This is a genomic window from Streptomyces sp. PsTaAH-124 (assembly GCF_000373685.1).
Classification (GTDB): domain Bacteria; phylum Actinomycetota; class Actinomycetes; order Streptomycetales; family Streptomycetaceae; genus Streptomyces; species Streptomyces andamanensis.
In genome coordinates, this window is record NZ_KB892158.1 from 396544 (window position 1) to 453112 (window position 56569).

General features: G+C 72.4%; 53 protein-coding genes and 1 pseudogene (2 of these 54 running past the window's edge). 32 read left to right on the top strand and 22 right to left on the bottom strand.

Features of this window, described 5'->3' with window-relative positions:
• Positions 1–151 carry the beginning of a PAQR family membrane homeostasis protein TrhA gene (gene trhA, locus B086_RS0104035; protein WP_026252082.1) on the bottom strand. Its footprint begins 563 nt before the window's first position, so the window shows 151 of its 714 coding nt (coding positions 1–151); its start codon is at positions 149–151; its stop codon lies off the left edge, out of view.
• A 298-nt stretch (positions 152–449) separates the two neighbouring features.
• On the opposite strand from trhA, the gene B086_RS0104040 reads away from it, so the two are divergent.
• Positions 450–2282: a phosphoenolpyruvate carboxykinase (GTP) gene (locus B086_RS0104040; protein WP_018565119.1), complete on the top strand. Its 1833-nt coding sequence runs from the start codon at positions 450–452 to the stop codon at positions 2280–2282.
• 256 nt (positions 2283–2538) lie between these two features.
• Positions 2539–2715, top strand: a complete 177-nt coding sequence (locus tag B086_RS43555; RefSeq protein WP_018565120.1) for a hypothetical protein — start codon at positions 2539–2541, stop codon at positions 2713–2715.
• A gap of 92 nt (positions 2716–2807) precedes the next feature.
• On the opposite strand, the gene B086_RS0104050 is transcribed toward B086_RS43555, so the two are convergent.
• From B086_RS0104050 to B086_RS0104060, 3 genes are all read right to left on the bottom strand, one after another.
• On the bottom strand, positions 2808–3314 hold the full coding sequence (locus tag B086_RS0104050; protein WP_018565121.1) for a GNAT family N-acetyltransferase: 507 nt from the start codon (positions 3312–3314) through the stop codon (positions 2808–2810).
• A gap of 160 nt (positions 3315–3474) precedes the next feature.
• Positions 3475–3897, bottom strand: a complete 423-nt coding sequence (locus B086_RS0104055; RefSeq protein WP_018565122.1) for a hypothetical protein — start codon at positions 3895–3897, stop codon at positions 3475–3477.
• A 102-nt stretch (positions 3898–3999) separates the two neighbouring features.
• Positions 4000–5211 (bottom strand): pyridoxal phosphate-dependent aminotransferase, encoded by a 1212-nt coding sequence (locus B086_RS0104060; protein WP_018565123.1) that lies wholly within the window; start codon positions 5209–5211, stop codon positions 4000–4002.
• Positions 5212–5488: 277 nt separating this feature from the next.
• On the opposite strand from B086_RS0104060, the gene B086_RS0104065 reads away from it, so the two are divergent.
• A complete protein-coding gene (locus tag B086_RS0104065; RefSeq protein WP_018565124.1) occupies positions 5489–6328 on the top strand; it encodes a S1 family peptidase in 840 nt (279 codons plus the stop codon).
• 21 nt (positions 6329–6349) lie between these two features.
• On the opposite strand, the gene B086_RS0104070 is transcribed toward B086_RS0104065, so the two are convergent.
• Complete coding sequence (locus tag B086_RS0104070) at positions 6350–7999, bottom strand: N-acyl-D-amino-acid deacylase family protein (protein ID WP_018565125.1); 1650 nt, start codon at positions 7997–7999, stop codon at positions 6350–6352.
• A gap of 99 nt (positions 8000–8098) precedes the next feature.
• Positions 8099–9370, bottom strand: coding sequence for an alanine racemase (locus B086_RS0104075; RefSeq protein WP_018565126.1), 1272 nt, complete (start codon positions 9368–9370; stop codon positions 8099–8101).
• Positions 9371–9511: 141 nt separating this feature from the next.
• Between B086_RS0104075 and B086_RS0104080 the strand changes: the two genes are divergently transcribed.
• The 5 genes from B086_RS0104080 to B086_RS0104100 all read left to right on the top strand — a co-directional run bounded on the left by B086_RS0104080 (position 9512) and on the right by B086_RS0104100 (position 14134).
• Complete coding sequence (locus B086_RS0104080) at positions 9512–10573, top strand: sugar kinase (protein WP_018565127.1); 1062 nt, start codon at positions 9512–9514, stop codon at positions 10571–10573.
• Positions 10570–11355: an IclR family transcriptional regulator gene (locus tag B086_RS0104085; protein ID WP_018565128.1), complete on the top strand. Its 786-nt coding sequence runs from the start codon at positions 10570–10572 to the stop codon at positions 11353–11355. The genes B086_RS0104080 and B086_RS0104085 overlap by 4 nt, the downstream gene beginning before the upstream one ends.
• A complete protein-coding gene (locus B086_RS0104090; RefSeq protein ID WP_018565129.1) occupies positions 11352–11762 on the top strand; it encodes a RidA family protein in 411 nt (136 codons plus the stop codon). The genes B086_RS0104085 and B086_RS0104090 overlap by 4 nt, the downstream gene beginning before the upstream one ends.
• 129 nt (positions 11763–11891) lie before the next feature.
• Positions 11892–13367, top strand: a complete 1476-nt coding sequence (locus B086_RS0104095) for a GntP family permease (RefSeq protein WP_018565130.1) — start codon at positions 11892–11894, stop codon at positions 13365–13367.
• 119 nt (positions 13368–13486) lie between these two features.
• On the top strand, positions 13487–14134 hold the full coding sequence (locus tag B086_RS0104100; protein WP_026252083.1) for a hypothetical protein: 648 nt from the start codon (positions 13487–13489) through the stop codon (positions 14132–14134).
• A 54-nt stretch (positions 14135–14188) separates the two neighbouring features.
• On the opposite strand, the gene B086_RS0104105 is transcribed toward B086_RS0104100, so the two are convergent.
• The 3 genes from B086_RS0104105 to B086_RS0104115 all read right to left on the bottom strand — a co-directional run bounded on the left by B086_RS0104105 (position 14189) and on the right by B086_RS0104115 (position 18042).
• Entirely contained in the window at positions 14189–15457 is a 1269-nt protein-coding gene (locus tag B086_RS0104105; protein WP_018565132.1) for a hypothetical protein, read from the bottom strand.
• A 101-nt stretch (positions 15458–15558) separates the two neighbouring features.
• Entirely contained in the window at positions 15559–16086 is a 528-nt protein-coding gene (locus B086_RS0104110) for a SigE family RNA polymerase sigma factor (protein WP_018565133.1), read from the bottom strand.
• A 234-nt stretch (positions 16087–16320) separates the two neighbouring features.
• Entirely contained in the window at positions 16321–18042 is a 1722-nt protein-coding gene (locus B086_RS0104115; RefSeq protein WP_026252084.1) for a chitinase, read from the bottom strand.
• A gap of 504 nt (positions 18043–18546) precedes the next feature.
• Here B086_RS0104115 and B086_RS39075 point away from each other — a divergent pair.
• From B086_RS39075 to B086_RS0104145, 6 genes and pseudogenes are all read left to right on the top strand, one after another.
• A pseudogene (locus B086_RS39075) lies at positions 18547–19326 on the top strand (hypothetical protein); the annotation flags it as partial.
• Positions 19327–19625: 299 nt separating this feature from the next.
• Positions 19626–20333, top strand: a complete 708-nt coding sequence (cpaB, locus tag B086_RS0104125; RefSeq protein WP_018565136.1) for a Flp pilus assembly protein CpaB — start codon at positions 19626–19628, stop codon at positions 20331–20333.
• Between the two features lie 13 nt (positions 20334–20346).
• Entirely contained in the window at positions 20347–21603 is a 1257-nt protein-coding gene (locus tag B086_RS0104130; RefSeq protein WP_018565137.1) for an AAA family ATPase, read from the top strand.
• A gap of 146 nt (positions 21604–21749) precedes the next feature.
• Entirely contained in the window at positions 21750–22133 is a 384-nt protein-coding gene (locus B086_RS0104135) for a TadE/TadG family type IV pilus assembly protein (RefSeq protein WP_026252085.1), read from the top strand.
• Position 22134: 1 nt separating this feature from the next.
• A complete protein-coding gene (locus B086_RS0104140; RefSeq protein WP_018565139.1) occupies positions 22135–22551 on the top strand; it encodes a TadE/TadG family type IV pilus assembly protein in 417 nt (138 codons plus the stop codon).
• Positions 22548–23885: a CpaF family protein gene (locus tag B086_RS0104145; RefSeq protein ID WP_018565140.1), complete on the top strand. Its 1338-nt coding sequence runs from the start codon at positions 22548–22550 to the stop codon at positions 23883–23885. The genes B086_RS0104140 and B086_RS0104145 overlap by 4 nt, the downstream gene beginning before the upstream one ends.
• A 9-nt stretch (positions 23886–23894) precedes the next feature.
• Here B086_RS0104145 and B086_RS44500 read toward each other — a convergent pair whose 3' ends face one another.
• Positions 23895–24041 carry a hypothetical protein gene (locus tag B086_RS44500; RefSeq protein ID WP_018565141.1) on the bottom strand — a complete coding sequence of 49 codons (147 nt, stop codon included), beginning with the start codon at positions 24039–24041 and terminating at the stop codon, positions 23895–23897.
• On the opposite strand from B086_RS44500, the gene B086_RS0104155 reads away from it, so the two are divergent.
• From B086_RS0104155 to B086_RS0104190, 8 genes are all read left to right on the top strand, one after another.
• On the top strand, positions 24040–24981 hold the full coding sequence (locus B086_RS0104155; protein WP_018565142.1) for a type II secretion system F family protein: 942 nt from the start codon (positions 24040–24042) through the stop codon (positions 24979–24981). The genes B086_RS44500 and B086_RS0104155 overlap by 2 nt on opposite strands.
• A 66-nt stretch (positions 24982–25047) precedes the next feature.
• Entirely contained in the window at positions 25048–25935 is an 888-nt protein-coding gene (locus B086_RS0104160) for a DUF5936 domain-containing protein (RefSeq protein WP_018565143.1), read from the top strand.
• Positions 25936–26197: 262 nt separating this feature from the next.
• Complete coding sequence (locus B086_RS39080) at positions 26198–27454, top strand: sensor histidine kinase (protein ID WP_018565144.1); 1257 nt, start codon at positions 26198–26200, stop codon at positions 27452–27454.
• Between the two features lie 52 nt (positions 27455–27506).
• Positions 27507–28361 carry a response regulator transcription factor gene (locus B086_RS0104170; RefSeq protein ID WP_026252086.1) on the top strand — a complete coding sequence of 285 codons (855 nt, stop codon included), beginning with the start codon at positions 27507–27509 and terminating at the stop codon, positions 28359–28361.
• 127 nt (positions 28362–28488) lie between these two features.
• Positions 28489–28722, top strand: coding sequence for a hypothetical protein (locus B086_RS0104175; protein WP_018565146.1), 234 nt, complete (start codon positions 28489–28491; stop codon positions 28720–28722).
• Positions 28719–29339, top strand: coding sequence for a pilus assembly protein TadG-related protein (locus B086_RS0104180; RefSeq protein WP_018565147.1), 621 nt, complete (start codon positions 28719–28721; stop codon positions 29337–29339). Before B086_RS0104175 ends, B086_RS0104180 begins: the two co-directional genes overlap by 4 nt.
• A gap of 16 nt (positions 29340–29355) precedes the next feature.
• Positions 29356–29937, top strand: coding sequence for a hypothetical protein (locus B086_RS0104185; protein WP_026252087.1), 582 nt, complete (start codon positions 29356–29358; stop codon positions 29935–29937).
• 10 nt (positions 29938–29947) lie between these two features.
• A complete protein-coding gene (locus tag B086_RS0104190; protein WP_018565149.1) occupies positions 29948–30613 on the top strand; it encodes an OmpA family protein in 666 nt (221 codons plus the stop codon).
• A 22-nt stretch (positions 30614–30635) separates the two neighbouring features.
• On the opposite strand, the gene B086_RS0104195 is transcribed toward B086_RS0104190, so the two are convergent.
• Complete coding sequence (locus B086_RS0104195; protein WP_018565150.1) at positions 30636–31046, bottom strand: DUF192 domain-containing protein; 411 nt, start codon at positions 31044–31046, stop codon at positions 30636–30638.
• Between the two features lie 113 nt (positions 31047–31159).
• Between B086_RS0104195 and B086_RS0104200 the strand changes: the two genes are divergently transcribed.
• From B086_RS0104200 to B086_RS0104240, 8 genes are all read left to right on the top strand, one after another.
• Entirely contained in the window at positions 31160–31903 is a 744-nt protein-coding gene (locus tag B086_RS0104200; protein ID WP_018565151.1) for a prepilin peptidase, read from the top strand.
• A gap of 59 nt (positions 31904–31962) precedes the next feature.
• The gene (locus tag B086_RS0104205) at positions 31963–32841 is read left to right on the top strand and encodes an LLM class flavin-dependent oxidoreductase (protein WP_018565152.1); all 879 of its coding nucleotides are present in this window, start codon (positions 31963–31965) and stop codon (positions 32839–32841) included.
• A gap of 148 nt (positions 32842–32989) precedes the next feature.
• Entirely contained in the window at positions 32990–33832 is an 843-nt protein-coding gene (locus B086_RS0104210; RefSeq protein WP_078530968.1) for a methyltransferase domain-containing protein, read from the top strand.
• Positions 33833–34627: 795 nt separating this feature from the next.
• A complete protein-coding gene (locus B086_RS0104215; protein WP_018565154.1) occupies positions 34628–35401 on the top strand; it encodes an isoprenyl transferase in 774 nt (257 codons plus the stop codon).
• Between the two features lie 337 nt (positions 35402–35738).
• Complete coding sequence (locus B086_RS0104220) at positions 35739–37064, top strand: PhoH family protein (protein ID WP_018565155.1); 1326 nt, start codon at positions 35739–35741, stop codon at positions 37062–37064.
• Positions 37065–37495: 431 nt separating this feature from the next.
• Positions 37496–38188: a transglycosylase SLT domain-containing protein gene (locus B086_RS0104230; protein ID WP_018565157.1), complete on the top strand. Its 693-nt coding sequence runs from the start codon at positions 37496–37498 to the stop codon at positions 38186–38188.
• Between the two features lie 126 nt (positions 38189–38314).
• Positions 38315–39724 (top strand): AI-2E family transporter, encoded by a 1410-nt coding sequence (locus B086_RS39085; RefSeq protein WP_051115747.1) that lies wholly within the window; start codon positions 38315–38317, stop codon positions 39722–39724.
• Positions 39725–39867: 143 nt separating this feature from the next.
• Complete coding sequence (locus B086_RS0104240; RefSeq protein WP_018565159.1) at positions 39868–40149, top strand: hypothetical protein; 282 nt, start codon at positions 39868–39870, stop codon at positions 40147–40149.
• Between the two features lie 74 nt (positions 40150–40223).
• Here B086_RS0104240 and B086_RS0104245 read toward each other — a convergent pair whose 3' ends face one another.
• Together B086_RS0104245 and B086_RS0104250 are read right to left on the bottom strand one after the other, a co-directional pair.
• Positions 40224–40757 (bottom strand): alkyl hydroperoxide reductase, encoded by a 534-nt coding sequence (locus B086_RS0104245; protein ID WP_018565160.1) that lies wholly within the window; start codon positions 40755–40757, stop codon positions 40224–40226.
• 3 nt (positions 40758–40760) lie between these two features.
• Complete coding sequence (locus tag B086_RS0104250; RefSeq protein ID WP_018565161.1) at positions 40761–41315, bottom strand: peroxiredoxin; 555 nt, start codon at positions 41313–41315, stop codon at positions 40761–40763.
• A gap of 133 nt (positions 41316–41448) precedes the next feature.
• Here B086_RS0104250 and B086_RS0104255 point away from each other — a divergent pair, with 133 nt between their 5' ends.
• Positions 41449–42408, top strand: a complete 960-nt coding sequence (locus B086_RS0104255; protein ID WP_018565162.1) for a LysR substrate-binding domain-containing protein — start codon at positions 41449–41451, stop codon at positions 42406–42408.
• A 101-nt stretch (positions 42409–42509) separates the two neighbouring features.
• Here B086_RS0104255 and B086_RS0104260 read toward each other — a convergent pair whose 3' ends face one another.
• The 5 genes from B086_RS0104260 to B086_RS0104280 form a co-directional block, all read right to left on the bottom strand.
• A complete protein-coding gene (locus B086_RS0104260) occupies positions 42510–44852 on the bottom strand; it encodes an ABC transporter permease (protein ID WP_026252089.1) in 2343 nt (780 codons plus the stop codon).
• Positions 44849–45538 carry an ABC transporter ATP-binding protein gene (locus tag B086_RS0104265; protein ID WP_026252090.1) on the bottom strand — a complete coding sequence of 230 codons (690 nt, stop codon included), beginning with the start codon at positions 45536–45538 and terminating at the stop codon, positions 44849–44851. The genes B086_RS0104260 and B086_RS0104265 overlap by 4 nt, the downstream gene beginning before the upstream one ends.
• On the bottom strand, positions 45535–46059 hold the full coding sequence (locus B086_RS0104270) for a PadR family transcriptional regulator (RefSeq protein WP_026252091.1): 525 nt from the start codon (positions 46057–46059) through the stop codon (positions 45535–45537). Before B086_RS0104270 ends, B086_RS0104265 begins: the two co-directional genes overlap by 4 nt.
• Positions 46060–46230: 171 nt before the next feature.
• A complete protein-coding gene (locus B086_RS0104275) occupies positions 46231–46491 on the bottom strand; it encodes a hypothetical protein (RefSeq protein ID WP_018565166.1) in 261 nt (86 codons plus the stop codon).
• Positions 46488–47429 carry an SPFH domain-containing protein gene (locus B086_RS0104280; protein WP_018565167.1) on the bottom strand — a complete coding sequence of 314 codons (942 nt, stop codon included), beginning with the start codon at positions 47427–47429 and terminating at the stop codon, positions 46488–46490. Before B086_RS0104280 ends, B086_RS0104275 begins: the two co-directional genes overlap by 4 nt.
• A 291-nt stretch (positions 47430–47720) precedes the next feature.
• On the opposite strand from B086_RS0104280, the gene B086_RS39090 reads away from it, so the two are divergent.
• A complete protein-coding gene (locus B086_RS39090) occupies positions 47721–50171 on the top strand; it encodes a transglycosylase domain-containing protein (RefSeq protein ID WP_018565168.1) in 2451 nt (816 codons plus the stop codon).
• Between the two features lie 79 nt (positions 50172–50250).
• On the opposite strand, the gene B086_RS0104290 is transcribed toward B086_RS39090, so the two are convergent.
• The 4 genes from B086_RS0104290 to B086_RS0104305 form a co-directional block, all read right to left on the bottom strand.
• Positions 50251–52437, bottom strand: coding sequence for a SpoIIE family protein phosphatase (locus B086_RS0104290; RefSeq protein WP_018565169.1), 2187 nt, complete (start codon positions 52435–52437; stop codon positions 50251–50253).
• Between the two features lie 308 nt (positions 52438–52745).
• Entirely contained in the window at positions 52746–53441 is a 696-nt protein-coding gene (locus B086_RS0104295) for a DUF402 domain-containing protein (RefSeq protein WP_018565170.1), read from the bottom strand.
• A 73-nt stretch (positions 53442–53514) separates the two neighbouring features.
• Positions 53515–54900, bottom strand: coding sequence for a class II fumarate hydratase (locus B086_RS0104300; RefSeq protein WP_018565171.1), 1386 nt, complete (start codon positions 54898–54900; stop codon positions 53515–53517).
• A gap of 86 nt (positions 54901–54986) precedes the next feature.
• Positions 54987–56569, bottom strand: partial view of a fumarate hydratase gene (locus tag B086_RS0104305; RefSeq protein WP_018565172.1) — the 3' portion only. Its footprint extends 88 nt past the window's final position; the window shows 1583 of its 1671 coding nt (coding positions 89–1671); its start codon lies off the right edge, out of view — the gene reads right to left on this strand; its stop codon occupies positions 54987–54989.

Sequence of the window (56569 nt, forward strand, 5' to 3'; positions counted from 1 at the left end):
GCACCAGGCCCGCTATGAGCACGGCCGGGAACATCCCGAGGTGCAGCCAGCCGCGCAGCTTCGGCTTGATCGGGTGCGGCAGAGAGAGCGCCGAAGGACCGCGGCCACCGGCCGGCGTGTCCAGGGGCGCGTCGGACGCGGACGCAGTCATGGGCGGCATGGTACCCAGGTCACCGTAAGTCGGCTGTCAGTGCACAGGGTGAGTGGCGTGATCACCGGAAATCCGGGTGAACGCAAAAATTCTTTCAGCCGATCTCCATGCAGACGCAAAAAACCGCTGTGACCGTGGGATTCCTCACCCTGCTCACTTGTGCGGCCCTCTGGACAGATGGGCACCCGCGGCGGATGATCAAATGAGTGCGGTCGGCACCGGATGAGCGGCTACGAAGCATCCGGGCCGCAGCCCCCACGGGGCGACACGTCAGAAAATCCCTCATCTAGGAGCGATCGTGGCGCGCGACATCGCGGCTCCCCCCGTCATCCCGACCAACCACAAGGACCTGATCTCGTGGGTCGACGAGATCGCGGAACTCACACAGCCGGACCGGGTCGTCTGGTGTGACGGATCCGAGTCCGAGTACGAGCGCCTGTGCGGGGAGCTCGTCGAGAAGGGCACGTTCCGCAGGCTCGACCCGATCAAGCGCCCCAACTCCTACTACGCGGCCTCCGACCCGTCCGACGTGGCCCGCGTCGAGGACCGGACGTTCATCTGCTCCGAGAAGGAGGAGGACGCCGGTCCCACCAACCACTGGAAGGCCCCCGCCGAGATGCGGGAGATCTTCCGGGGCGAGGGCGGCGAGGGCGGCATCTTCCGCGGCTCGATGAAGGGCCGGACGATGTACGTCGTCCCGTTCTGCATGGGCCCGCTGGGCTCGCCGCTGTCCGCGATCGGCGTCGAGATCACCGACTCCGCCTACGTCGCCGTGTCCATGCGCACCATGACCCGCATGGGACAGCCGGTCCTCGACGAACTCGGCGACAACGGCTTCTTCGTCAAGGCCGTGCACACCCTCGGCGCCCCGCTGGAGCCCGGCCGGGCGGACGTCCCCTGGCCGTGCAACTCCACCAAGTACATCTCGCACTTCCCCGAGGACCGCGAGATCTGGTCCTACGGCTCCGGCTACGGCGGCAACGCGCTGCTCGGCAAGAAGTGCTACGCCCTGCGCATCGCCTCCGTGATGGCCCGCGACGAGGGCTGGCTCGCCGAGCACATGCTGATCCTCAAGCTCACCCCGCCCACCGGCGAGGCCAAGTACGTCGCCGCCGCCTTCCCCAGCGCCTGCGGCAAGACCAACCTCGCCATGCTGGAGCCCACCGTCTCCGGCTGGAGCGTGGAGACCATCGGCGACGACATCGCGTGGATGCGGTTCGGCGAGGACGGCCGCCTGTACGCGATCAACCCGGAGGCCGGCTTCTTCGGTGTCGCGCCCGGCACCGGCGAGCACACCAACGCCAACGCGATGAAGACGCTGTGGGGCAACTCGGTCTTCACCAACGTCGCCCTCACCGACGACAACGACGTGTGGTGGGAGGGCATGACCGAGGAGACCCCGGCCCACCTGGTCGACTGGAAGGGCAACGACTGGACGCCCGCCTCCGGCACCCCGGCCGCGCATCCCAACGCCCGCTTCACCACGCCCGCCGCCCAGTGCCCGATCATCGCGCCGGAGTGGGAGGACCCGCGCGGTGTGCCGATCTCGGCGATCCTCTTCGGCGGGCGCCGCGCCAGCGCCGTACCGCTGGTGACCGAGTCCTTCGACTGGAACCACGGGGTCTTCCTCGGTGCCAACGTCGCCTCCGAGAAGACCGCGGCGGCCGAGGGCAAGGTCGGTGAGCTGCGCCGCGACCCGTTCGCCATGCTGCCGTTCTGCGGCTACAACATGGGCGACTACATGGGCCACTGGGTGGACGTCGCCAAGGACAAGGACCAGTCCCTGCTGCCGAAGATCTACTACGTCAACTGGTTCCGCAAGGACGACGAGGGCCGGTTCGTCTGGCCGGGCTTCGGCGAGAACAGCCGGGTGCTGAAGTGGATCGTGGAGCGCCTGGAGGGCACGGCGGAGGGCGTGGAGACGCCGATCGGGATCCTGCCGACCGAGGCCGCCCTGGACACCGACGGGCTCGACCTGTCTGCCTCCGACCTGAAGTTCCTGCTCACCGTCGACAAGGACGTGTGGCGCGAGGAGGCCGCGCTGGTCCCGGAGCATCTGAACACCTTCGGCGACCACACGCCCGAGGAGCTGTGGGAGCAGTACCGCGCGCTGGTCGAGCGCCTGGGCTGACCGGGCGGGCCCCGCGTCGGCCGGCGGCCGGCGAGGGACCGTCCCCGTGAGTTCCGCGGCCGGCCGCGACCTGCCCTGACCTGCACCGTCGCTCCGGCCGGCCGCGGCCGGACCGGCGGGAGGCCGGACCCGTACAACGGCGTACGGGTCCGGCCTCCCGTGCGTGCGCGCTCACCCGTTCGGCTCAGCCCGCCGTATGGCCGGGCGGGCTGCGGGGTACCCGGGGGTCCCCCCCGTCGAAGGAGCGTGATCAGGCATGGCTGGAGACGGCGACTTCTACAAGCACGACCGTCCGGACAACCCCGACCTGGACGAGGACCGCCCGCGCGGCGGCGGCCCGGAGGAGCCGCAGGGCCGCGGGAACTGGCCGGTCTGGACGGTGATCCTGGCGATCCTGGTGCTGTTCGTGCTCTTCGTGGTGATCTTCGGCTGAGGGCGGGAGCGGGGCCGGGAGGGGAGCACGAGCGGGCGGGGCAGGGCGGCGAGGTCACGTGCCGGTCCTCGTCCGCCCGGCCGGTCGGGGGCTCACAGCTCCCGCTGGAACAGCAGTGTGTCCAGCCAGCGGCCGTGCTTGTACCCGACGGCGGTGAGCCTGCCCGCCTCGGTGAAGCCGAAGCGGCGGTGCAGCGCGGCCGACGCCTGGCCGCCGGGGTCGGTGATCACCGCGACCACGCGCCGCGCACCGGCGTGCCCGCAGGCGTCGAGCAGCGCGCCCAGCAGCGCGGTGCCCAGGCCGCGGCCGGTGGCGTCCGGGGCGAGGTAGACGGAGTCCTCCACGGTGTACCGGTACGCGGGCTTGGGCCGGTACGGACCCGCGTGGGCGAAGCCCGTGACACGGCCCGCCTCCTCAGTGACGAGGAACGGCAGACCGCGCGCGACGAGGTCGTCGTACTTGCGTTCCCACTCCGCCAGGGGGCGGGGCGCCTCGTCGAAGGTGGCGACGCCGTGCAGGGCGTGGTGCCCGTAGACGGCGGCGACCTCGGGGAGGTCGGTGCGGCGGGCGGGCCGGACGGTGGCGCGGGGGACGGTCACGGCTCTCCTCCGCCGAGGCGCGGCCGTCCCGCCGGACGTGCGGCGCGCGGGGTGTGTGGCGCCCGGTCCGCGCGTCGCTGCGGGTGCGCGCGGACCGGGGCCGTGTGCGGGGCCCTCGGGCGGGGAGGGCCGGGTGTGCCGTCAGGGGTGACGGCGGGCTTTACTGGGCGGCACCGCTCAGTTCCTGGGGATCCCCCTGCGCGGCGGCGTGCGCGTCCATGCGCTCGGCCGCCAGGATGGCCGCCGCCGTGTCCGCCCGGGAGGCGGCGACGACGAGTGCCCGTCCGGCGAGCGCGTGCGCCCGCCGGTGCAGGACCGGCAGCTCGGTGACCGCGGCCACCGAGGTGCGGACCGGGGCGCGGCCTCCCCGCAGCCGGGCCACCTGCTCGGCGAGCCGGTCGGCCGCCGTGTCCAGGTCGGCCGCCGGGGCCAGGGTGCGCAGCTCGTCGGTGATGGCGAGCAGCGCGGCGAGATGCCCGGCGAGCTGGATGTCCAGCTCCTCCTCGCGGGAGCGGTGGGGGAAGTCCGAGGCGGTGCCGGCCATCGTGCTGTGGACCGACTTGCTGCGGATCGGTTCGTACATGGGACGGCCTCCTGTGCTCTGACAGAAGACATCCTACATTAGAATCTGTCTAAGGTTGAGTCGGGTCGCGGAAGCGGTCCGCGGGACCACGCAGGGTGAGCGTCAGGGCTGGCCGTAGCCGTCCAGGAAGGTGCCGATCCGGCTCACCGCGTCGCGCAGATCGCCGGCCGAGGGCAGGGTGACGACGCGGAAGTGGTCGGGCTCGGGCCAGTTGAAGCCGGTGCCGTGGACGACCATGATCTTCTCGCGGCGCAGCAGGTCGAGCACCATCCGCCGGTCGTCCTTGATCTTGAAGACCTTGGGGTCCAGGCGCGGGAACAGATACAGGGCGCCCTTGGGGCGTACGCAGCTCACGCCCGGGATCTGGGTGAGCAGCTGGTGGGCGGTGTCCATCTGCTCCTTCAGCCGCCCGCCGGGCAGCACCAGGTCCTCGATGGTCTGCCGCCCGCTGAGCGCCGCGACCACGCCGTGCTGGCCCGGCATGTTCGCGCACAGGCGCATGTTGGCCAGGATGGTCAGGCCCTCGATGTAGGAGTCGGCGTGGGCGCGCGGGCCGGAGACCGCCATCCAGCCGACCCGGTAGCCCGCCACCCGGTACGCCTTGGACATCCCGTTGAAGGTGAGGGTCAGCAGGTCGGGCGCGACGGACGCGGTCGGGGTGTGCACGGCGCCGTCGTAGAGGATCTTGTCGTAGATCTCGTCGGAGCAGACCAGCAGGTTGTGCCGGCGGGCGATGTCGGTGAGGCCCTTGAGCACGGCCGGGTCGTAGACCGCGCCGGTCGGGTTGTTCGGGTTGATGATCACGATCGCCTTGGTGCGGTCGGTGACCTTGCGCTCCACGTCGGCGAGATCGGGCATCCAGTCGGACTGCTCGTCGCAGCGGTAGTGCACGGCGGTGCCGCCGGAGAGCGAGACGGCGGCGGTCCACAGCGGGTAGTCCGGCGCCGGGACGAGGACCTCGTCGCCGTCGTCGAGCAGCGCCTGCATCGCCATCACGATCAGCTCGGAGACGCCGTTGCCGATGAAGACGTGCTCGACGTCGGTCTCGATGCCGAGGGTCTGGTTGTGCATGACCACGGCGCGGCGGGCGGCGAGCAGGCCCTTGGCGTCGCCGTAGCCGTGGGCCGTGGAGACGTTGCGGAGGATGTCCTCCAGGATCTCCGGGGGGCACTCGAAGCCGAACGCGGCCGGATTGCCGGTGTTCAGCTTCAGGATGCGGTGACCGGCCGCCTCCAGCCGCATCGCCTCCTCGAGCACCGGTCCCCGGATCTCGTAACAGACGTTGGCGAGCTTGGTCGACTGGATCACCTGCATGTCTGGGAGCTTACGGCCGGGTAACGCCCGGTGGCTCGTGTTTTCCGCCACTTGAGACACCCGGCGGCCCGCTTCCCTCGCCCGGGTGAGGCGCCCGGCGCGGCTGACGCGTCCCGGAGCCGCCGCCGCGGACCCCTCGGTGGCCCCGCGCACCGGGGGAGAACCCGCGATGCCGTGACGGCTTCTTGTCCGCACACCCGCGGACCATCACAATGCGCATGACAAGAGGGCGGCCGGAAGATCTCCGGTCGCTCACGTCCGAAGAGGGGACCCCCACATGAACAAGCCTCTCCTGGCCGCGCTCGCGACCCTGGTGATCACCGGGGCCGGCGTGGCACCCGCCGCGGCCTCGGCCCAGGCCGGGAGCACGGCACCCGCCGCCAAGGCCGTCGACTTCGCCGGGACCGTGGCGCTGAGCAACTGCTCCGGCTCCGTCATCCGCTTCCCCGCCTCCGCCGACAGCGACCCGGCGCTCGTGCTCAGCAACGGCCACTGCCTGGAGACCGGTTTCCCGTCGCCCGGCCAGGTCATCGTCAATCAGAGCTCCAGCCGCTCCTTCGGGCTGCTCAACTCGGCCGGCTCCCAGGTCGCCACGTTGCGCGCCAACAAGGTCGTCTACTCCACGATGACCGACACCGACGTCACGATCTACCAGCTCACCCGCACCTACGCGCAGATCAGGAGCTCCTACGGGATCAGCGCGCTGACCGTCAGCGACACCCACCCGGTGGCCGGCACCGCGATCAAGGTGGTCTCCGGCTACTGGAAGCGCACCTACAGCTGCAACATCGACGGGTTCGTGTACCGCCTCAAGGAGGGCGGCTGGACCTGGAAGGACTCGGTCCGCTACACCTCCTCCTGCAACACGATCGGCGGCACCTCCGGCTCGCCCGTCATCGACACCGCCACCGGCAAGGTCGTCGCCGTCAACAACACCGGCAACGAGGACGGCGAGCGCTGCACCGAGAACAACCCCTGCGAGGTCGACGAGAACGGCAACGTCACCGTCCGCGAGGGCATCAACTACGCCGAGGAGACCTACCAGATACCGGCCTGCTTCAAGGCCGGCAACCAGCTGGATCTGAACCGGTCCGGCTGCGTCCTGCCCAAGCCGTAGCGGCCGCGGCGGGGCGGCCGGTCACACCGGGGTCCGGCGGACCGCCCGCCCCGCCAGGACGTCTGTGCGCCGCCCGTCCTCGATCACGAACCGGCCGTCGATCAGGACGTACGGGATCCCCGTGGGCAGCGCGCGCGGCTCGGCGAAGGTCGACCCGGCCGCCACCGTGGCCGGGTCGAACAGCACCAGGTCGGCGCGGTGCCCCTCGCGGACCACGCCGCGGTCCGGCAGTCCGAGCCGGGCCGCGGGCCGCGAGGTCAGGTGCGCCACGCACTCCTCCAGCGACAGCACCCCCAACTCCCTCACGTAGTGCCCGAGGTAGTGCGGGAAGGTGCCGTAGGCGCGCGGATGCGGCTTGGTGCCCTGGAGGATGCCGTCGGAGCCGCCGGTGTGCACGCGGTGGCGCATGATGGCCCGGACGTTCTCCTCGTGGCCGACGTGCTGGAGGATCGTCGTGCCGAGCCGGTCGGCGACGAGCAGCCGGCGGGCGACGGCCCAGCAGCTCTCGCCGCGGGCCGCCGCCGCCTCGGCCACGGTACGGCCGACGTGACCGGCGAGCGCGGGATCGCCGACGCCGGAGATCTCGATGGTCTCCCACTCCACCGGCACGCCGTGGCAGCCGTCCGAGGCGGTCACCTCCAGGTGGTGGCGGATCCGCTCGGCGGTGTCCTCGTCGGCGAGCCGCTCCAGGATCCGCTCCGGGCCGCCCTCGCTCGCCCAGCCCGGCAGCAGCGCGACCAGCGTGGTGCAGCCCGGCGTGTAGGGATAGGTGTCGAGGGTGATGTCGGCGCCCGCCGCGAGCGCGTCGTCCAGCAGCGCCAGCAGCTCGGGCGCCCGGCCCTTGTTGGGGCCGAAGTTCATGGTGGCGTGCGCCAGGTGCAGCGGGCAGCCCGCGGCCCGGGTCAGCTCCACCATCTCCGCGTACGCCTCCAGCGCCCCGGCGCCGTAACTGCGGTGGTGCGGGCAGTAGTAGCCGCCGTAGCGGGCCACCACCCGGCACAGCTCGGTCAGTTCGGCGTCCTCGGCGTACATCCCGGGCGTGTAGGTGAGCCCGGAGGACAGGCCCACCGCGCCCTGCTCCAGGCCCTCGGCGACCAGGCGCCGCATCCGCTCCAGCTCGTCCGGGGCGGCCGGGCGGTCCTCCCAGCCGACCGCGAGGGCGCGCACGGTGCCCTGCGGGATCAGATAGGCCGCGTTGACGGCGATGCCCTCGCCGCCGAAGCCGCGGTCCAGCCGGTCCAGGTACTCGCCGACCGAGCGCCAGTCGAAGTCGATGTCGTCGCCGTGGCCGTTCCAGCCGGAGATCGCCCGGCGCACCTCGGCCAGGGTGCGGTCGTCCACCGGCGCGTACGACAGGCCGTCCTGTCCGAGCACCTCCAGGGTGACGCCCTGGGCGGCCTTCGCGCTGTGGTCGGGGTCGCGCAGCAGGGCCAGATCGCTGTGCGCGTGCATGTCGACGAAGCCGGGGGAGAGGACCAGGCCCTCCGCGTCCAGCTCGCGCCGGGCCCGCGGGCGCTGGCAGCCCGCCGCGGCCGCCTCCTTGACGATCGACACGATCCGGCCGCCGCTGACCGCGACGTCGGCGCGGTAGGAGGGGGCGCCGGTGCCGTCCACGACATCCGCGTCCCGGATGACGAGGTCGGTGAGATCGGCCGGCTCGACCGGATCCATGGGTGGCTCCTTCCCCTGGGCGGGGTCTGCGGAAGACGGTGGTCTCTGGAAAGACGGTGGTCTCTGGGAAGACAGCGGTCTCTGGGAGGACTGTGGTCTCTAGAAGAACGTACGGATGTAGTCGACGACCGTGCCGTCCGCCTCGGCGACCGGGATCAGCTGCCACTTGTCGAAGGACGTGCACGGATGGGACAGGCCGAGGCCGATCCAGTCGCCGACCGCGAGGTCGGCCTCCGGGCCGGTGGCCAGCCAGGTGTGCTGGTCGGACAGGCCGGTCACGGCGATGCCGTCCGCCGGGCGCTCGGCGCCGTCTCGGCGCACCACCTGGGCGACGGGCAGATCGAGGTCGTAGGCCGCGTCCCGCTTGCCCGCGTTGGCGAACGCCTGCCCCTCGGCGGGCCGGGAGACCACCTGCGCCCACAGCCGGAAGGCGGGCTCCAGGGCGCCTTCCTGCGGGACCCGGTTGAACGGGGTGAGCTCGCGGTAGTGACCGTCGTCGTGCGAGACGTACGCGCCCGAGCGCAGCAGCTTGAGCACCGGCCGGGACAGCTCCGGGATGTCCGCGAACGCGTCGGCGACCGCGTCGAACCAGGCGCTGCCGCCCGCGCTCACCACGATCTCCTCCGCGTCCGCGAACCGGCCCGCCCGGTCGAGGGCGGCGGCGAGGGCGACCAGCCGGTCCAGCCAGGCCCGCACCCGCTCCGGGTCCGCCCGCGGGACCTCGCCCTCGTACCCGGCGACCCCGGTCAGCCGCAGGGTGGCCGCGGCGGCGACCGCGTCCGCGACCGCCGCGCACTCCTTCTCGGTGCGTGCCCCGGTGCGCGCGCCCTCGCCCGCGCCCAGCTCCACGACCACGTCGAGCGGACGGGTGGCACCGGCCTCGCGCAGCGCCGCGTCCATCAGTTCCGCACCGCGCACCGAGTCCACGTAGCAGACGAGGCGGAAGGCCGGGTCGGCGGCGAGTTCGGCGGCGGCCCAGCGCAGGGCGGCCGGGTCCACCAGCTCGTTGGCGAGGAAGATCCGTTCGACGCCGAAGGCCCGCGCCACCCGCACCTGGTGCGGCAGCGCGAGGGTGATGCCCCAGGCGCCGTGCGCGAGCTGGCGGTGGAAGAGCTGGGGGGCCATGGAGGTCTTGCCGTGCGGGGCGAAGGCGAGGCCGTGGCGGGCCGCGTAGGTCTCCATCAGGCGCAGATTGTGCTCCAGGCGCTCGGCGGACAGCGCCAGCACCGGCGTGGTGAAGCCGCCGGTGAACAGGTCGCGGCGCTGGGCCGCCAGCTCGCCCACGGTCAGCCCGGCCGCGTCCGGCGGAAGGCCCTTGAACCGGTGGTCGACCCGTTCCTCGGCCAGGCGTGCCAGCGCCTCGGTGTTCATGGAGCCTCCCTGATCTGGTGAATTGCAATATGTGCAACAGCCGTTGCACGCAACGCTTAATGCTGTCTAACATCTCGGCCACGCGAGGTCAACGAAAAGCCCCGCATCCCGCCCCCCCCGTACCGAGGAGCTACGAGCATCGTGACCGCCACCGGACCCTGCAACGGCCCCGACGTCGTGGACGTCGCGGCGCTCGGCGAGTCCATGGTCACGTTCCTGCCCTCCCGGCCCGGCCGCCTCGCCGACGTGCCGTCCTTCGACCGGGCCATCGGCGGCGCCGAGTCCAACGTCCTGTGCGCGCTCGCCGCCGCCGGGCACTCCGCCCGCTGGGTCAGCCGGGTCGGCGCCGACGGCTTCGGCGACCACCTGGTGGAGACCATCGGCGCCCACGGCGTCGACGTCGCCCACGTGGGCCGCGACACCGCACGCCCCACCGGCATCTACTTCCGCACCGCGGGCGACCGGGCCACCGACGCCCACGAGGTCGCCTACTACCGGGCCGGGTCGGCGGCCTCCGCGATGACCGCGGACACCGTCGCCACCGCCGCCCTGGACGCCTGCCGCGTGCTGCACCTGTCCGGCATCACCGCGGCCCTGTCCGCCGGCTGCCTCGGCCTGCTGCGCGCCCTGACCGCGCCCCGCCCCGGCCGCCCGCTGGTCTCCTTCGACGTCAACTTCCGGCCCGGACTGTGGCCGGACCCCGCCGGGGCCCGGGTGCTGCTGGACCTGGCGCGCGGCGCCGACCTCGTCTTCGTCGGCGACGACGAGGCCCGCGAGGCATGGGGACTGCACAGCGGGGCGGAGATCCTCGACGCGCTGGACGGACCGCGCACCGTCGTCGTCAAGCACGGCGCGGACGGCGCCACGGTGCACGAGCGCACCGGCGGCGCGGCACGGGCCGCCGCCACCTTCGTCCCGGCCCCCCGGGTCGACGTCGTCGCCCACGTCGGCGCCGGCGACGCCTTCGCCGCCGGGTTCCTCTCCGCCACCCTGCGCGGCCTGCCCGCCACCGCCCGGCTGCGCCACGGCCACCTGACGGCCGCCGCCGCGCTCACCGTCCCCGGCGACCTCGCCGCACCCCCCGCCCGCGGGCACGCCGACCGGCTGGCCGCCCTGGACGAGGCCGCGTGGGGGAGACTGCGACTCGGCCCCGGCTGGACGAGCACCGCTGAAGGGGCCGAGGAGGAGGTACGTACGCCATGAGCCAGACCGTCGACCGCGCGCTGAGCATCCTGCCGCTGCTCGCCGAGGGACCCGCCGACCTCGGACGGGTCGCCGACCATCTCGGCGTCCACAAGTCCACGGCGCTGCGGCTGCTGCGCACCCTGCACGAACACGGCCTGGTCTACCGCCAGTCCGACCAGCGCTACCGGCTCGGCGCCCGGCTCTTCGCGCTCGCCCAGGAGGCGATGGAGAACCTCGACATCCGCGAGATCGCCCACCCCCACCTCCTCGCCCTCAACGAGACCTGCGGCCACACCGTGCACCTCGCGGTCTACGAGGAGCACGAGGTGCTGTACATCGACAAGGTCGACAGCCGCTACCCGGTGCGCATGTACTCGCGGATCGGCAAGCCGGTCGCCATCACCGTCGCCGCCGTGGCCAAGCTGCTCCTGGCCGACCTGCCCGAGAGCGAACGGCGCGCCATCGCCGAGAAGCTCGACTACCCCCTCTACACGGCCCGTTCGACCCCCCACGCCGCCGCCTTCCTCACCGAGCTGGCGACGGTGCGCGAACAGGGCTGGGCCACCGACCTCGGCGGCCACGAGGAGTCCATCAACTGCGTCGCCGCCCCCATCCGGGGCGCCGACGGCCGCGTGGTCGCCGCGATGTCGGTCTCCGCGCCCAACGTCGTCGTCACCGCCGACGAACTCCTCACCCTGCTCCCGCTGGTGCGCCGCACCGCGGCCGCCATCAGCGGCGAGTACTCCGGGAGAACCCCCGTACCCGCCCCCACCACCACACCGCACAGGGACACCGCATGACCGAGAAGACCGCACTCACCCCGTCGACCCACACCGTGCCGCCCGCCAAGTTCTCCCACGGCGTGAAGAAGGGCAACATCCTCCAGGTCGCCGGGCAGGTCGGCTTCCTGCCCGCCGAGGAGGGCAAGGCCCCCACCCCCGCCGGGCCCACCCTGCGCGAGCAGACCCTCCAGACCCTCGCCAACGTCAAGGCCATCCTCGAGGAGGGCGGCGCGGGCTGGGACGACGTGATGATGATCCGCGTCTACCTCACCGACGTGGACCACTTCGCCGAGATGAACGCGCTCTACAACACCTACTTCGAGGAGCAGGGCCTCACCCAGCCGCCCGCCGCGCGCACCACCGTCTACGTCGGACTGCCCGCGGGACTCCTCATCGAGATCGACGCGCTCGCCGTCCTCGGCTGAGCCTTCCTCGCGGCCCACCCGCTCGTACCACCGCACGCCCCCTTCACGGCGCGGCGCCCCCACCCCTTCGGGCGCCGCGCCGCGATCCTCCCTGCCCGAAAGCTGCATGTACTTACGCAGAGGACCCCCATGTCCCATCCGCTCGCCGCGGCCGCGCCGCAGACACCCCCGCACACCGGCGGACTCCTCCTCCTGGTCGACGGCACGACCGGACTGCTCCTGGTGGCCGGGATCGGCATCGCCCTGCTGCTGTTCCTGATCATCAAGGCGCGGCTCCAGCCGTTCGTCGCGCTGCTCGCCGTCTCCATAGCCGTCGGCCTGCTGGCCGGTCTGTCGGTCACCGAACTGTTCGGCACCGTGCAGCGCTCGGACGCCGTCTCCACCATCGAGTCCGGGATGGGCGGCATCCTCGGCCATGTCGCCGTCATCATCGGCCTGGGCACCATGCTCGGCGCCATCCTGGAGGTCAGCGGCGGAGCGGAAGTGCTCGCCTCCCGCCTGCTGGGGCTGTTCGGCGAGAAGCGCGCCCCGCTCGCCATGGGCCTGACCGGCCTGATCTTCGGCATCCCCGTCTTCTTCGACGTGGGCATCTTCGTCCTGGCGCCCCTCGTCTACGCCGCCGCCAAGCGGGGCGGCAAGTCGATCGTCCTGTACTGCATGCCGCTGCTGGCGGGCCTGTCCATGACCCACGCCTTCCTGCCGCCGCACCCCGGCCCGGTGGCCGCCGCCGGACTGCTGCACGTGCAGCTCGGCTGGATCATCCTCATGGGCGTCGTCTGCGGCATCCCGGCGGTGCTGGCCGCCTGGGCGTACTCCGCGTGGATCGGCAAGCGGGTCTTCGTCGAGGTGCCGCAGGACATGGTCGAGGCGGCCGAGGAGGCCCGGCGGGCGGTCCTGACCGAGCAGCGGGCCTCCGGAGTGCGGCCGAAGGAGACCCCGGTGCCGCTCGGCGCGGTCCTCGGCATCATCGGCACCCCGCTGGTGCTGATCCTCGCCGCCACCTTCTCCTCCGTGGCCCTGGACCCGTCCACCGGCCGCTCGGTGATCGAGTTCTTCGGCCACCCCTTCGTGGCCCTGACCATCGCCCTGGTGCTCGCCTACTACCTGCTGGGCATCCGCCGCGGCTGGTCGCGCAAGTCCCTGGAGACCGTCTCCACGGCCTCGCTGAAGCCGGTCGGCAACATCCTGCTGGTGGTCGGCGCGGGCGGGGTCTTCGGTGCCGTCCTCAAGGCCAGCGGGGTCGCCCAGGCCCTCTCGGACACCTTCAACGGCGTCGGACTGCCGGTCATCGTGCTGTCGTACCTGATCTCGCTGGTGCTGCGGGTGGCGCAGGGCTCGGCGACGGTGGCGATCGTGACCACGGCGGGCATCGTCGCCCCGCTGCTGGCCGAGGGGCACCACTCGCAGGCGTTCGTGGCCCTGGTCATCATGGCGATCTCGGCCGGTTCGATCTTCGCCTCGCACGTCAACGACGGCGGCTTCTGGATGGTGGCGAAGTACTTCGGCATCAGCGAACGGGACACGCTGAAGACATGGACGGTCCTGGAGAGCGTGCTCTCGCTCGCGGGCTTCGCGGTGGCGGCGGTGCTGAGCCTGTTCGTCTGACCGGGCGGCCGGGCCCCGGCACGTTTCCGGGGCCTGTAGCGGCGCGCGGTTGTAGGGGTCTGATAACGAAGCCGGGGGCTGGCTGTTCGTGACACAGGATTGTCGACCATACTGCCCGCGTGGAGCAGCGCATAGGTTCGAGCAGCCAGCCCCTGAAGAGCGAGCCCGTGACGGGCGCCGGTTTCGACCCGGCGTTCGTCCCCGGCCTCACCTCGCCCGCCGCGGCCCGGGACACGGCCCCCGAGGAGCCGGAGGGTACGCCTGCGGCGGACGCCGGAACTCCGGACGCGGAGGCGCAGCCGCCCGTCCCGGACACCGCGGACGGGACCGCGGAAGCCGACGAGGCGGCCGAGGAGGAGCCCGTGGACGGCCCGGTCTTCGAGGCCGCCGACCGCCGGGCCCGGATCGTCGCCGACCACCGGGGCGTACGCCTCGCCCTGGACGACCAGGAGTGCGAGTTCCGCTGGGACGAGATCGGCGCCGTGGAGACGGAGACGCCCCGCTTCGGCAAGCGGTTCACCGTCACCGTGCACACCCCCGAGCGCCGCTGGTACCCCATCGAGATCGAGGCCCCGGCCCGGTCCCGGTTCGCCGCCTGGGAGACGGAGCTGGACGCGGTCCTCGACGCGTACTTCGAGGACGGCGAGGCGGCGGAGGCGGCGGAGCCGGAGCAGCCGGAGGAGAGCGGTACGGACGAGGCGGCCGGGACCGAGGCGAAGAGCGGGGCGGAGACCGCGGCGGAGAGCAAGGCGAAGAGCGAGGACTGACGGCGGCCGAGGGCGGTCCCGGGCACCTCGCCGGGGCCGCCCTCGGAGCGGTCGTCAGCCGAGCGACAGCCACTTCGGGTCGGTGGCGATCCGCTCCAGCTGCTGCATCGTGAGCGCCGGTTCCTTCCGGGTCGCCGGTGCGTTCTGCCCGCCGGAGTTGAAGGCGCTGACCACCACGCGGCGCCCGTCCGGCCGGATCGTGTCCACGGTCCACATGACGATCCCGTCGATGCCCTTCTCGCCGGGCCCCTGCTGCGTGACGACCTTGGTGCCGTCCGGCAGCGTCTTCGCGCCCGCGCCGAACAGCTCGCCCGCCACGTCCCGCATGTCCCGCTGGTCGTTCACCTGGACCAGGCTGCGGCCCCGGCCGTCGTCCACGACGACGTACCCGAAGCCCGGATCCGGCGTCCCCTTCGCGACCACCTTCAGCCCGCGCGGCACCAGACCGGCGAGGGCCGCGGACACCGAGCCGCCCCGGGCGGGCGGCGCGGCGCTCGCCCGCGGGTCGACGGGGACGGCGGCGGCGAAGGCCCGCCACTCGCGCGCGGTGGCGAGCGCCTTCAACCCGGCTGAGTCCAGCGGAGGTTGCTCCCGGGTGACGGGAGAGTCCTTCCCGGCGGCGGCGTTCCACTCCTGCACCGAGACATGCTCGCCGCGCGGGGTCACCAGCTCGGCGCTCCACAGCTTCGTACCGCCGCGCCGGTTCGGGTACTCGTAGCCCTTGAGGACGACGAGCGCGGAGCCGTCGGCGAGCTTCGCGGCGGAGCAGTCGTCGAAGGCGATGAACGCCCCGTCGGGGCACTGCGCGGTCTGGCGGGCCTCCTCGCCGCCCGGCAGCAGGCGGTTCACGGAGACGGTTACGGAGGCCTCGCCCCGCCCGTCGTCGTAGACGACCCGGGCGTACGGCGACACCGTCCTCCCGGCGACCGGGGTGTCCGTGCCGCGGCCCTCCTGGCTGCTGAAGCTGCCCCGCGGGAGCAGCTTCTTGAGGGTGCCCACGAGGGCGTCGGCGGTCACCGCCCCGGCGGGCATGGCCGAGGCGGCGCGGGTCGCGGGGCTCGTGGCGGCCGCCGCCTCCCGCTGCCGGTCGCCGGTCCCGCCCGGCAGGACCACCGCCCCGGCCACGCCGACCAGCGCGACCCCGGCGACACCGCCCGCGACGGCGGCCCACCGGCGCGTGCGCAGCCGCCGCCCGCGCAGCTCGCCCCGGGCGGCGAGCAGGGCCTGATCGGTCCGGAACGTGCTGCCGGTGTCCCGCAGGGCGTCGGTGAGCCGCTCCCCGAAGTGCTCGTCCCCCAGGGGGTCGTGGTCTGCGACAGGCATGGCGAACCGCCGTTTCTGTGAGTGGGTCCGGGATCGGTCGTGAGGTGGGGCGTGCGGGCGTCGGGGGACGCAGGCGCCGTGGCCGGAGCCGGGGCCGCGGGTCAGCGTCCGGCGGGCTCGCCGAGCGAGTCGCCGAGCGAGACGCGCAACCGGGCGAGCGCGCGGACGCAGCGGGTGCGGACGGCGGCCGGGCTGGTCTCCAGCACCGTGGCCGTCTCCTCCACGCTGCGGTCCTCCCAGTAGCGCAGGACCACCACCGCCCGGTCCTTCGCGGACAGTTGCCCCAGCGCCTCCAGCAGCGTCAGCCGCAGCGGCGCGTCACCGCCCGGGTCGGGCCCGGCCACCTCGGGCAGCACCTCGGTGGCGCGTTCCCTGCGGCTGCTGTGCCGACGCTGGTGGGCGAGGAAGGCGCGGGTCAGCACGGTCTGCACGTACCCGGCCGGGTTGCCCACCCGGGACACCCGCCGCCAGTGCAGGAACGCCCGGCCGAGCGCCTCCTGCACCAGGTCCTCGGCGAGATGGGTGTCACCGCCGGTCAGCAGGCAGGCCGACCGGTACAGGTGTCCGGCACGCGCCGCCGCGAACTCGGGGTACCCGTCGTACCCCGCCTCGCCGCCGCCCCACCGCATACGCCCCCCTGTGGTCCGCGCGCCCGTTCGCGCGCCCTCACCCCATTGATGCGGTGGACCCCCGGAAATGTTTCATCCGGAACGGAGAAGTGCGGAACGGAGAAGTGCGGAACGGAGAAGTGCGGAACGGAGAAGTGCGGAACGGAGAAGTGCGGAACGGAGAAGTGCGGAACGGAGAAGTGCGGCGCCGTCGGTGACGGCGCCGCACTGTGGGGGGTTCGGTTCAGGCGGGGATCACGGCATCGCGTGGACGTGCGCGCCGACCGAGTTGGACCAGGCGTTGCCCGCGGCGGCGTCCCAGTTGGTGGACCAGGTCATCGCGCCGCGCACGTCGGGGTAGGTCTTCGAGGGCTTGAAGGTGCCGCAGTTGGTCAGCTTCGCCAGGCAGTCCAGGGCGTTGTTGACCACGGTCGGGGAGACGTAGCCGCCGCCCGCGCCGCTCGGGGAGGCCGGCAGGCCCAGGCCGACCTGGGAGGGGGCGAGGCCGCCTTCGAGCTGGATGCAGGCGAGCGCGGTGAGGAAGTCGACCGTGCCCTGCGAGTAGACCTTGCCGTCGCAGCCCAGCATGGCGCCGCTGTTGTAGTACTGGGTGTTGACGACCGTGAGGATGTCCTTGATGTTCAGGGCCGTCTTGAAGTAGCCCGCGCCCGTCGACTGCATGTCGATGGTCTGCGGTGCCATGGTGATGATCAGACCCGACCCGGCCTTCGTGGACAGGGCGCGCAGGGCCTGCGTCATGTACGTGGGGTTGAGGCCGTTCTCCAGGTCGATGTCGACGCCGTCGAAGCCGTAGGTCTGCATCAGGGAGTAGACCGAGTTGGCGAAGTTCGTCGCGGAGGCCGGGTCGCTGACCGAGACGGTGCCCTTCTCGCCGCCGACCGAGACGATGACCTTCTTGCCGGCCGCCTGCTTGGCCTTGATGTCGGCCTTGAACTGGTCGACCGTGTAGCCCTTCAGGCCCGCCGAGTCGAGGTTGAAGGTGACCGCGCCGGGCGTGGTCGTGGCGTCGGCGAAGGCGACCGCGATGATGTCGTACGCCGAGGGGACGTCGGAGATCTTCTGGACGGTGGCGCCGTTGTTGAAGTTCTGCCAGTAGCCCGTCACCGCGTGCTTGGGCAGGTTGCCGCCGTGGTTGCCGTCGCCGCCGCCGGGCGCCGTGGTGGCGCTCACCGCCGCCGACCTGGCCGACTCGCCCGCCGCGTTGGTCGCCGAGACCTGGAAGGAGTAGGCGGTGGAGGCGGACAGTCCGCTCACCGTCGTGGAGGTGCCGGTGACCGCCGAGACCTTGGTGCCGTCGCGGTAGACGTTGTAGCCGGTGGCGCCCGAGACCGCGCTCCAGGACAGGTCGACCGAGGAGGAGGTGGCGTTGCCCGCCGCCAGTCCCGCCGGGGTCGACGGGACCGTCGGGTCGGGGTCGCCCCCGCCGCCCCCGTCCGGGCCGGAGACGGACACGTCGTCGGCGTAGTAGGCCGCCTGGCCGTACCAGCCGTGCAGATAGACCGTGACCGAGGTGGTCGAGGAGCCGGTGGTGAAGGTCGTGGAGAGCTGCTTCCACGCGGCCGAGTCCGGGGTCCAGGTGGAGACGTCCGTGGTGCCGGTGCCGGTGGCGCCGAGGTAGGTGTAGCCGCCCTGCACCCAGGCGCTCAGCGTGTACGTCGAGTTGGGCTTGACGGCCACCTTCTGGGTGCACTGCGCGGTGTCCTGCCCGGCCGGGGCGGCCTTCAGCGCGGACGAACCGGCGTGCACCGGCGTGGAGACGGTCGAACCGCTGCCTGCCGAACAGGTCCAGTTGCTCAGACCCGCCTCGAAGCCGGCGTTCTTGGCGTTGTTGACGTCGGCGGCCGAGGCCTGGCCGGCGCCCGCCAGGGAGAGGGCCATGGCCGCGGTGACGGCTCCGGACCAGATGCTCAGCGGCCGGAGCCGTCTGCTTGAGGGCGTGCCTGGGGCGCGGTCCACTGGGGCCTCCGGGGGAGAGGAGAAGGAAGGGAGGGAAGAGAGCAAAGGGCGGGAAGAACGGGAAGGAAGTACGGGAAGGAAGAGAAGGAAGAGGGGGAGAGCGGGAGGGGAAGTCATGAACTGCGGTGCCGCTGCTGGTCGTACAAGTTGGTCCAGACCAATTGCATTGTCAAGAGGTCCAGACCAAATCCGTGCCCTGCGAGGCGTCCGGAACCGTCCGCTCCGTGCCCTCCGTCCGGCGCGGCGGGAGTCAACCGGCCGTCCCGCCGCCACGCTTTCGGGTCGGCTCCGGGCGCACAACCTGCCCGGGTTTGAAATGACTTGTGCGGCAACGCATGCCATCGGGTCGGCGAATCGCTGTTCTCCGGTCACAGGCGCGTGGTTACAGTGCTCACGTAGTCACGCAGTGAAGTCAACTCGGTGCGCCGGACGAACACCGGCGGGCCGACCGGCGGCAGACGGGGAGCTGGCGTGTCAACTGCGATCGCGGTGACCGGCGCGGACATGGCACTGCCCGCCCAGGACGAACGGACCGTGCCCGCAGCGGTCCTCGGGGACCTGGCCCGGGAGCCCCTGGAGCGCACGCTCGACGGCATACGGACCCTGCTCGACCAGCACCCGCATCTGATCGTCGTGTACTCGCGCGCCCTGCCCGCCGGGGCCGAGCGCCGGCTGCACACGGTGCGTTCGCTGCTGGAGAGCGACCGCATCGCCCTCTACCGCTCCGACCTGCCGCCGCTCGGAGTCGCCGTCCTGGCCCGCCAGTTACGCCAGCTGGCCTCCTGCGACCTCGGCCCCGGGGTGCTGGCCTCGGCCGCCCGCCTGCTCACGCACTACGTCCACTGCGGTGCCGTGCTCAACTCCGTCACCCGCCTGGACCGCGTCCCCGTCGACCTCAAGGCGCACGCCAGGTCCTGGGTGCCCGGCAGCCAGTTCGGCGTCCTCGCCCATCCCCAGCCCCAACTGGTGCGCATCGGGCCCGAAGCCACCCTAGCCGGACCGGACTTCGCGACCTGGATGCTGGTCGCCAAGGGCCAGCTCCAGTCCGACTGGATCGGCGCCCATCTCGCCCCGGCCTGGCGGGCGCTCGGCCTGCGCGAGGCCGCCCTGCCGGGTGAGTCCGCCGCCTGGTGGGGCACCGGGAAGCTGATCGAGTTCTGCGGCTATCTGCCCGACCTGTCGGTCCTCTACCAACTCGTCGCCTCCGTACGGCAGAGCGTGTGCCACTGGTGCGGCATCGACGTCATCGGCGACCGCTGCGTCTTCTGCTCCGCCGCACCGCCCGACCCGGGCGAACGGCCGGACGGCCAGGGGGAGTACGGCGCGTCCGGTGCGTACGGCGCGTACGACGCTTCCGGTACGTCCGGTGCGCACGGCGCTTCCGGCACGCAGGGTGCGCCGGGGGCGTACGAGGCGCACGAGCCGTACCGGACCCGAGAGAGCCGCGCGCCCGCCGGGTGAGCCCGCGCCCCCCGGCCGACGTACCGGTGGACCGTACGGCCGCACCGGTACGGCACCACCGGGCACCACCCGCACCCCGTCGAATCCGCTCGAACGAACCCCCCAACGAGGTCGTACGGCTCATGAACTCCCGTCAGCGCCGCGGTGTGATACTCCTGCTCCTGTCCGTGCTGTGCGCCCTCGGCGCGTTCGCCGGCGTGCTCTCCCTCATCAGCGACGTCAGGTCGAAGGTCGGCCCGGAGGTGACGGCGTACCAGCTGAAGGCCGACGTACAGCCGTACACACCGCTGAGCGCGGGCCAGTTCGAGAAGGTCCGGATGCCCAAGCGCTGGCTGTCGCCCAACGCCGTCACCGACCTCGGCCAGGTCCGCGGCAAGATCGCGGTCACCACGCTGCGCCAGGGCTCCCTGCTCCAGAGCGACATGATCGTGAACCAGCCCGCGCTGCGCCCCGGGCAGCAGGAGGTCGCCATCATGATCGACGCCGCCACCGGTGTGGCCGGCAAGATCACCCCCGGCGCCACCGTCAACGTCTACGCCACCTTCCCCGGGGCACGGCAGGGCGACCCCGCCCAGTCCAAGATCATCGTGACCAACGCCCGGGTCCTGGACGTCGGCCGGATCACCGCCCTCGACCCCGGCGCCGACAGCCGCGACCGGCAGCCCACCGAGGCCGTGCCCATCACCTTCGCGCTCTCCACCATCGACGCCCAGCGCATCACCTACGCCGAGTCCTTCGCCCAGCGGGTCCGGCTCGCACTGGTGGCGCCCGGCGGCGACACCGACGTGCCGGCCAAGGACCGGACCTACGAACTCGCGAACGACAAGTGAGAGGCCCGCAGCCATGCCCACCAGGATCCTCCCGGCAGCCGGCGACGCGGACGCGGTCCGGTCCCTCACGACCCTGCTCAGCCAGCTCCCCGACGCGGAACCGCTGGCCGCCGTCGGCGACTCCACCCAGCTCGTCGACACCCTCGCCCGGCTGGCCGCCGAATCCGTCGACGAACTGCCCGAGGTCGTGGTCGTGCACGAACGCGTCGGCCCCGTCCCCGCGCTGGAGCTCATCCGCGAGGTCGCGCTGCGCTTCCCGGCCGTCGGCGTCATCCTCGTCACCTCCGACGCGAGCCCCGGCCTGTTCTCCGCCGCCATGGACGCCGGTGCCCGCGGCCTGGTCCCGCTGCCGCTGGGCTACGAGGAACTGGCCAGCCGGGTCCAGGCGGTGGCCCAGTGGTCGGTGGGCGTACGGCGCCACCTGGGACACGGCGCCGACCTGTCCGGCGGGGCCGGCGGGCGCGTGGTCACGGTGAGCGGCGCCAAGGGCGGCGTCGGCACCACCCTGACCGCCGTCCAGCTCGCCCTGGCCGCCCAGGCGTCCGGCCACAGCACCGCCCTGGTCGACATGGACCTCCAGACCGGTGACGTCGCCTCCTACCTGGACGTCCGGTTCCGCCGCTCGGTCGTCGACCTGGCCGCCATCACCGACATCTCGCCGCGTGTCCTCGCCGACGCCGTCTTCCGGCACGACACCGGCCTCGCCCTGCTGCTCGCCCCCGGCGAGGGCGAACGCGGCGAGGAGGTCACCGACCGGGCCGCCCGCCAGATCGTCGGCGCGCTGCGCTCCCGCTACGAGATCGTCGTGCTGGACTGCGGGTCCCAACTGGGCGGCGCGGGCGCGGCGGCCGTGGAGACCGCCGACACCGCGCTGCTGCTCACCACCCCGGACGTGATCGCGGTGCGCGCCGCGAAGCGGACCGTGCGGATGTGGGACCGGCTCCAGGTCCGCAAGGCGGAGGAGACCACCGTCGTGGTCAACCGCCACAACCGGGCCACGGAGATCCAGCCCGCGCTCATCGGCCGGATCACCGGCACGCCGGTGGCCGCGACCGCCGTCCCCGCCAACTTCAAGGAGCTCCAGGGCCTCGTCGACGCCGGCCGCATCCACGAACTGGACGCCCGGAGCACGGTCAAGCAGGCCCTGTGGGGCCTGGCCGCCGAACTCGGTCTGGTCAAGCGGCCGGTGACCACCGCCAAGGGACACGGCCGGATGCACGGCGACCGGGGCTCGGTCAGCTTCCGGCGGCGCAGGGAGGCGGGGGGATGAGCGGGGGGACGAGCGGGGCGACCAGGGGGCGACGGCGGTTACGGGGCGGCGTGCGGGGCGGGGGCCCGGGGTCTCCGGTGCTGTGCGGCGGTGCGCGGGGCGCGGGCGCGCGGTCTCCGGTGCCGTACGGCGGTGCGCGGGTGAGGCTGAGGCTGCGGCTGCGGTCCGACAGCGGGCAGGTCGCCGTCGAGTTCCTGGGCATGGCCCCCACCATCATCGTCACGCTCGTCCTGATGTGGCAGTGCGTGCTGCTGGGATACACGTTCACGCTCGCCGGGAACGCCGCCGACGAGGGAGCCCGGGTGGGCACCGCGGCCACCGGCGACTACCAGGGCGCGTGCGAGCGGGCCGCCCTGGGCGCGCTGCCGGGCGCCTGGCACGGCGACGCCGCGATCGACTGCGGAGGGCGGGGGAGCGGCTATGTGACGGCGACCGTGCACCTGCGCGTCCCCGTCCTGCTGCCGGGCCTGATCGGGTTCCCCATCCCGGTGAGCGGCCATGCCGCCGCCGTGGAGGAGGTGAAGCGCTGAGATGCCGTGGATCCGGCGGTCCCGGCGCGGCGCGCGCGCCGACCGTGGCCAGGTCGCCATCGAGTACCTGGGCTTCGTCCCGGTCCTGCTGCTGGTCGGCCTCGCGGCCATCCAGATCGGACTCGTCGCCTTCTGCGCCCTCCAGGCCGGTACGGCGGCACGGGCGGGGGCGCGCGCCGCCTCGCTCGGTCACGACGCGCAGGCGGCGTGCGCGGCGGCGGTCAGCGGCGGCCTCTCCGGCCGTACCACCTGCTCCCCCGCCGCCGGGGGCGACACGGTCACCGTCACGGCCACCGTGCGCATCCCCTCCGTCATCCCGCTGTGGAACCCGGTCGGCACGGTCCGCAAGACCGCCACCATGCCGCTCGACGACCCCCGCTCGACCAGTGACCGAGGACGAGGAGCCCCGCCCCCATGAGTCTGCGCGCACGCATCAACTCCCCGCAGGAGCAAGGCAGCCGGGGCGAGGACGCCCATCTGGTCGCCTCCTACCGGGCGAAGCTCCTGGAGGAGATCGACCTCGCGGAGATGAGCGCGCTCGCCCCCGCCGAGCGCCGGGTACGGCTGGAGCGGGTGCTCGGGCACATCATCAGCCGCGAGGGCCCGGTCCTGTCGACGGCCGAGCGCTCCCGGCTGATCCGCCGGGTGGTCGACGAGGCCCTCGGCCTCGGCATCCTGGAACCCCTGCTCGAAGACGCGTCCATCACCGAGATCATGGTCAACGGCCCCGACGCGATCTTCGTGGAGCGCGGTGGCCGGGTCGAGCAGCTCCCGCTCCGCTTCGCCTCCCACGAGCAGCTGATGCAGACCATCGAACGGATCGTCTCCACCGTCAACCGGCGCGTGGACGAGACGAACCCCATGGTCGACGCCCGGCTGCCGTCCGGCGAACGCGTCAACGTGATCATCCCGCCGCTGTCGCTGACCGGCCCCGTCCTCACCATCCGCCGCTTCCCGCGCTCCTTCACCCTCCAGGAGCTGATCGGGTTCGGCTCGCTCGACGAGCACATGCTCTATCTGCTCGCCGGACTGGTGCAGGCCAGGTTCAACATCATCGTCTCCGGCGCCACCGGCACCGGCAAGACCACGCTGCTCAACGCCCTGTCCGGACTGATCCCGGACGGCGAGCGCATCATCACCATCGAGGACTCCGCCGAACTCCAGCTCCAGCAGCACCACGTCGTACGCCTGGAGGCCCGCCCGCCCAACGTCGAGGGCCGCGGCCGGATCAGCATCCGCGACCTCGTCCGCAACTCGCTGCGCATGCGCCCCGACCGCATCGTCGTCGGCGAGGTCCGCGGCGGCGAGTCGCTGGACATGCTCCAGGCCATGTCGACCGGCCACGACGGCTCGCTGGCCACCGTGCACGCCAACAGCGCCGAGGACGCCCTGATGCGCCTTCAGACCCTGGCCTCCATGTCCGAGGTGGAGATCCCCTTCCCGGCGCTGCACGACCAGATCAACAGTGCCGTGGACGTCCTCGTCCAGCTCACCCGCTTCGCGGACGGCGCCCGCCGCGTCACCGAGATCGCCCTGCTCGACAGCCACGGCGGCGAGCCGTACCGGCTGACCACCGTGGCCCGCTTCGCCGCCCGGCCCATGACCGCGGACGGCCGCATCCACGGTGCCTTCGCGCACCACCCGCTGCCCCGCCGCGCCGCCGACCGCCTCCACATGGCGAGCCAGCCCGTCCCCGCGGCCTTCGGCGTCGCCCGGTCCACGGACCAACTGGCCACCCGGGAAGCCGTATGAGCCGTATGCCTAGTACGACGCCTGCGACGCCTGCGACGCCTGCGACGCCTGCGACGCCTGCGACGCCTGCGACGCCTGCGACGCCCACGGCCACCCCGCCACGACGCGTCCGGAGCAGGCGGTCAGGAGCCGTCCCGCGGTCAGGAGCCACCCCATGGAACTGAGCACCCTCGTCACCCTCACCACCGGGGTCGCCCTGCTGGCCTGCGTCCTGGCCGTCGTCGGCCTGCACGCCTACACCTCCGGCCGGGCCCAGCGCGCCGAACTCGTCGACCGGCTCGCCCTGACCGGCGGCACCGAGACGGGCCGCAGACGCCGCTTCCGCTCCCTGGACCGCAGACTGCGCCGCACCGCCCTCGGCCGCCGGCTGGAACTGCGGCTCGCCGCCACCGGCCTGGACGTCACCCCCGGAGAGTTCTTCGCCTGCATGCTCGCCGTGGTGGCGGCCCTCTGGCTGATCGGCCAGGCCGCCCTGGCCCCGTTCTTCGGGCCGCTCGCCGGGATCCTCGGTGTCTGGGCCGCCGTGCAGTTCCTCAACTGGCAGCGCGCCAAACGCATCGAGAAGTTCATCAACCAGCTCCCCGAACTCGCCCGCATCCTGGCCAACGCCACCCAGGCCGGCCTCGCCCTGCGCACCGCGATCGGCATGGCCGCCGAGGAACTGGAGGCTCCCGCGGGCGAGGAACTGGGCAAGGTCGCCCACCAGCTCGCGCTGGGCGCCTCGATGGACGACGCCCTCGGCGAACTCGCCGACCGGCTGCCCTCCCGCGAACTCGTCGTCCTGGTCACCACCCTCGTCCTGTCCAACCGGGCCGGCGGCCAGGTCGTCGGCGCCCTGCGCAACCTCACCGAGACCCTGGAGGAGCGCAAGGAGACCCGCCGCGAGATCCGCACCCAGCTCTCCCAGGTCAACATGACCTCGTACGCGGTACCCGTGCTCGGCGTCGGCGCGCTCTTCCTGATGAACGGCGTCAAGTCCGGTGCCCTGGAGCGCATGACGGGCTCCCCGCTCGGCCAGGGCGCCGTGATCGTCGCCTTCGCGCTCTACGCCGTCGGCTTCTTCCTCATCCGCCGGATGTCCCGTATCGACGTATAGCGCCAGAACGGCCCGCGGGAGCGGGCGAGTCGGAAGCACCGGAAGACAGAAAGGAGAGAACCGACGATGGCATGGCTGCTCGCCCTGGTGGCGGCGCTCGGCGTCGCGGGCGTCTTCGCCGGTGTCCGCATGTACCGCGCGGACGCCCGGCTGCCCAGCGACCTCGCCCTCGCCCTGGAGGTCGGCGCCACCCGCACCGGCGCGGTGGGCTCCGTCATCGACCGCCTGGGCATGCGCTACGCCCCCGCCGTACTGCGCCTGATGGGCCCCAAGCTGGTCGCACGCTACCGCCGCAAGATCGACCTGGCGGGCAACCCGGGCGGCCTGACCATCGACCGCTACGCGGCCCGGCGCGCGGTCTACGGCTTCCTCGGCGGCTTCGGCGGCCTGATCTCCCTGCTGCGCGGACAGTACGTCGTCGCGCTCCTCCTCTTCGCCTTCGGCGCGTTCTGGACCGAGGTCGGCATCTGGTCGGCCATCCGCATCCGCCGCGACGTCATCGAGCGCACGCTGCCCGACTTCCTCGACGTCCTCGCCGTGGTGGTGAGCGCCGGACTCGGCTTCCGCCAGGCGCTGGACCGGGTGGCCTCCCGGTACGAGGGCCCGTGGGCGGACGAACTGCGCATCACCCTGCGCCAGATGGACCTCGGGATGAGCCGCCGCGAGGCGTTCGCGGAACTGCGCCGCCGCAACGACTCCGAGCAGGTCGCCATGTTCGTCACCGCCCTCCAGCAGGGCGAGGAACTGGGCGCGCCGATCGTCGACACGCTCGTGTCCCTGGCCAAGGACATGCGCCGCACCGACGCGCAGAACGCCCGCCGCAAGGCCGCCCGCGCGGTCCCCAAGGCCACCATGATGATCACCACCTTCATGGTCCCGGCCACCCTCATCCTCCTCGCCGCGGGCCTCCTCCTGGGCTCCGGCGTGGACTTCGGCTCCGTCACAGGGGAGTAGGAGCCAGATGCGTACGACCATGCCGACCACGCCGACCATGCCGACCACGCCGACCACGGAGGAACGCCACCTCCGCACGGGCTTGCTCCGGCACGCGCCGCGCACGGCGCCGGAAGCGGGGGGAGGGGGAGGGGACCCCGAGCCTGCGCCGGTCCCGGTCCCGGCACAGGTACAGGTACCCGAGGGTGTCCCCGCCCTGGCGTCGGCTCCCGCCCCGCACCCCCTCGCGCCGGAAAAGCTCCAGATCAGCGCCCTGCAAGCGATGTGCCGCCATGTCTTCGCGTTCCGCCTGGCGATGATCGCGCTGGCCGCCCCCGTCGCCCTCGTGCACGCCGCCCCCGGCCTGGCCGTCCGCCTGGTGGGCGCCGCGGTGGTCGTCACCTTCATGGGCTCCTACGTGCTCTTCCGGGACTGGGAGCGCTTCGGCCCGCTGCTCCTGCGGCACCCCACCCTCCTCGTCCTGGACACCCTCTTCGGCGCGCTCCCGCTCATCGCGGCCGGACCGGACAGCGTCCTGGCGTACGTCAGCGTCTGCACCCCGCTGCTGGCCGGCCTCGTCTACAGCTGGCGCGGCGCGGCGCTCTTCGCCTCGCTCCAGTCGCTGATCCTCCTGCTGGTGCACATCGCCGCCAGACAGCCGCACGCCGACCTGGCCCAGTCCGCCCTCTTCCCCGGCCTGTGCCTGATCGTGGGCGCGGTCGGCGCCACCCAGCGCACGCTGCTTCTCCGCTTCGGCGAGGCCACCCGCACGCTGACCGCGGTCCAGGCACGGCTCGCCGTCACCGAGGCCGTGAACGCCGAACGCGCCCGGCTGGCACGGGAGATGCACGACTCGGTGGCGAAGACCCTGCACGGTGTGGCCCTGGCCGCAGACGGTCTGGCGTGTTCGGCCGGGGTGGTCCGCCCGGACCCGGCCCTGATCCGGCGGCAGGCCGACCTGGTCGCCCGCTCGGCCCGCCGCGCCGCCGCCGAGTCACGGGACCTCCTCACGGACCTGCGGCGCGCGCACGACCCGGACCGCAGGACGGACCTGTGCGCGGAACTGGGTTCCGAGGCGCGGGCGTTCAGCGTCCGCACGGGCGTGCCGACAACCTTCCGCACGGCCACGGCCCCCACCACGGCCCCGAGCGCGGCCCCCACCACGGCTTCGACCACGACGATGCCCCCGCTGCCGCCCGCCGTCGCCCGCCACCTCCTCGCCATCGCCGCCGAGGCGATGGAGAACGCCCACCGCCACGCCGCGCCGACCCGCGTCGAGGTCGGCGCGGACGTCGACGGCGGCCTGCTCCGCCTCACCGTCCGCGACGACGGCCGGGGCCTGCCCCCGGGCACCACTCTCGAACACCTGCGTGACAGCGGCCACTTCGGACTGCTCGGCATGACCGAACGCGCCACCGCGATCGGCGCCCGCCTCCGTATGGTCCCGGCCGATCGCCCTGGGACCGGCACGGAAGTCCGCGTCGAACTCCCTTTGGACGCCCTGCCGCCTCACCCTCCCCACCCGCCCTCCGGCCCCTGACCGCCCTCCCGCACCGCCTCCGGACCCCGCCCGCACCCGAGAGGAGGCCCCGATGCCGCCCGCGACGCCGCCCCCGACCCCCGCCCCGCCGCCGTCCCCGGAACCAGGACCAGGCCGCGGCCGGCCCCTGACGGTCGTGGTCGCGGACGACAACCCGGTGGTCCGCGCCGGGCTGACGGCGCTGCTCTGCGGGCGCGCGGACATCACGGTGGTGGCCCAGGCCGCGGACGGCCGCGAGGCGTGGGAGGCCACCCGCCTGCACCGGCCGGACGTGGTCCTGCTCGACGTCCGGATGCCCGGGGTGGACGGCATCTCCGCCCTGCCGTACCTCGTACCGGTCGCCCCGGTCCTGATGCTCACCTACAGCCGTGAGCCGGAGGTCGTCCAGGAGGCCCTGCGCCGGGGCGCGGGCGGCTATCTGGTCCACGGCGAGTTCACCGCCGACCAACTGGTCGACGCCGTACGGGACATCACGCACGGACGCGCCCACCTCACCGCCACGGCGGCGGGAGCCCTGCTGGACCAGCTCCGACAGCGCCCGGCACCGGCGGCGGGCTCCCTGCCGGAGGACCTGGGGGATGCGAATGCACACGAGTCAGTGGCCTCAACTCCCGCTCGCCCCACTATTTCTGTCGAATCGCTTTCGCAGATGCAACCGACTGTGAGACAGTCGTCCCCGGTCGACAGAGCGAGGTTCCGGCTCAGCGCGAGGGAGGCGGAGATCATGGACCTCATCGCATCCGGCATGACGAACCAGCAGATCGCCACCGCCTGCTTCATCAGCGAGAAGACCGTCAAGAACCACATCAACCGGATCTTCGCCAAGCTGCACAGCACCAGCCGCGCCGAGGCCGCCGCCAAGTGGCTCGGCACGGCCCCGGACTCCCCGTCGCAGGGACGGGGGTGACCCGGGATGCCGACGCCCGGGATCTGGGCCCGGAATTGGGCCCACGGACCCTCGGAACGCCCCTCCGCCCCGCCCTACCCTTCCCCTGCCGCGACCGGCACCGAGCCCGAACCCGGAGGGGATCACCATGAGCAACCTGATGCTGAAGACCGCGGTTGCGACCAAGGTCCGCGTACAGGGCTGGAAGAACACCACCACAGCGGCGATGCGCCGCCGCACCGGCGACCGGGGGCAGACGGCGGTGGAGTATCTGGGCATCCTCGCCGTCGTGGTGGCGATCGTGCTCGTCATCAACGGCACGAGCATCGGGCAGACGATCCTCAACAAGATCACCGGGCTGATCGGCAAGGTCGGCAATTGACGCACCGCCGCCGGTACGGCGACGCGGGACAGGCATTCCCCATCTACATCACGGTGATGGCGGGCCTGCTCTTCCTCGCGTTGGTGTACTTCGCGGTCGGCCAGGCGACGGTGAACCGCAGCGGTGCCCAGACGGCCGCGGACGCCGCTGCGCTCGCCGCGGCCCAGGACACCAGGGACCAACTCGCGGGTGAATGGGTGGCGGCGGTCCTCGACCCGAACGAGTGGCAGGAGATCCTCACCGGTCACGGCCGGGAAGTTCGCTCCTCGTGCTGGCGGGCCGCCGAACTCGCCGCTCAGAACGACGCGCATCTCCTGGACGGTGCCTGCCGGCAGCAGTTCCTGGGCTACACAGTCAGGGTCGAGACCGACAATCCCGTGGGAGAGTCCGTCGTCCCCCTGACGAGCACCAAGCACTCCAAAGCGTCCGCTACGGCCGTGATCGAGCCGCGCTGCGACATCGGTCCACCGGCAGCGGATGCCGGGGCCGGTCCGTTGCCGGTGCTCACGTGCCACGGCAAGCAGTGGGACGTGGACCCGAAGAACCCCACGGATCTCCCCGAGCCCCAGGACCTCTTCGACGTCCACCTGGCCGACCGACCTGCGAACGACGAGTGAAGAAGGAAGCAGAGCGATGAGCATGCGGTTCACTGCGAGGACCCGCAGGGGTCTGCTCGCGTTGACCATGGCGGCCGGGCTGGCCGTCGGTGCGGTCGGCTGCGGCGGTGGCGGCGAGGACAAGCACCCGGAACCCACGTCCGCGGCGTCCAAGGACAGCGGGGGGTCCGTTCCGAGTGCTCAGCAGGGTCAGTCGCAGGCGCCCCTGGCGGAACTGCGGGGGCCGGACGGGCTCCTCTTCCAGGCCACTTCGGCACAGCGCGACGCGGGCGGATTCGTCACCGTCAACGGCGTCCTGAAGAACGACGGCGCGAAGTCGGCCGTCATCCCCTCACAGATGAGCGGCGACGAGACCGAGATCATCAAGCACGGTCAGTCGCTCGGCGGAGCCACGCTCGTGGACTCCAACGGGAAGAAGCGCTACTACGTGCTCCGGGACACGGACGGGCGGCCGCTGACGACGGTGGGCCTGACGACGATCGAGTCGGGGCAGACACTCCCCGTCTTCATGCAGTTCCCCGCCCCCCCGACCACCACCACCGACGTCACCCTCCAACTCCCCACCTTCTCCAGCGGCACCATCAAGATCTCCGGGTGAGGCGGCCACCATGACCCACACCTTCACCCCCACCCCCACCCGCACCCCGCCCCGCCGAGGCCCCCTCGTCCTCGCCGCCGCGGCCGCCCTCCTGCTCACCGCGCAGTTCTACGGCGCGGCGGCGGTCCGTGCGGACGGTACGGATCCGAGCGTCCCGCCGGGCACCGAGGCGTCCGCGTCGCCGCCCGTCCGGGTCGACCCGAACGACCCTGACCTCAAGCTCCCGGAGGGCGCCACCCTCGCCGCGCCCAAGGTGCTGGACATCAAGTCGGTCGTCGAGGACCAGGGCGGTGAGGAACGCCGCGAGGACACCAACACCGACGTGACGTTCGCGCTCCAGGCGGAGGTCCTGTTCGCCAAGGACAGCGCGAAACTGAGCGACCAGGCCCGCTCCCGTATCGACGCCATCGCGCAGGAGATCAAGAAGCAGCACGCCCCCCAGGTCCGCGTCTTCGGCTTCACCGACAACCTCGGCACCCACGAACACGGCGTCGTCCTGTCCAAGCAGCGCGCCAACGCCGTCCAGGACGTCCTCTCCCAGGAGCTGAACGACCCGAACGTCACCTTCGACGTACGCGGCTACGCGGAGGACTACCCCATCGCGGACAACTCCACGGAGGACGGCCGCAAGAAGAACCGCCGGGTGGAGGTCACCTTCCCCCGCACCCAGAGCTGACGGACCGCTCGTGCCTGTGCCCCTACACCCGTACCTCCACCCGGACCCCCGCCCGCAGCCCCCACCCCGCCATCGCCCCCGCCGCCGCCTCCAGGACGTGCCGGGAGCGGAGGCGGGGCAGGCCCAGGCGGCCCGGACGCATCGTGACGACGGCGAGGACGCGCAGCCGCCGGTCGAGGTAGGCGACGTCGATCGGGACGCGCATGCCGAACGTGTGGACGCTGCCCGCGGGCGAGAGCAGCAGCGCACCGTCCACCCGGTCCCGGCCGAGCAGTCCCTTCGTCCGGGCCCGGTAGGACGTGGCCAGCTCAAGCGGCACCACGAGCCCGTCCACGGCCCCGCCCACCCTGCCCGCCGTGCCCACCCTGCCCAGCTCGTCCATGGGCCCGTGCACCACCAGGCTGCCCCGCCCGTCCCGCCATCGCGCCCCCATGCCGCCGGCCGCCTCCTCACCGCCGCTGCGCCGCGTACGTTCCCCGCCGACCGTAGCCGTCCGGCGAACAGACCCGCCAGACTCACCAGCCCCGTCCCGGCCAGGGTCCCCGCGTGCGCGTACTCCTGATCGTCGTCGCCGCCCTGTGGGGCGCGGGTGCCGGGCTGCTGGTGCCCCGCGCCGCGCACCGGCTGTCGGTGGAGGCCGGTGCGCCGTGGCGGGCAAAGTGCCCCGGCGGGCATCCGTTCGGCGGGGCGCTGGGCGGCTGGGTGGGGCGGGCGCGCTGCGCCCCCGCCTCCGGGCCCTGCGGGGGGTACGGGCCGAGCACCCCGGCCGTCGCGGCCGTCACCGCCCTCGTCTGCGCCGCGCTCACCGCCGCCACCGGACCGCGCCCGGAGGCGGCGGTCTGGCTGCTGGCCGCGCCGGTCGGCGTCCTGCTCGCGCTCGTCGACCACCGGGTGCGGCGGCTCCCGGACGTCCTCACCCTGCCGCTCGCCGCCGGGAGCGCGGCGCTGCTGGGCCTGGCCGCGCTGCTGCCCGCCGCCGCCGGATCCTGGCCGGACGCGCTGCTGGGCGCGCTCGCCCTGGGCGCCGCCTACTTCGTCCTCTTCCTCGTCAACCCGTCCGGGATGGGCTTCGGCGACGTCAAACTGGCGCTGTCGCTCGGGGCGTTGCTCGGCTGGTACGGCTGGCCGGTGCTGATCACGGGCGGCTTCGCCGGGCTGTTCTACGGCGCCGTGTACGGTCTCGGCCTGGTGCTGCTGCGCCGGGCGGGGCGCGGGGCGACGATGCCGCTGGGCCCGTTCATGCTCGCCGGGGCGTGCACAGGCGTGCTCCTGGGAGCCGCCGCGGCCTGACGGGAACACATCGCGCCGCGGACGGCATGAGCCGCGAAGTCCCTGGGGAGGAACCCCGCATGACCGTTCTCGGCGCTGTCTTCCGTCCCCAACTGCCCCCCGAGCGACTGCGGTCGATGGCCCGTCTCGCCGACGACGCGGGCATCGAGGAGCTGTGGCTGTGGGAGGACTGCTTCCTGGAGGGCGGGATCTCCACGGCCGCCGCCGCGCTCGCCTGGACCGAGCGGGTCCGGGTCGGCGTCGGCCTGCTCCCCGTGCCGCTGCGCAATGTGGCCGTGGCCGCGATGGAGGCGGCCACGCTGCACCGGCTCTTCCCGGGCCGCGCGCTCCTCGGGGTGGGGCACGGCGTGCAGGACTGGATGGAGCAGGCCGGGGCGCGCGTCGAGTCCCCGATGACCCTGCTGCGGGAGTACGCGGACGCGCTGCGCGCCCTGCTGGGCGGCGAGCGGCTCACCACCCAGGGCCGGTACGTCCGGCTGACCGACGTGGCCCTGGACTGGCCACCGCCGCCGGGCAGCGAGGTCCCGGTCCTCGCCGGTGCCACCGGGCCGCGCACGCTGCGGCTGTCCGGTGAGGTCGCCGACGGCACGATCCTCACCGTCGCGACCTCGCCGGAGGGCGTCCGCCGGGCCCGTCGGCTCATCGACGAGGGGCGGGAGGCGGCGGGCCGCACCGGGCCGCACCGCGTCGTCGTCAACCTCCTCACCACCACCGGACCCGACGCCCTGCGCCGCCTGCGCACCGAACTGGCCAACGAAGGCGTGGACACCGTGCCCGATCTGGGGGTCGCCGGTGACGCGCAGGCCGTGGCGAAGGCCGTCCGCGCCCTCGCCGACGCCGGTGCGGACACGGTGGTCCTCCAGCCCACGGCCGACGAACCGGACCCCGAGGGCTTCCTCCGCTTCACCGCCGAAGAGGTGCGCCCGCTGGTGCCCTGACCGCCACCGCCACCGCCACCGCCACCGCCACCGCCACCGTCACCGCCCCGGCCGGCGACGACCGACCGCGGCTCCCCGCCTCCCGCTCCCCGCCCCGCGCCCCGTAAACCGGTCGGCGGACCGCGCCCCGCCTGAGAAGATCGCCGCCATGGCACACCACGACCCCCGCCACCCACATCCGCACCCGCACCCGCATCCCCACGCGGATCCCCACCCCCGTCCCCGATCGTTCGAGGACCTCGTGGCCGAAGGCGCCGCCGTGCCCACGGAGGGGTGGGACTTCTCGTGGTTCGCGGGGCGGGCCACCGAGGAGCGACCCTCCTGGGGGTACGCGGTGTCGCTGGCGGACCGGCTGGCCGGTGCGGACGCGGTGCTCGACGTGCAGACCGGGGGCGGAGAGGTGTTCGACTTCGCGCTCGGGCGGGCCGCGCGGGTCCCGGCGCTGCTCGCGGCCACCGAGGGCTGGCCGCCGAACGTGGCGAAGGCCACCGCGCTGCTGCGCCCGCGCGGCGCCGTGGTGGTCGCCGCCGCCGAGGCCGCGCCGCTGCCGTTCGCCGAGGGCGCCTTCGACCTGGTGGCGAGCAGGCACCCGGTCCGCCCGCACTGGGCGGAGATCGTCCGCGTACTGCGCCCCGGCGGCACGTACTTCGCCCAGCACGTGGGACCGGCCAGCGTCTTCGAACTCGTCGAGTGGTTCCTGGGGCCGCAGCCCGAGCAGACCCGCACCGCCCGGGACCCCGGCCGGGAGCGCGCGGAGGCGGAGGCGGCCGGCCTCGACGTGGTCGCGCTGCGGGCCGAGCGGCTGCGCATGGAGTTCCACGACATCGCGGCCGTCGTCCACTTCCTGCGCAAGGTGGTCTGGATGGTCCCCGGCTTCACGGCCGAGGCGTACGAGGACCGGCTGCGGGAGCTGCACGGGCGGATCGCGGCGGACGGCCCGTTCGTGGCGTACAGCGCGCGCCATCTCTTCGAGGCGCGCAAGCCGCTCTGACCGGGTCCGGAGCCGTTCACACCGGTCACAGTTTCCACATCGTTATCGTCTTTCCCTCCCGTCACTGCTCCGTCTGGCGTAAGTTCAGACCAACGAAATTCGCGTGAGCAAAGCTGCGCGAGGGGCATCGCGCAGTGGAGGGGGCTGCGCGGCGCCGTGCCCCCTGATGGCGGCGGCCGTGTCCGGTCCGGCCGGCCCGGGGTGAGGCGCCCCGGGCGTCAAGCGGGTGTGAACACCCGGGTCGCCCGTGCGGGGTAAGCAAGGACGACTCGCCACGCGGGCCCCAGATGGCGCAAACCCTTCGGTTTCTGGCTCATTCGGTCGCTTTCGCCTGTGATTTCGCTGTGAACCGGCCATGATCCGGTAAGGAATGGCAGATTCCATCACTGCCGAAACGTCGCCGGGCGAATCCGGAGAGTAGTTGTGGCGCGCTGATGCACGCAGCATCACTTACGAAGGGTTATGGTGGAAACCCCCCCTCGGGCCGGTCCGTCTCCCCCCCACGGACCGGCCCGTTTTATGTCCGGGGGCCTGCCGCCGCCCCGTCCGGGGAGCGCCGTCCCCCGGTCGGCGACCCGTCGTCGGACCCGCCGCCGGAGCCGCCGTCCCCCTGTCCGGAACCCGGCCCTGCGGCCGCCCGGCATCCGGGGGCGGCGGGCGGCCCGTTGGGGGACCCTGGGTGTGGCCGGGGGTAGGCTTCGCCCCCGGGGACCGCCATACGGACCAGGCCGCCGCACGGACAGGGAACACCCCCGGCCGCGCCTGTCCGATCCATACGGAGGGGCTGACGAACACGTGAACCTGCGCGACAAGCTGCGCAGCCTGCTGGTCAGGCTGTACGCGCGCCGGGTGGAAGGCCACCTGGACCACGCTCAGGTGCCCAAGCACATCGGCGTCATCATGGACGGCAACCGACGCTGGGCCAAGGCCGCGGGTTCCACCACCGTCCACGGACACCGGGCGGGTGCCGAGAAGATCGAGGAGTTCCTCGGCTGGTGCACCGAGACGGACGTCGAGGTCGTCACCCTCTGGCTGCTGTCCACGGACAACTTCGACCGCCCTCAGGAGGAGCTGGTCCCGCTCCTCGGCATCATCGAGGGCGTCGTGCGCGCCCTGGCCGCCGACGGCCGCTGGCGTGTGCACCACGTCGGCACCATGGACCTGCTCCCGTCCGGCATGCAGGCCGTGCTCAAGGAGGCCGAGGAGGCCACCGCCGACGTCGAGGGCATAGTGGTCAACGTGGCCATCGGCTACGGCGGCCGGCAGGAGATCGCCGACGCCGTGCGCTCCATGCTCTGCGAGGCCCACGACCGGGGCACCTCCCTGGAGGACCTTGCCGAGGCCGTCGACGTCGAGATGATCGGGCGGCACCTCTACACCCGGGCCCAGCCCGACCCCGACCTCGTCATCCGCACCAGCGGCGAGCAGCGGCTGTCCGGCTTCATGCTCTGGCAGACCGCGCACTCCGAGTACTACTTCTGCGAGGTCTTCTGGCCGGCCTTCCGCAAGGTCGACTTCCTGCGCGCGCTGCGCGACTACGCGGCCCGCCACCGCCGCTACGGCGGCTGACGCGACACGCCGCTCCCGAGGCCGCGTACCCGTTTTCACGAGGAGTTCATCCATGCGCCGTCCCGTGCTCCTGCATGGCGGTGCATGTTCGAGGGCATAAGCCAGACAGGCCGACACCCGAACCACGGGTGTCGGATCTCAGCGGGCGGCTCGGGGCCGTCCGCCCGGGAGGCCCTTTGCACCAGCCCGACCGTGCGGTCACAGCGCGGACGAAGACGTGGCGGGCCGGTCACCGGCCCGCGCATCGCGGCCGGCGACCGGCCCCGATGCCCCCGCTCTCCCGGCCCGGCATCCACCTCGTCGCTCCCCGACCTCATCCGAGGGGGTACGTCCTTCCGTGGTGACCAGCACAAAGCGCCACAAGCCAGACCGGCGCACCTACGTCCTCGACACCAGCGTCCTGCTGGCGGACCCGAACGCCCTGACCCGCTTCGACGAGCACGAGGTCGTGCTCCCCATCGTCGTGGTCACGGAACTGGAGGCCAAGCGGCACCATCCCGAACTCGGCTATTTCGCCCGGCAGGCGCTGCGTCTGCTGGACGACTACCGGGTCCGGCACGGTCGCCTCGACGCCCCCATCCCGATCGGGGACCTCGGCGGCACGATCCGGGTCGAGCTGAACCACTCGGACCCCAGCGTGCTGCCCACCGGCTACCGCCTGGGGGACAACGACTCCCGCATCCTCGCGGTCGCCCGCAACCTCCAGGCCGAGGGGTACGACGTCACCGTCGTCTCGAAGGACCTGCCGCTGCGGATCAAGGCGTCCTCGGTGGGCCTGCTCGCCGAGGAGTACCGGGCGGAACTCGCCATCACGGACGCCTCCGGCTGGACCGGGATGTCCGAACTGACGCTCCCCGCCGAGCAGGTGGACGCCCTCTTCGAGGAGGGCCGCGTCCAGGTCCCGGAGGCCGCCGCGCTGCCCGTGCACACCGGGCTGACGATCCATTCGGAGCGCGGCAAGGCCCTCGGGCGGGTCACCCCCGACGGCGACGTCCGGCTGGTGCGCGGGGACCGCGAGGTCTTCGGCATCAAGGGCCGCAGCGCCGAGCAGCGGATCGCGCTCGATCTGCTGCTCGACCCGGACATCGGGATCGTGTCGATGGGCGGCCGGGCCGGCACCGGCAAGTCGGCGCTCGCCCTCTGCGCGGGTCTGGAGGCGGTGCTGGAGCGCCGTCAGCACCAGAAGGTGATGGTCTTCCGCCCGCTGTACGCGGTCGGCGGGCAGGAACTGGGCTATCTGCCCGGCACCGAGGCGGAGAAGATGAGCCCGTGGGCACAGGCCGTCTTCGACACGCTGTCGGCGGTCACCTCGCGCGAGGTCATCGAGGAGGTCACCGCGCGCGGCATGCTGGAGGTGCTGCCGCTCACCCACATCCGCGGCCGGTCCCTGCACGACGCGTTCGTCATCGTGGACGAGGCGCAGTCCCTGGAGCGCAACGTCCTGCTGACGGTGCTCTCCAGGATCGGCGCGGACTCCCGGGTGGTGCTCACCCATGACGTGGCGCAGCGGGACAACCTGCGGGTCGGCCGCTACGACGGAGTCGTCGCCGTGGTGGAGAAACTGAAGGGGCATCCGCTCTTCGCGCATGTCACCCTGACCCGTTCCGAGCGGTCGCAGATCGCGGCCCTGGTGACCGAGATGCTGGAGGACGGGCACATCTGACGCTGTTTCGCACCCCTGTCCCGTTCCGGGGCGCTTTCAGGGGAGTCGGCGCCGTCCGGCAAAGGCCGAGAGCCTAGCCGGGCGGCGCCGTCGTGTGCGGGCCATTCCCGATATTCCGTGGGCCGAACGTGGTGTGAGCTTTCCCACGCAACACAGAATTGCCTCGCGGCGTCGGGTTGCGGCAGAGTCTCCTTCCTGTCAGGCCCCCGCATACGACACAGCTGTGCCCCCAGCGGCATCGCGCCCCTTGAGCACCACCGTCAACTCCATAACGTCGTCGTATGCCGCCCGCAGCAGCACGCGGCGCTTCCCGCAGGGGGAGTTGCGCACCGGGCCCGTGCCTCCGTGACCCCGCAGTTGGGAGGCCAGTGCCAGGGGCACGATCGCGTCCGCCAGGGTCACCGAGGCGGGCGATGCTGGAAGGAAACCGTGTGAGCCGGATCTCGGTCCGGGGATTCGCAGTGGCCTCCGCCACCGCGGTCACCGCTGTCGGAAGCGTCGTCGGTGTTGCCTCGGGCAGCACCGCCCAGAACAACGACGTCGAGGCGACGGCAGCCGACGCCACACTCCTCGCGGACATCCCGGTGGGCCAGCAGGCCCCCGTGCAGACCGCGTCCCTGACGCAGCAGGCGGACGTCCAGGCCATCGCCGCGGACGCCAGCGCCAAGAAGGACGCCGAGGAGGCGGCCCGCAAGGCAGCCGCCGAGACCGCGATCGCCAAGAAGAAGGACGCCGAGAAGGCGGCCCAGGAGGCCAAGGAGCGGGAGGAGCGCGAGAAGGCGACCACGCGCAGCACCCGGGACGCCTCCGACTTCCCCGTCCAGGGCTCCTACACCGTGGCCCAGGTGCAGGCGATCGCCCGGCAGATCGTGCCGAGCGGCCAGTTCCAGTGCTTCAGCAACATCGTGGACCACGAGTCCACCTGGAACTACCGGGCGGTCAACCCCTCTTCGGGCGCGTACGGCCTCGTCCAGGCGCTGCCCGCGGGCAAGATGGCCTCCGCGGGCGCCGACTGGCAGACCAACCCGGCCACCCAGATCAAGTGGGGCCTCAACTACATGAACGTCCGCTACGGCAGCCCGTGCGGCGCGTGGTCGTACTGGATGGCGAACCACAACTACTGAGCCGCCCCGCGCGCTCAACCCCGCACAGCCCCTCCCCGTCCTAGGGGGAGGGGCTTTTGCCCTGTAGCGTCTGTCGCAACGACTCCAGGGGGCGTGGTGGTCAGAGACGGGGGAAGAGGACGGATCATGTCGCGAGTTCCACAATGGCTCGGCCGGCTCGGCGCCGGACTGAGCGAGATGGGTGAGCGGTTGGACGAGCGGCGGGCCGAGGTGGAGCAGGAACACACCGGGCCCGGTCCCGAGCGCTCCGCCGAACCGGTACCGGCCGCCGGACCCGGACCCGAACCCGAACACGTGACGGTCGTCCCGGCCCGCCCCGACCCCGCTCAGGCCGTGCCCTGGGGTGTGCGGGTCGCCGCCGAGGCCGGCTGGCGCGTCCTCGTCCTCGCCGGCACCGTCTGGGTGCTGATGAAGGTGATCAGCGCCGTCCAGCTCGTGGTGCTGGCCTTCGTCGCCGCGCTGCTGATCACGGCGCTGCTCCAGCCCACCGTGGCCCGGCTGCGCCGCTACGGGCTGCCGCGCGGACCGGCCACCGCGCTCACCGCGATCCTCGGCTTCGTCATCATGGGCCTGATCGGCTGGTTCGTGACCTGGCAGGTCATGGAGAACATCGACAACCTCTCCAACCAGATCCAGGCCGGCATCGACGATCTGCGCAAGTGGCTGCTGAACAGCCCCTTCCACGTCACCGACAAGCAGATCAACCAGATCGCCAAGAGCCTGAGGGACGCCATCGGCGCCAACACCGACCAGATAACGTCGGCCGGTCTGGAGGGCGTCACGGTCATCGTGGAGGCCCTGACCGGGATCCTGCTGACCATGTTCTCGACGCTGTTCCTGCTCTACGACGGACGGCGCATCTGGGAGTGGACGCTGAAGCTGGTGCCGGCGGCGGCCCGTCCGGGCGTGGCCGGTGCCGGTCCGCGCGCCTGGCGCACGCTGACGGCGTATGTGCGCGGCACGGTGATCGTGGCCATGATCGACGCGATCTTCATCGGGCTCGGGATCTACTTCCTGAACGTGCCGATGGCGGTGCCGCTGGCCGTGTTCATCTTCCTGTTCGCCTTCATCCCGCTGGTCGGCGCGGTGGTGTCCGGTGCGCTCGCGGTGGTGGTCGCGCTGGTCACCCAGGGGGTGTTCACCGCGGTGATGACGCTCGTCGTCGTCCTCGCCGTGCAGCAGATCGAGGGGCACATCCTCCAGCCGTTCATCCTGGGCCGGGCGGTGCGGGTGCATCCGCTGGCCGTGGTGCTCTCCGTCGCGGCGGGCGGCCTGGTCGCCGGGATCGGCGGCGCGGTGGTGGCCGTGCCGCTGGTGGCGGTGACCAACACGGTGGTCGGCTATCTGCGGCAGTACGCCCGGGAGGCGGCGCTGCGGCAGACGCAGCGGCAGCCGGCGGGCGCGACGGCCGTGGCCGGGACACCGGCGGCCCTCGCCGTCACGGCGGCCCCGGCGGAGCCGTCCGCACCGGCCGTGCCGCCCGGGACCACCCCGCCGTCCACGGGCACCCTGCCGCCCGCCCCCGAGGGGACGTAGCGCGCGGCGGGGGAGCGGGAGCGCGTCGGCGTGCGCGCCGACGGGCCCCGGGTGACGATGGCTGCGAGGCGGCGGGTCCGGACGCGCCGGAGCGCGCGCCCCGCGCGGCCGGGCCGCGGGACCGGACAGGAGGGCAGGGGCCCATGACCGAGGCGCATGTCGGCCACACCCATCTCTTCCCCGGCGCCCGGGTGCGCGTCGACGGCCTCACCTCCGCGCGGCCCTGCGGGCTGCGGCTGCGCTTCGCCGACGGCGAGGAGGCGGCGGCGGAGGTACTGGTCTCCGAGGCGGGCGAGGCGGCCCTCGCCGTCGAGGCGTACACCACCCGCGCGGGCACCCGGCTGCCCGCCCGCACCTGGACGGTCCGGGAACACGGCGCCGACGACGGCGCCCTGACCCTGCGCCTGGGACCGCCGCTCCCGTAGCACTGCCCGCCCGCCCGGACGGCGAAGGGCCCCACCCGCACAGCGGATGGGGCCCTTCGGACGTGTGCGCGACCTCACTCGGAGAGGACGGCCTCCGCCTCCAGCGTCACACCGACGGCCTGCACGACCGAGGCGATCTTGAAGGCTTCCTGGACGACCTCGCGGTCGACGCCGGCCTTGCGCAGCACCTGCTCGTGCGAGTCCAGGCACATGCCGCAGCCGTTGATCGCCGAGACGGCGAAGGACCACAGCTCGAAGTCGGTCTTGTCGACACCGGGGTTGCCGATGACGTTCATCCGCAGCCCGGCGCGCAGGGTGCCGTACTCATGGTCCGACAGCAGGTGCCGGGTGCGGTAGAAGACGTTGTTCATCGCCATGATCGCGGCGGCGGACTTGGCCGCCGTGTACGCCTCCGGCGTGAGGTTGGCCTTCGCCTCCGGCTCCAGCTCGCGCAGCACGATCGGCGAACGCGAGGCGATGGCCGTGGCCAGCACCGTGCCCCACAGCTGCTGCGCGGGCAGGTCGCTGTTGCCGATGACCGAGCCCAGGTTGAGCCGCAGGTCCTTGGCGTAGTCCGGGACGGCGGCCTTCAGGGAGTCGAGGGACATGCCTCACTCACCAGCCAGCAGCGCGACCGGGTCGAGGGTCTCGTCGCCCTTGCTCCAGTTGCACGGGCACAGCTCGTCCGTCTGGAGCGCGTCCAGGACCCGCAGGACCTCCTTGGGGTTACGGCCGACCGAGCCCGCCGTCACCATGGAGAACTGGATCTCGTTGTTCTGGTCCACGACGAAGACCGCGCGCTTGGCGAAGCCGTCCTCGCCCTCGATGCCCAGGTCGCGCATCAGCTCGTGCTTGGAGTCGGCCATCATCGGGAAGGGCAGGTCGCGCAGGTCGTCGTGGTCCTTGCGCCAGGCGTGGTGGACGAACTCCGAGTCACCGGAGAAGCCGAGGATCTGGGCGTCGCGGTCGGCGAACTCGTCGTTCAGCTTGCCGAAGGCCGCGATCTCGGTCGGGCACACGAAGGTGAAGTCCTTGGGCCAAGCGAAGATCACCTTCCACTTGCCCTCGTAGGTCTTGTGGTCGATCTTCTCGAACTCGGCGCCCTTCTCCAGCGAGACGCAGGCGGTCAGTTCGAACTCGGGGAACTTGTCACCGACAGTGAGCACACGCTCTCCTTGCAGCGAAGAAACACGGGTATTGCTCGTGTTTCCCATGGGTTGGACCTCGATGATGTTGGCACAGACTCGATTGATTACGGAAATAGCTACACTCGGTCGTGTTGATCGGAGGTAGTTATCAGTGACTGTCGGTAATGCCGCACGGCGCAGGCCCCTGCCCAGCCTCTCCCAGCTCCGCGCCTTCGCGGCCGTCGCCGAGCATCTGCACTTCCGGGACGCCGCCGCCGCGATCGGCATGAGCCAGCCGGCGCTCTCCGGTGCCGTCTCCGCCCTGGAGGAGACCCTCGGCGTGACGCTGGTGGAGCGCACGACCCGTAAGGTGCTGCTCTCGCCCGCCGGTGAACGCCTCGCCGTACGGGCCAGGGCGGTCCTGGACGAGGTCGGCGCGCTGATCGAGGACGCCGAGGCGGTCCGGGCGCCCTTCACCGGCGTGCTGCGCCTCGGCGTCATCCCCACCGTCGCGCCCTATCTGCTGCCCACGGTCCTGCGCCTGGTCCACGACCGCTATCCCGACCTCGACCTCCAGGTCCACGAGGAGCAGACCGCGAGCCTGCTGGACGGGCTGTCCGGCGGCCGCCTCGACCTGCTGCTGCTCGCCGTGCCGCTCGGTGTCCCCGGCGTCACCGAACTGCCGCTGTTCGACGAGGACTTCGTACTGGTCACCCCGCTCGACCACCGGCTCGGCGGCCGTGAGGGCATACCCCGCGAGTCCCTCAGGGAACTGAACCTGCTGCTCCTGGACGAGGGTCACTGCCTGCGCGACCAGGCGCTGGACATCTGCCGCGAGGCCGGGCGCGAGGACGCCCCGGTGACCACCACCGCCGCCGGTCTGTCCACCCTGGTCCAGCTCGTCGCCGGGGGCCTGGGCTGCACCCTGCTGCCGCGCACCGCGCTCAAGGTGGAGATCTCCCGCAGCAACCAGCTCCTCACCGGCTACTTCGCCGATCCCGCCCCGGCCCGCCGGATCGCCCTGGCCATGCGCACCGGCGCCGCCCGCGCCGCCGAGTACACCCAGCTCGCCACCGCCCTGCGCACCGATCTGCGCGCCCTGCCGGTCCGGGTCCTGGACGCCGGGGTCTGACGGCCCGGCACCCGGCAGGAGAACGGGGAACGCGACAGGGCCCCTCTCCGCATGCGGAGAGGGGCCCTGGGCCGGTCAGCCGGTGAGCGGCCGGACGGAGGTCACTCCGTACGCAGGCCCTCCGGGCGCATCATGCGCAGCAGCGGCGGCATGCTGAGCACCGCGACCGCGACCGCGATCGCCGCGCCGATGCCGGTCATGGTCAGCACGCTCGGCCAGTCGATGCCGACGGTCGTGTCCGTCATCTTCAGCAGGACCGTGCCCAGGGTGAGGCCCACGGCCAGGGACAGCAGCAGTCCGAGGGTGACCGGGACGACCGTCTGCCACAGCACGGACAGGCTCAGCGTGCGCCGCCGGGTGCCGAAGGCGACCAGCGCCGACAGCAGCTTCCGGCGCTCGCGCAGCTGCTCCAGCTGGGACACCAGCAGGCTCGCGCCGATCAGCGTCAGCACACAGACCGCGCCGACCAGCAGCCCGGTGCGGATCGAGGCGAACTTCTTGGACACGTCGTTGCGCGTCCAGGTCATCACGTTGGCCAGCCGGTCCACCCGCGCGGCGGTGTTGCGCACCTGGTCGCGGGCGTCGCGCACCGACTCGTCGAGCGAGACGTAGACCTGGGTGCCGGCCTTCTTCGCGACCGCCGCCGGCACCGCGCCCCGGGTCAGCAGGAAGCCGCCGTGCTCCATGCCGGTGGGGTCCTTGATGGCCTGCACCGTCTTCAGGCCCTGCGGCACGGTCCAGCGCACCTCGCTGCTGGGTTCCGCGCCCTGCGAGCTGTCCATGAAGAGCTTCTTGCCGGGCTTGGCGAGCGCCGGGGTGTCGGTGTCGTAGTCGGCACCCCGGACGACGAAGACGTCGCCGTCGCGGCAGGAGGGCAGCTTCGCGACCTCGCGCAGGGCGGCGCAGTTGCCGATGGTGACCTCGGAGCTCTGCTGGGGTCCGTCGGCCGCCGTGTGGGAGGTGGCGCTGACGTTGGCGCCCGACAGGGCGACCGCCCTGGTCACGCCCCGGGTCGCCAGGAAGCCGGCGACGGCCGGGTCGGTGGCGACCCCGTGCGAGAGCTGCACCTGGATCTGGGCCCGGTCCAGGTCGTTCTTGGACGCCTTGGTGTAGTCGCCCTGGACGCCCGCGAAGAGCATCTGGAGGGCGATGGCGCCGGCCACCGCGACCGAGATGCCGTTCACGGTGCGGGCCGCGGTGCCGCTGCTGAGCTGGAGCCGCCGTACGGCGAGCTGCCAGGAGACCGAGCCGCTGCCCAGCCGGGCGACGACCGCCTCCACGATCCACGGCAGCAGCGCGGTCACGCCGACCAGCAGCAGGATGACACCGCCGGAGACCAGGAACTGGTTGAAGTTCCCGTCCCCGCGCCCCTTGCCGATCATCGGCGCGAGCATCGCCAGACCGGCCACCGGCAGCACCAGCCGCCACCACAGGCGGCGCCGCGAGGGCTTGGCCGTGCGGACCACGCCGAGCGGTTCGATGACCACACCGCGCAGCGCGAGCAGGGTGACCAGCACCGCCGCTGCCGGGACGGCGACGGCGACCAGCGCGGCCAGCGCGGGCGTCGGGTTGAGGTAGCTGGGGAACACGCTGATCCCGACGACCTCCACCGAACCCGCCGCCTCACGGCCGATCAGGAAGAAGACCGTGCCGAAGACCAGTCCGAGCAGCGAGCCCGCCAGCGCCTCGCCCGCCGCGATCCGGCGGGTCATGCGGCTGTCGGAGCCGACCAGCCGCAGCGCGGCCAGCCTGCGGTCGCGCCGCTCGCCGCCGAAGCGCACGGCCGCGGTGATGAACACGGCCACCGGCATCAGCAGCACCACGAAGACGACCAGCACCAGCAGGATCAGGACCGGGTCCTGCCGCTCGGGCGTCCGGTTCGGCGAGCCGTACTCGGTGAGCCGGGCCGTCTTCCAGCCGTCCATGTACGGCGCGAGGCCCTGGACACCGGCGTAGTAGGCGAGTTCCTGCGAGCCGATGAGCCCGTCCTCGGCGATCGTCCCGGAGATCCGGTACGGCAGCCGCTTGCGCAGCAGTTCGCCGTCGCCGGACTCCAGCAGCTTCTTCAGCGCGGGGGAGACGACCATGTCGCCGACCGCCGGGTACGCGCCGACCCCAGGGGGAAGCGCGGCCCGCGGCCCTTCCGGCTCCACCAGCCGGCCGCGGATCTCCTTGTCCTTGTAATCGGTGTCGATGTCGGAGATGAGGAAGGTGTTGTCGGCCTTGGCCGGCACCTTCTGGCTGTACGTGTAGTCGGAGCGGGCCTCGTCGCGCTGGTGGCGCACCGACAGCGCGTCGGGGATCGCGGTGGTCAGCAGCAGCAGCGCCACACCGAGTCCGACGCCGACGGCCGTCAGCAGCACCCGGGTCCAGCCCTCGCGTCCGCCGGTGAAGGCGAACTTGGCGCCCATCCTGAGATCACGGGCCCACTGGCGGGCATTCATACGATGCGCTCCATGTCCCGGGACTTGCCGTCGCGGACGACGATCTCGCGGTCGGAGTACGCGGCCACCCGCGCCTCGTGCGTGACCAGCACGACGGCGGCGTTGGTGGACCGGGCGGCCTCGGTGAGGAGTTCCATCACGCGCTCGCCGTTGAGCGAGTCGAGGGCGCCGGTCGGCTCGTCGGCGAACAGCACCCGCGGGCCGGTGACCAGCGAGCGGGCGACGGCGACGCGCTGCCCCTGACCGCCGGAGACCTCGCCGGGCCGCTTCTTGCCGAGATCGTCGACCTCCAGGCGGCTCATCCACTTCAGCGCGGCGCGCTCGGCCTCCTTGCGCGGGGTGCCGCTCAGCCGCAGCGGAAGGGCGACGTTCTCCACGCAGGTCAGCTCGGGCACGAGCTGGCCGAACTGGAAGACGAAGCCGAACTCCGAGCGCCTGAGCGCGCTGCGCTGGGCATCGGTCATGGTGGACAGCTCACGGCCGTCGTAGAGGATCGAACCCGAGTCCGGGGTGACGATCCCGGCCAGGCAGTGCAGCAGCGTGGACTTGCCGGAGCCGGAGGGGCCCATCACCGCGACGACCTCGCCGGGGTGGATGGAGAAGTCGGCGCCGTCCAGCGCGGGGGTGGCGCCGTAGGCCTTGTACAGGTTCTCGGCAGACAACAGGGAGCCGGGGGGAGGAGTCACCGGGTCACCGCCTCACGGAGTTTTTCGAGGCGCGCGGCGGTGAGTTCGAGCCACCGCAGGTCGGCCTCCAGATGGAACAGGGCATGGTCGCAGATCAGCTGGTCGGCCAGGTCGCCCTTGCGCTTGCGGTCGGTGAGGATCCGCATGCTGCGCAGGTGCTCGCTGCGCTGGGTGTCGAGGACGTCGGCCGCGTCGCGCTCGGTGAGCAGCGCCAGGACGACCTTGGTGTAGAGGGTCGACTGGAGGTACGGCTCGGGCTTCTCGGGGGTGGCCAGCCACTGCTCGACATCGGTGATGCCGGCCTCGGTGATGGCGTAGCGCTTGCGTTCGGGGCCGCCGCCGGCCTCGATCCCGTCGACTTCGACGAGGCCGTTCTTCAGCAGCCGCGACATCGTCGAGTAGACCTGGCCGTAGTGCAGCGGCCGGTCGTGACCGAACGTCTCGTCGAAGGCCCGCTTCAGGTCGTAGCCGTGGCGTGGCCCGGACTCCAGGAGACCCAGGAGGGTGTGACCGATGGACATGCGGAGCACTCTACACACCGCGTATACACACCATGTATACGCCCAGTGTGTAGAGGATCTTCGGGGGGACGGCGAGGGGGTGAAAGCCCAGGTCAGAGCCTATTGTCACGTTTCCGCTACGGGCGGCGGGCGGCCTGGGGAGGGGGCCCGGCCCCGAGCGGGACCGGAGGGCTACTGCGGGCGCGGCGGGGTGCTGCGCGGGGGGCGGCCGCGGCGCGGCAGCGGGCCGGTCTCGCCCGGCAGGCGGCCCGCCTCGGCGAGGGCGCGGCGCAGCAGGTACTCGATCTGGGCGTTGGCCGACCGGAGCTCGTCGGAGGCCCAGCGCGCGAGCGCGTCGTAGACCGACGGGTCCAGCCGCAGCAGAACCTGCTTGCGCTGCTGCGGCCGCCGCCGGGGGGCGGCTCCCTCGGACGGATCCGTCGCGGAGGTCACTGGTAGAGCGTCCCGGTGTTGAGGACGGGCTGGGGCGCCCGGTCCCCGCACAGCACGACCATCAGGTTCGACACCATCGCCGCCTTCCGCTCCTCGTCGAGTTCCACGATGTCCTGCTCGGCGATCCGGCTGAGCGCCGCCTCGACCATGCCGACCGCGCCGTCCACGATCTCCCGCCGGGCCGCGACGACCGCGCCGGCCTGCTGGCGCTGGAGCATCGCGGAGGCGATCTCGGGAGCGTACGCGAGATGGGTGAAGCGGGACTCGATGATCCGCACACCGGCGGCCTCCACGCGCGCGTGCAGTTCGACGGCGAGCTTCTCGGTGATCTCCTCGGCGTTGCCGCGCAACGACAGCTCGTCCTCGTCGTGGGCGTCGTAGGGGTACTCGATGGCGATGTGGCGGACCGCGGCCTCGGTCTGGGTGGAGACGAACTCCAGGTAGTTGTCCACCTCGAAGGACGCCTGCGCGGTGTCCTGGACGTTCCACACCACGACCGCGGCCAGCTCGATCGGGTTGCCGTAGGCGTCGTTGACCTTCAGCACGGCGGTCTCGTGGTTGCGCACCCGGGTGGAGATCTTCTCCCGGGAGGTGAGCGGGTTCACCCAGCGCAGGCCGTCCTCGCGGATGGTGCCCCGGTAGCGCCCGAAGAGCTGGACGACGCGGGCCTCGCCCGGCGCCACGGTGTTCAGTCCGCACATGGAGAACAGCGCCGCGACGCCGACGAGCACACCGACGGTGATCAGCGCGGCCTTGGCGCCGGTGGCGGTCACGGCGGCGCCGGCCGGGATCAGCGCACCGGCGATCAGCAGCCCGAGCAGTCCGAGCAGCAGGGCGAGGCCGCCCTTGATGCTGTGCGCGGTGAACTCCCGGACCCGCGGCGCGGGCATCTCGGGCGCGTCTGCCGTGGTCACCGCGGGTGGGGTGGGTGCGGACATGGTGGATCCCCCGTTTCTCGTGGACGTCAGGAGCAGATGGGAACAGCGCGGACAGGGCCGTCAGGGAGGAACGCGCAAGCATCTACTTATCTAAGTGATATCACTTTATCGGCTCACGGCAACCCTCAACCGGGCCCGGACGTCGGTTCACTTGACGGCGGGTGCTGATTGTCACGTCCGTAAAAGCACGGATCGGGGGCCCTTTGTCACAGAGAGCGGTGTTAGTTTTCTGAGCTGATCTGAACGTCGTACGCAAGTGACAGCCGAGACGGAAGCGGAGCGGACGGACGCATGGGACGAGCGGAAGAGAGACGAGCGCGACAGCGCGGTGGCCGCCGCGCGGCGCCCAGGCGCTCGTCCGGGACACCGGCGGCCGGCGTCGGAGGCGGCAGCGCGCAGCCCGGTGCCGGGACCGGTCCCGCGGGCGGCGCCCCGGGAGGCCGGGCCGCGGCCCGGCGCGCGGCGGCCCGGCCCGCCAAGGCGAAGAAGAGCCTCATACGCCGGCTGTTCACCTGGAAGAAGATCCTCGGCACGGTCCTCGGCGTCTGCCTGCTCGGCATCGGCGCCTTCGTCGTGCTCTACATGCTCGTGGACATCCCGCAGGGCAACGCCGCCGCCGAGCGGCAGAGCAACGTCTACAAGTACAGCGACGGCACCATCCTCGCCCGGGACGGCGAGGTCAACCGCGAGAGCGTGTCGCTGGACAAGGTGCCCAAGGAAGTCCAGCACACCTTCGTGGCCGCCGAGAACAAGTCCTTCTACCACGACTCCGGCATCGACCTGAAGGGCACCACCCGCGGTCTGCTCAACACGCTGACCGGCAAGGGCACCCAGGGCGGCTCGACGATCACCCAGCAGTACGTCAAGAACTACTACCTCACCCAGGACCAGACCGTCACGCGCAAGCTGAAGGAACTGGTCATCTCGCTGAAGGTGGACCGGCGCGAGTCCAAGGACGAGATCCTCGCCGGATACATCAACACCAGCTACTACGGCCGCGGCGCCTACGGCGTCCAGGCCGCCGCGCAGGCGTACTACCGCGTGGACGCGCAGCATCTGACCGTCGAACAGGGCGCCTATCTCGCCGCGCTGCTCCAGGCGCCGAGCCAGTACGACTGGGCGGTCGCCGGACCCAACGGCAAGCGGCTGGTGCAGGCCCGCTGGAACTACGTCCTGGACAACATGGTCGGCCAGCACTGGCTCGACGCCGCCAAGCGCAAGACCATGAAGTTCCCGGTGCCGAAGGAGCCCAGGGGCGCGCCGGGCCTCGGCGGCCAGAAGGGCTATCTGATCGACCTGGCCAACAAGCAGCTCGAACAGCAGCTGATGAAGGAACAGGGCATCACCCAGGCCCAGGCCGAGGCGGCCGTCGTCGACCGCGGCTGGACCATCACGGTCAACATCGACAAGAAGAAGCAGGCCGCGCTGGAGAGCGCCGTCAAGAAGCAGCTCACCGGCAAGCTGGACCCGAAGAAGCGCAAGGCCGACAAGAACGTCCAGGCGGGCGCGGTCTCCGTCGACCCGAGGACGGGCAAGATCGTCGCCCTGTACGGCGGCCAGGACTACTTCAAGCACTACTCCAGCAACGCCACCCGGCGGGACTTCCAGCCGGCCTCCACCTTCAAGCCGGTGATCCTCGCCGCCGCCCTGGACGAGGAGGCCAAGACGCAGGACGGCCTGCCGATCGACGCCAACACCGTCTACGACGGCACCAGCGGCCGGCAGGCCGTGGACCACGGCAGCAAGGTCGGCTTCGGTCCGCCCAACGAGGACCACGTCAGCTACGGCCAGATCACCGTCCAGTCCGCGATGAACAAGTCGGTCAACTCCGTCTTCGCGCAGATGGGCATCGACGTCGGCATGAAGAACGTGATGTCCGTCGCGGACAAGCTCGGCATGGACACCAAGGGCATGCAGGCCGTGCCCGCCCAGACGCTCGGCTCCATGGGCGCCAGCCCGCTGGAGATGGCGGCGATCTACGCGACCCTCGACAACCACGGCAAGGAGGTCACCCCGACCATCGTCGCCTCGGCCGAGAACGGCACCCGCAAGGTGGAGATGCCGGACCCGGTCGGCGGCCAGGCCATCACCCGGGAGGCCGCCGACACGGTCACCTCGGTGCTGACCGGCGTGGTCGACGACGGTACGGCGAAGACCTCGGTGGCCGACAACCCGCTGCGCGAGGACCAGCAGGTCGCGGGCAAGACGGGTACCTCCGACGAGAACAAGTCCGCCTGGTTCACCGGCTACACGCCCGGCCTGGTCACCTCGGTCGGCCTCTTCGGCGAGGAGCCGGCGGCGCCCTACCGGCATGTGAGCCTGGCCGGTGCCACCGGCCTGATCCCGGGCAGCGGCCGGATCAACGGCGGTGGCTACCCGGCGCAGATCTGGGCCGAGTACACCTTCGGCGTCATGGGCGACACCAGCAAGTTCGACCTGGACACCACGCAGGGCGCGGCCAAGCAGACGCCCAGCCTGCCGCCGACGTCGTCCCAGTCGCCGAGCCACTCCCCGTCGCAGTCGCCCTCGCAGTCGCCGAGCCACTCCCCGACGCAGTCGTCGCAGTCGCCCAGCCACTCCCCGTCGCAGTCGCCGAGCCACAGCCCGTCGCAGTCGCCGACGCATTCGCCGACCGCGCCCGACCCGTCCGACAGCAGCACCGCCGGGAACCCCCCGGACCCGGACGACCAGCAACAGCCGCACGACCAGCACCAGCTGCACGACCGGCAGCCCGCCGGCTGACCCGCGGCACGACGGCGGAGAGCCGGGAGCGGGACACCCCCCCGAGGGGTGTCCCGCTCCCGGCTCTCCGTCCGTGTCCCTACGGCTGGCCGCGGTGCAGCTCGAACCAGACCACCTTGCCGGTGCTCAGCCGGGTCGCGCCCCAGCGCCGGGCCAGCCGGTTCACCAGATACAGGCCCCGGCCGCCCTCGTCGGTGGCGCGCGCCTGCCGCAGCCGCGGCAGCTGCGGCACGTCGTCGCCGACCTCGCAGCGCAGCACGTCGGTGCGGAGCAGCCGCAGCGTCACCGGCCGCGAGGCGTACCGCACGGCGTTGGTGACGACCTCGCTGACCAGCAGCTCCACCGAGTCGGTCAGCTCCTCCAGACCCCAGCGGGACAGCGCCCGGCGGGCCAGGCGGCGGGCCCGGGAGGGCGCGGAGTCCTCCGGCTCCAGGAACCAGTACGCCACATCGCTCGGCGCGATCCCGTCGAAGCGGGCGGCGAGCAGCGCGATGTCGTCGTCCCGGTCGCCCGGACCGAGCATGTCCAGCACCTCGTCGCACAGGGCTTCCAGCGGCGGCGGATGGTCCGGGCCGGTGAGCTGCGCGGTCGCGGCCAGCTTCTCGCGCAGCTGCTCTATGCCGGTCCACACGTCCCGCAGCCGGGACTCCACCAGACCGTCGGTGTACAGCAGCAGCGTGCCGCCGGCCGGCGCGTCCAGCTCCACCGCCTCGAAGTCCACCCCGCCGACGCCGATCGGCGCGCCCGGCGGCACCCGCAGCACCTCGGCCCGGCCGCCCAGATGCAGCAGGACCGGCGGCGGGTGCCCGGCGTTGGCGATGGTGATGCGGTGCGAGACCGGGTCGTAGACCGCGTACAGGCAGGTCGCCATGCGGTCGGTGCCCAGCCGCTGCGCCTGCTCGTCCAGGTGGTGCAGCACCTCCTGCGGGGGCAGGTCGAGGCCCGCCAGGGTCTGCGCGGTCGTGCGTAGCTGGCCCATGATGGCCGCCGACGTCATGGAGTGCCCCATCACGTCCCCGACGACCAGGGCGACCCGGCTGCCGGGCAGCGGGATCGCGTCGTACCAGTCGCCGCCCACCCGCGCGGTCTCCGCCGCCGGGAGATAGCGCGACGCCAGCCGTACGCCGGTGGGGCGGGGCAGCGTCTCCGGGAGCATGGTCCGCTGGAGCTCGTCGGCGATGTACGCCTCGCGCCCGTACAGCACGGCCTTGTCGACGCCGAGCGCGCTGTGCGTGGCGAGCTGGGCGGCGACCAGCAGGTCGTCGCCCTCGAAGGCGGGCCGGTCCGGGCGGCGCAGGAAGAGCGCCGCGCCGATGACCCGGCGCCGCCCGCGCAGCGGGGCGAGGATCGTGCGCTGTCCGCGCGGCACGGCCAGCTCCGAGCCCTCGCCGAGGAGTTCGGCCAGCGCGGCACCCGCGGACGGGGTGTCGGTGAACACCGGCCGCACCCCGCGCAGCACCTCGCCGAGCGCGCTGCCCGGCCGCACCTCGCACAGCTCGTTGGTGACCACGGACAGCTCGGCCGGCTGCTCGGGCGCGGGCACCGGCAGGAAACCCACCTCGGCGTCCCGCTCGGACGGGATCCGGTCGGTGCGCCGCAGCCGCAGCACCAGCGGGCCCACCGGCCGTTCGTCGCCCACCGGCAGCGGCTCGCGCAGATAGACCAGGATCGCGTCGGAGAAGGTCGGCACCGTCGCCCGGCACAGCCCCATGACGATCTCGTCCAGGTCCATGCCGCGCGCGATGCGCCGCGTCGCCGCGCCCACGAACCGCAGCCGGTCCCCGTCGCGCCGCATCGGCAGCGGCCGTCCGGGCGGCAGCCCCTGGCCGGTACGGCGGTCGGAGTCGCCCTGGGCGCGCCGGTCGGGGCCGCCCGGTGCGCCCGGCGCGGGGGCGGCGCCGTCGGCCGTCACGGAGGCCGCCTCGGCGTCCTCCGCGGTGCGCGCCGCCGCGTCCGGCTGGGCGGGGATGCCCTCCGGGACGGGGCGCGGCCGGTGCGGGTCCGGTTCGGCGGCCACCGGCTGGGAGTGCTCGGGTCCCGGTCCGGGCGGCCCGCCCGCGGCGGGCGCCGCACCGGGGCGCACGGGAGCGGCCGGGGGCTCACCGTCGGCGCCGCGCGCCGCCGGGCAGGGGGCCGCGTCCTCCGGCCGCGCTTGCAGCGGTAAGGCCGCCTGCGGCGGTTCGGGGGTACGCAGAACCGCCCCGCGGGGCTCCGTGGGGTCGGCGCCCGGCTGAGGGCGTTCGAAGGAGGTCGGCTGCTCCGTCACGCGTGTCGAATCCATCCGTCCGGGGCTGCGCGCCGGGCGCGCAGTTCGTCCCGCCGAAGACCCGATACCCGGAATACGTGCCCCAGGAACGGATTTCCGGCGTGGTCAGAGGCTGTTCCTGTGCCACCGGCGGGTCCTGTGCGGCCCGCTCGGGTCGTGCCCTCGTACCCCTCGCTCACGTCCTGCCGCCCCTCGGTGACATACGGTCAGACTCCGCACCGGCTGCGCACGTTGCGCCGGTCATGTGCCTCCCTGCGCCCTTGCGGAGGACGATCCTACGTTTCCCGACCGGGGGCGCATCAAGGGTCTCATGAGGACACATGCGCGGGCGTACGATCCCAGTCCTGCGGCAGTGACGGTACCGGCCAGGACGGATCCGGTCGCCACCGCGGCCAGTTCTCGCAGAACGGCGCACCCCAGGAACCGATCACCGCCACCGCCGCCCGGCCGGCCTCCCGTACCCGTCCGGCCAGCTCGGCGTCCATCAGACCGTCCCGCTGGGCCTGCGCGAACTCGTCCTCGTCGCGCCAGTGCCAACTGCGGTCCGGGTGCACGGAGATGTCCAGAAAGTGGTCCTCGGAGTCGACGCCGCCCGCCCAGCGGGCCAGGGGTTCCTCCAGGTTCACGTACCAGTTCTTGAACTGCCAGCCCGGCTCCCAGAACAGCCACACCGACCAGGGCTCACCGGGCCGGGCCAGCTTCAGCACCCCGGTGCCGAACCACCGGTCCCGCTGCACCGCGCGCGGCTTGGTGTAGCGGGACTCCAGCGGCTCCAGATGGACGGGCGTGCCGTCGGCGAGGACGGGCTTGACGCACTCGGTGCCCGGCGCCAGCCACACCGCGAGCAGCTCGGCGTCGTCCCGGACGACGGTCACGGGCCGCGCGATGTGGAAGCCCGTGCCGCCGTTCTCCCGGTAGCGCCACAGGATCTGGCTCCCGGGCGCCCAGCGGGCCGCCCGGCCGCCCGCTCCCGCTTCGCTCACCGCCGCGTCGTCGTCTGCCATGGAGAGATATTAGGTGGGAAGGCCATCGGGCGCTGCGGTGGGCGGCAGGGTTCACACGCGCGCGGCGGCGCCGTCACGGACGCGTCATGCGCAGCACGTCCAGCGCCTCGTCGAGCTGCTCCGCGGTGAGGTCGCCGCGCTCCACGTACCCGCTCTCCAGGACGACCTGACGGATCGTCTTCTGCTCGGCGAGCGCCTTCTTGGCGACCTTCGCGGCCTCCTCGTAGCCGATGTACTTGTTGAGCGAGGTGACCACCGACGGCGAGGACTCGGCGTACTCGCGGGCCCGCTCCCGGTGGGCGGTGACGCCGTCCACGGTGCGGTCGGCCAGCAGCCGCGAGACGTTGGCCAGCAGCCGGACGGACTCCAGCACGTTCTTCGCGATGACCGGCAGCATCACGTTCAGCTCGAAGTTGCCGGCGGCGCCCGCGGTGGCCACGGTCGCGTCGTTGCCGACGACCTGCGCGGCGACCATCAGGACGGCCTCGGGGATGACCGGGTTGACCTTGCCGGGCATGATCGAGGAGCCGGGCTGGAGGTCGGGCAGGGAGATCTCGGCGAGCCCGGTGCGCGGCCCGGAGGACATCCAGCGCAGATCGTTGGCGATCTTCGTCAGGCCCACGGCGATGGTCCGCAGCTGCCCGCTGGTCTCCACGATCCCGTCGCGCGCGCCCTGCGCCTCGAAGTGGTCGCGGGCCTCGGTGAGCGGCAGCCCGGTGGTGCGGGCCACCTCCTCGATGACGGCCGCCGAGAAGCCGGGCGGGGTGTTGATGCCGGTGCCCACGGCGGTGCCGCCCAGCGGCAGCTCGGCCAGCCGGGGCAGCGAGGCCCGCAGCCGCTCCACGCCGTAGCGCACCTGTGCCGCGTACCCGCCGAACTCCTGGCCCAGGGTGACGGGCGTGGCGTCCATCAGGTGCGTACGCCCCGACTTCACCACGTCCGCGAACTCCTCGGCCTTGCGCGTGAGCGCGTCCGCGAGGTGGTCGAGGGCCGGGATCAGGTCCCGGGTGACGGCGGCGGTGGCCGCGATGTGGATCGAGGAGGGGAAGACGTCGTTGGAGGACTGGGAGGCGTTGACGTGGTCGTTGGGGTGGACGTCGCGGCCGAGCCGCTCGGTCGCCAGGGTGGCCAGCACCTCGTTGGTGTTCATGTTCGACGAGGTGCCGGAACCCGTCTGGAACACGTCCACCGGGAAGTGCTCGTCCCATGTGCCCTCGGCGACCTCGTCGGCCGCCGACCTGATCGCCTGCGCGACGTCCTCGTCGAGCACGCCCAGCTCCGCGTTGACCTTGGCGGCGGCGCCCTTGATCCGCGCGAGCGCCTCGATGTGCGCGCGCTCGATCCGCTGCCCGGAGACGGGGAAGTTCTCCACGGCCCGCTGCGTCTGCGCCCGCCACTTGGCGTCCGCGGGAACCCTGACCTCGCCCATGGAGTCGTGCTCGATACGGTATTCGCTCATACCGGGTACAGCGTGCCGGGCGGTGCGGTTGTTCCGTCACTGGGCCGAACGAGGGCGTGTCGCACCCCGCCCGGCCCATCGCACGGTCAGGCCAGGCCCGGACCCCGTACCGGAATGCTGGTGAACGTCGGCGCGGGCGCCGGGTCCTGGAAGAAGTCGTTGCCCTTGTCGTCCACGACGATGAACGCCGGGAAGTCCTCGACCTCGATCTTCCAGACGGCCTCCATGCCCAGCTCCTCGTACTCCAGGACCTCGACCTTCTTGATGCAGTCCTGGGCGAGCCGGGCCGCCGGGCCGCCGATGGAGCCCAGGTAGAAGCCGCCGTGCGCGTCGCACGCGTCGGTGACCTGCTTGCTGCGGTTGCCCTTGGCGAGCATCACCCTGGAGCCGCCGGCCGCCTGGAACTGCTCGACGTAGGAGTCCATCCGGCCGGCCGTGGTCGGGCCGAAGGAACCGGAGGCGTACCCCTCGGGGGTCTTGGCCGGACCGGCGTAGTACACCGGGTGGTCCTTGAGGTACTGCGGCATGCCCTCGCCCGCGTCCAGCCGCTCCTTGATCTTCGCGTGCGCGATGTCGCGGGCCACCACCAGCGGGCCGGTGAGCGACAGCCGGGTCTTGACCGGGTACTTGGTCAGCTCGGCGAGGATCGAGTCCATCGGCCGGTTCAGGTCGATGCGCACGACGTCCCCGGCCTCGTCCAGGTGCGCGTCGGTGGTGTCCGGCAGGAAGCGCGCCGGGTCGGTCTCCAGCTGCTCCAGGAAGACGCCCTCGGCGGTGATCTTGGCGACGGCCTGGCGGTCGGCCGAGCAGGAGACGGCGATGGCGACCGGGCAGGACGCGCCGTGCCGGGGCAGGCGCACCACGCGCACGTCGTGGCAGAAGTACTTGCCGCCGAACTGCGCGCCGATGCCGATCCTCTGCGTCAGCTCGAAGACCTTCTCCTCCAGCTCCTTGTCCCGGAAGCCGTGGCCGAGCGGCGAGCCCTCGGCCGGGATCGAGTCCAGGTAGTGCGCGGAGGCGTACTTCGCGGTCTTCAGCGCGAACTCGGCGCTGGTGCCGCCGACCACGATCGCCAGGTGGTACGGCGGGCAGGCGGCCGTGCCCAGCGAACGGATCTTCTCCTCCAGGAACTTCATCATGGAGGACTCGTTCAGGACGGCCTTGGTCTCCTGGTAGAGGAAGGACTTGTTGGCGCTGCCGCCGCCCTTGGCCATGAACAGGAACTTGTAGGCGCCGCCGTCGGTGGCGTACAGCTCGATCTGCGCGGGGAGGTTGGAGCCGGTGTTCTTCTCCTCCCACATGGTCAGCGGGGCCATCTGCGAGTAGCGCAGGTTGAGCTTGGTGTACGCGTCGTAGATGCCGCGGGAGAGGGCCTCCTCGTCAGCGCCCTCGGTCAGCACGTTCTGACCGCGCTTGCCCATCACGATCGCGGTTCCGGTGTCCTGGCACATGGGCAGGACACCGGCGGCGGCGATGTTGGCGTTCTTCAGCAGGTCCAGGGCGACGAACTTGTCGTTGGAGCTGGCCTCCGGGTCGTCGACGATGCGCCGGAGCTGGGCGAGGTGGGCGGGGCGCAGATAGTGCTGGATGTCGTGGACCGCCTCCTCGGCCAGCTTGCGCAGCGCCTCCGGCTCGACCTTGAGGAACGTACGCCCGTCGGGCCCCTCGG

Bases quoted from the DNA above. Each gene is read 5' to 3' on its own strand.
- B086_RS43555 (WP_018565120.1), top strand. From the start codon at position 2,539: ATGGCTGGAGACGGCGACTTCTACAAGCACGACCGTCCGGACAACCCC.
- B086_RS0104055 (WP_018565122.1), bottom strand. From the start codon at position 3,897: ATGTACGAACCGATCCGCAGCAAGTCGGTCCACAGCACGATGGCCGGC.
- B086_RS0104060 (WP_018565123.1), bottom strand. From the start codon at position 5,211: ATGCAGGTGATCCAGTCGACCAAGCTCGCCAACGTCTGTTACGAGATC.
- B086_RS0104065 (WP_018565124.1), top strand. From the start codon at position 5,489: ATGAACAAGCCTCTCCTGGCCGCGCTCGCGACCCTGGTGATCACCGGG.
- B086_RS0104070 (WP_018565125.1), bottom strand. From the start codon at position 7,999: ATGGATCCGGTCGAGCCGGCCGATCTCACCGACCTCGTCATCCGGGAC.
- B086_RS0104075 (WP_018565126.1), bottom strand. From the start codon at position 9,370: ATGAACACCGAGGCGCTGGCACGCCTGGCCGAGGAACGGGTCGACCAC.
- B086_RS0104085 (WP_018565128.1), top strand. From the start codon at position 10,570: ATGAGCCAGACCGTCGACCGCGCGCTGAGCATCCTGCCGCTGCTCGCC.
- B086_RS0104090 (WP_018565129.1), top strand. From the start codon at position 11,352: ATGACCGAGAAGACCGCACTCACCCCGTCGACCCACACCGTGCCGCCC.
- B086_RS0104095 (WP_018565130.1), top strand. From the start codon at position 11,892: ATGTCCCATCCGCTCGCCGCGGCCGCGCCGCAGACACCCCCGCACACC.
- B086_RS0104105 (WP_018565132.1), bottom strand. From the start codon at position 15,457: ATGCCTGTCGCAGACCACGACCCCCTGGGGGACGAGCACTTCGGGGAG.
- B086_RS0104110 (WP_018565133.1), bottom strand. From the start codon at position 16,086: ATGCGGTGGGGCGGCGGCGAGGCGGGGTACGACGGGTACCCCGAGTTC.
- cpaB (WP_018565136.1), top strand. From the start codon at position 19,626: ATGAACTCCCGTCAGCGCCGCGGTGTGATACTCCTGCTCCTGTCCGTG.
- B086_RS0104130 (WP_018565137.1), top strand. From the start codon at position 20,347: ATGCCCACCAGGATCCTCCCGGCAGCCGGCGACGCGGACGCGGTCCGG.
- B086_RS0104140 (WP_018565139.1), top strand. From the start codon at position 22,135: ATGCCGTGGATCCGGCGGTCCCGGCGCGGCGCGCGCGCCGACCGTGGC.
- B086_RS0104145 (WP_018565140.1), top strand. From the start codon at position 22,548: ATGAGTCTGCGCGCACGCATCAACTCCCCGCAGGAGCAAGGCAGCCGG.
- B086_RS0104155 (WP_018565142.1), top strand. From the start codon at position 24,040: ATGGAACTGAGCACCCTCGTCACCCTCACCACCGGGGTCGCCCTGCTG.
- B086_RS44500 (WP_018565141.1), bottom strand. From the start codon at position 24,041: ATGGGGTGGCTCCTGACCGCGGGACGGCTCCTGACCGCCTGCTCCGGA.
- B086_RS0104160 (WP_018565143.1), top strand. From the start codon at position 25,048: ATGGCATGGCTGCTCGCCCTGGTGGCGGCGCTCGGCGTCGCGGGCGTC.
- B086_RS39080 (WP_018565144.1), top strand. From the start codon at position 26,198: ATGTGCCGCCATGTCTTCGCGTTCCGCCTGGCGATGATCGCGCTGGCC.
- B086_RS0104170 (WP_026252086.1), top strand. From the start codon at position 27,507: ATGCCGCCCGCGACGCCGCCCCCGACCCCCGCCCCGCCGCCGTCCCCG.
- B086_RS0104175 (WP_018565146.1), top strand. From the start codon at position 28,489: ATGAGCAACCTGATGCTGAAGACCGCGGTTGCGACCAAGGTCCGCGTA.
- B086_RS0104185 (WP_026252087.1), top strand. From the start codon at position 29,356: ATGAGCATGCGGTTCACTGCGAGGACCCGCAGGGGTCTGCTCGCGTTG.
- B086_RS0104190 (WP_018565149.1), top strand. From the start codon at position 29,948: ATGACCCACACCTTCACCCCCACCCCCACCCGCACCCCGCCCCGCCGA.
- B086_RS0104195 (WP_018565150.1), bottom strand. From the start codon at position 31,046: ATGGGGGCGCGATGGCGGGACGGGCGGGGCAGCCTGGTGGTGCACGGG.
- B086_RS0104205 (WP_018565152.1), top strand. From the start codon at position 31,963: ATGACCGTTCTCGGCGCTGTCTTCCGTCCCCAACTGCCCCCCGAGCGA.
- B086_RS0104210 (WP_078530968.1), top strand. From the start codon at position 32,990: ATGGCACACCACGACCCCCGCCACCCACATCCGCACCCGCACCCGCAT.
- B086_RS39085 (WP_051115747.1), top strand. From the start codon at position 38,315: ATGTCGCGAGTTCCACAATGGCTCGGCCGGCTCGGCGCCGGACTGAGC.
- B086_RS0104240 (WP_018565159.1), top strand. From the start codon at position 39,868: ATGACCGAGGCGCATGTCGGCCACACCCATCTCTTCCCCGGCGCCCGG.
- B086_RS0104245 (WP_018565160.1), bottom strand. From the start codon at position 40,757: ATGTCCCTCGACTCCCTGAAGGCCGCCGTCCCGGACTACGCCAAGGAC.
- B086_RS0104260 (WP_026252089.1), bottom strand. From the start codon at position 44,852: ATGAATGCCCGCCAGTGGGCCCGTGATCTCAGGATGGGCGCCAAGTTC.
- B086_RS0104270 (WP_026252091.1), bottom strand. From the start codon at position 46,059: ATGTCCATCGGTCACACCCTCCTGGGTCTCCTGGAGTCCGGGCCACGC.
- B086_RS0104280 (WP_018565167.1), bottom strand. From the start codon at position 47,429: ATGTCCGCACCCACCCCACCCGCGGTGACCACGGCAGACGCGCCCGAG.
- B086_RS39090 (WP_018565168.1), top strand. From the start codon at position 47,721: ATGGGACGAGCGGAAGAGAGACGAGCGCGACAGCGCGGTGGCCGCCGC.
- B086_RS0104295 (WP_018565170.1), bottom strand. From the start codon at position 53,441: ATGGCAGACGACGACGCGGCGGTGAGCGAAGCGGGAGCGGGCGGCCGG.
- B086_RS0104300 (WP_018565171.1), bottom strand. From the start codon at position 54,900: ATGAGCGAATACCGTATCGAGCACGACTCCATGGGCGAGGTCAGGGTT.